The sequence below is a fragment of the Curtobacterium sp. MCPF17_018 genome (assembly GCF_003234135.1).
Classification (GTDB): Bacteria; Actinomycetota; Actinomycetes; order Actinomycetales; family Microbacteriaceae; genus Curtobacterium; species Curtobacterium flaccumfaciens.
On sequence record NZ_QKSJ01000003.1, the window covers coordinates 287585 to 345255 of the forward strand.

General features: G+C 71.8%; 49 protein-coding genes and 2 tRNA genes (2 of these 51 running past the window's edge). 16 read left to right on the forward strand and 35 right to left on the reverse strand.

The annotated features are described in order from the left end of the window. The 3 genes from DEJ27_RS05740 to aroA form a co-directional block, all read right to left on the reverse strand. Positions 1–249, reverse strand: partial view of an SDR family oxidoreductase gene (locus tag DEJ27_RS05740; protein WP_110859098.1) — the start only. Its footprint begins 597 nt before the window's first position; only the first 249 of its 846 coding nucleotides appear in the window; the start codon lies at positions 247–249; the stop codon falls past the left edge of the window. An 88-nt stretch (positions 250–337) separates the two neighbouring features. Beyond that, positions 338–1516: an acyl-CoA dehydrogenase family protein gene (locus DEJ27_RS05745; RefSeq protein WP_110859099.1), complete on the reverse strand. Its 1179-nt coding sequence runs from the start codon at positions 1514–1516 to the stop codon at positions 338–340. Beyond that, positions 1513–4803, reverse strand: a complete 3291-nt coding sequence (aroA, locus tag DEJ27_RS05750; RefSeq protein WP_111090483.1) for a 3-phosphoshikimate 1-carboxyvinyltransferase — start codon at positions 4801–4803, stop codon at positions 1513–1515. Before aroA ends, DEJ27_RS05745 begins: the two co-directional genes overlap by 4 nt. Before the next feature lie 119 nt (positions 4804–4922). Between aroA and DEJ27_RS05755 the strand changes: the two genes are divergently transcribed. From DEJ27_RS05755 to DEJ27_RS05765, 3 genes are all read left to right on the forward strand, one after another. Beyond that, on the forward strand, positions 4923–6062 hold the full coding sequence (locus DEJ27_RS05755) for a glutamate--cysteine ligase (protein WP_181430100.1): 1140 nt from the start codon (positions 4923–4925) through the stop codon (positions 6060–6062). Between the two features lie 253 nt (positions 6063–6315). Continuing rightward, a complete protein-coding gene (locus DEJ27_RS05760; protein ID WP_146244652.1) occupies positions 6316–7419 on the forward strand; it encodes a tetratricopeptide repeat protein in 1104 nt (367 codons plus the stop codon). 128 nt (positions 7420–7547) lie between these two features. Next, entirely contained in the window at positions 7548–8795 is a 1248-nt protein-coding gene (locus tag DEJ27_RS05765) for a 26S protease regulatory subunit (RefSeq protein ID WP_111090485.1), read from the forward strand. Between the two features lie 74 nt (positions 8796–8869). Here DEJ27_RS05765 and ffh read toward each other — a convergent pair whose 3' ends face one another. Then, positions 8870–10420, reverse strand: a complete 1551-nt coding sequence (gene ffh, locus DEJ27_RS05770) for a signal recognition particle protein (protein ID WP_110859103.1) — start codon at positions 10418–10420, stop codon at positions 8870–8872. A gap of 166 nt (positions 10421–10586) precedes the next feature. On the opposite strand from ffh, the gene lipB reads away from it, so the two are divergent. Then, positions 10587–11318, forward strand: coding sequence for a lipoyl(octanoyl) transferase LipB (gene lipB / locus DEJ27_RS05775; RefSeq protein ID WP_111090486.1), 732 nt, complete (start codon positions 10587–10589; stop codon positions 11316–11318). Next, positions 11315–12298, forward strand: a complete 984-nt coding sequence (gene lipA, locus DEJ27_RS05780) for a lipoyl synthase (RefSeq protein WP_111090487.1) — start codon at positions 11315–11317, stop codon at positions 12296–12298. Before lipB ends, lipA begins: the two co-directional genes overlap by 4 nt. A gap of 182 nt (positions 12299–12480) precedes the next feature. Here lipA and DEJ27_RS05785 read toward each other — a convergent pair whose 3' ends face one another. Further along, entirely contained in the window at positions 12481–13506 is a 1026-nt protein-coding gene (locus DEJ27_RS05785) for a TerC family protein (protein ID WP_110859106.1), read from the reverse strand. Positions 13507–13723: 217 nt separating this feature from the next. On the opposite strand from DEJ27_RS05785, the gene ftsY reads away from it, so the two are divergent. Further along, the gene (ftsY, locus tag DEJ27_RS05790) at positions 13724–14593 is read left to right on the forward strand and encodes a signal recognition particle-docking protein FtsY (protein WP_027465892.1); all 870 of its coding nucleotides are present in this window, start codon (positions 13724–13726) and stop codon (positions 14591–14593) included. An 83-nt stretch (positions 14594–14676) separates the two neighbouring features. Continuing rightward, positions 14677–14835, forward strand: a complete 159-nt coding sequence (locus DEJ27_RS17695) for a hypothetical protein (protein ID WP_171907827.1) — start codon at positions 14677–14679, stop codon at positions 14833–14835. Between the two features lie 98 nt (positions 14836–14933). Here the strand turns inward: DEJ27_RS17695 and DEJ27_RS05795 are convergent, their stop codons facing one another. From DEJ27_RS05795 to DEJ27_RS05825, 7 genes are all read right to left on the reverse strand, one after another. Beyond that, positions 14934–18659 carry an AAA family ATPase gene (locus DEJ27_RS05795; protein ID WP_110859108.1) on the reverse strand — a complete coding sequence of 1242 codons (3726 nt, stop codon included), beginning with the start codon at positions 18657–18659 and terminating at the stop codon, positions 14934–14936. Between the two features lie 31 nt (positions 18660–18690). Then, a complete protein-coding gene (gene mutM, locus DEJ27_RS05800; protein WP_110859109.1) occupies positions 18691–19662 on the reverse strand; it encodes a bifunctional DNA-formamidopyrimidine glycosylase/DNA-(apurinic or apyrimidinic site) lyase in 972 nt (323 codons plus the stop codon). Positions 19663–19666: 4 nt separating this feature from the next. Next, positions 19667–20392, reverse strand: coding sequence for a ribonuclease III (rnc, locus tag DEJ27_RS05805; protein WP_220032926.1), 726 nt, complete (start codon positions 20390–20392; stop codon positions 19667–19669). Between the two features lie 13 nt (positions 20393–20405). Further along, on the reverse strand, positions 20406–20609 hold the full coding sequence (gene rpmF / locus DEJ27_RS05810) for a 50S ribosomal protein L32 (RefSeq protein ID WP_017888273.1): 204 nt from the start codon (positions 20607–20609) through the stop codon (positions 20406–20408). Positions 20610–20664: 55 nt separating this feature from the next. After that, positions 20665–21237, reverse strand: coding sequence for a DUF177 domain-containing protein (locus DEJ27_RS05815; RefSeq protein WP_110859110.1), 573 nt, complete (start codon positions 21235–21237; stop codon positions 20665–20667). Positions 21238–21353: 116 nt separating this feature from the next. Continuing rightward, positions 21354–21839, reverse strand: a complete 486-nt coding sequence (coaD, locus tag DEJ27_RS05820) for a pantetheine-phosphate adenylyltransferase (protein WP_110859111.1) — start codon at positions 21837–21839, stop codon at positions 21354–21356. A 38-nt stretch (positions 21840–21877) separates the two neighbouring features. Beyond that, the gene (locus DEJ27_RS05825) at positions 21878–24106 is read right to left on the reverse strand and encodes an ATP-dependent DNA helicase RecG (protein ID WP_258369804.1); all 2229 of its coding nucleotides are present in this window, start codon (positions 24104–24106) and stop codon (positions 21878–21880) included. Between the two features lie 97 nt (positions 24107–24203). Here DEJ27_RS05825 and DEJ27_RS05830 point away from each other — a divergent pair, with 97 nt between their 5' ends. After that, a complete protein-coding gene (locus DEJ27_RS05830; RefSeq protein WP_110859112.1) occupies positions 24204–24764 on the forward strand; it encodes an RsmD family RNA methyltransferase in 561 nt (186 codons plus the stop codon). A 93-nt stretch (positions 24765–24857) separates the two neighbouring features. Here DEJ27_RS05830 and thiL read toward each other — a convergent pair whose 3' ends face one another. After that, positions 24858–25853 carry a thiamine-phosphate kinase gene (gene thiL, locus DEJ27_RS05835; protein ID WP_110859113.1) on the reverse strand — a complete coding sequence of 332 codons (996 nt, stop codon included), beginning with the start codon at positions 25851–25853 and terminating at the stop codon, positions 24858–24860. A gap of 24 nt (positions 25854–25877) precedes the next feature. Between thiL and DEJ27_RS05840 the strand changes: the two genes are divergently transcribed. Then, on the forward strand, positions 25878–26363 hold the full coding sequence (locus DEJ27_RS05840; protein WP_110859114.1) for a DUF3515 family protein: 486 nt from the start codon (positions 25878–25880) through the stop codon (positions 26361–26363). 106 nt (positions 26364–26469) lie between these two features. Here DEJ27_RS05840 and DEJ27_RS05845 read toward each other — a convergent pair whose 3' ends face one another. From DEJ27_RS05845 to leuC, 6 genes are all read right to left on the reverse strand, one after another. Then, entirely contained in the window at positions 26470–27552 is a 1083-nt protein-coding gene (locus DEJ27_RS05845; protein ID WP_071244873.1) for a D-alanine--D-alanine ligase family protein, read from the reverse strand. 59 nt (positions 27553–27611) lie between these two features. Beyond that, entirely contained in the window at positions 27612–28625 is a 1014-nt protein-coding gene (locus DEJ27_RS05850; RefSeq protein ID WP_110859161.1) for an NAD(P)H-dependent glycerol-3-phosphate dehydrogenase, read from the reverse strand. Between the two features lie 79 nt (positions 28626–28704). After that, positions 28705–29529: a 1-acyl-sn-glycerol-3-phosphate acyltransferase gene (locus tag DEJ27_RS05855; protein ID WP_110859115.1), complete on the reverse strand. Its 825-nt coding sequence runs from the start codon at positions 29527–29529 to the stop codon at positions 28705–28707. A 5-nt stretch (positions 29530–29534) separates the two neighbouring features. Further along, positions 29535–30902: a UDP-N-acetylglucosamine 1-carboxyvinyltransferase gene (gene murA / locus DEJ27_RS05860; RefSeq protein WP_110859116.1), complete on the reverse strand. Its 1368-nt coding sequence runs from the start codon at positions 30900–30902 to the stop codon at positions 29535–29537. Further along, positions 30902–31498: a 3-isopropylmalate dehydratase small subunit gene (gene leuD, locus DEJ27_RS05865; RefSeq protein WP_110859117.1), complete on the reverse strand. Its 597-nt coding sequence runs from the start codon at positions 31496–31498 to the stop codon at positions 30902–30904. Before leuD ends, murA begins: the two co-directional genes overlap by 1 nt. Further along, complete coding sequence (leuC, locus tag DEJ27_RS05870; protein WP_111090488.1) at positions 31498–32955, reverse strand: 3-isopropylmalate dehydratase large subunit; 1458 nt, start codon at positions 32953–32955, stop codon at positions 31498–31500. The genes leuD and leuC overlap by 1 nt, the downstream gene beginning before the upstream one ends. A 180-nt stretch (positions 32956–33135) precedes the next feature. Here leuC and DEJ27_RS05875 point away from each other — a divergent pair, with 180 nt between their 5' ends. Beyond that, a complete protein-coding gene (locus tag DEJ27_RS05875) occupies positions 33136–34203 on the forward strand; it encodes an FUSC family protein (protein WP_110859119.1) in 1068 nt (355 codons plus the stop codon). A gap of 282 nt (positions 34204–34485) precedes the next feature. Here the strand turns inward: DEJ27_RS05875 and DEJ27_RS05880 are convergent, their stop codons facing one another. The 5 genes from DEJ27_RS05880 to DEJ27_RS05900 form a co-directional block, all read right to left on the reverse strand. Continuing rightward, positions 34486–35091, reverse strand: coding sequence for a histidine phosphatase family protein (locus DEJ27_RS05880; protein WP_027465908.1), 606 nt, complete (start codon positions 35089–35091; stop codon positions 34486–34488). Further along, entirely contained in the window at positions 35088–35477 is a 390-nt protein-coding gene (gene crcB, locus DEJ27_RS05885) for a fluoride efflux transporter CrcB (protein ID WP_111090489.1), read from the reverse strand. Before crcB ends, DEJ27_RS05880 begins: the two co-directional genes overlap by 4 nt. Next, on the reverse strand, positions 35474–35920 hold the full coding sequence (locus DEJ27_RS05890) for a CrcB family protein (protein WP_110859121.1): 447 nt from the start codon (positions 35918–35920) through the stop codon (positions 35474–35476). The genes crcB and DEJ27_RS05890 overlap by 4 nt, the downstream gene beginning before the upstream one ends. A gap of 106 nt (positions 35921–36026) precedes the next feature. After that, positions 36027–36102, reverse strand: a tRNA-Glu gene (locus tag DEJ27_RS05895). Between the two features lie 33 nt (positions 36103–36135). Beyond that, positions 36136–36211 (reverse strand) — tRNA-Glu (locus DEJ27_RS05900). A gap of 103 nt (positions 36212–36314) precedes the next feature. Between DEJ27_RS05900 and DEJ27_RS05905 the strand changes: the two genes are divergently transcribed. Beyond that, positions 36315–37220 carry a DUF72 domain-containing protein gene (locus tag DEJ27_RS05905; protein WP_111090490.1) on the forward strand — a complete coding sequence of 302 codons (906 nt, stop codon included), beginning with the start codon at positions 36315–36317 and terminating at the stop codon, positions 37218–37220. 110 nt (positions 37221–37330) lie between these two features. Here DEJ27_RS05905 and DEJ27_RS05910 read toward each other — a convergent pair whose 3' ends face one another. The 6 genes from DEJ27_RS05910 to DEJ27_RS05935 all read right to left on the reverse strand — a co-directional run bounded on the left by DEJ27_RS05910 (position 37331) and on the right by DEJ27_RS05935 (position 42837). Beyond that, complete coding sequence (locus DEJ27_RS05910) at positions 37331–37966, reverse strand: MBL fold metallo-hydrolase (RefSeq protein ID WP_110859123.1); 636 nt, start codon at positions 37964–37966, stop codon at positions 37331–37333. A gap of 10 nt (positions 37967–37976) precedes the next feature. Next, entirely contained in the window at positions 37977–38993 is a 1017-nt protein-coding gene (locus tag DEJ27_RS05915; RefSeq protein ID WP_111090491.1) for a LacI family DNA-binding transcriptional regulator, read from the reverse strand. A gap of 21 nt (positions 38994–39014) precedes the next feature. Beyond that, a complete protein-coding gene (locus DEJ27_RS17700) occupies positions 39015–39512 on the reverse strand; it encodes a hypothetical protein (RefSeq protein ID WP_181419990.1) in 498 nt (165 codons plus the stop codon). A 5-nt stretch (positions 39513–39517) separates the two neighbouring features. Next, positions 39518–40354 carry a carbohydrate ABC transporter permease gene (locus DEJ27_RS05925; protein WP_375231865.1) on the reverse strand — a complete coding sequence of 279 codons (837 nt, stop codon included), beginning with the start codon at positions 40352–40354 and terminating at the stop codon, positions 39518–39520. Positions 40355–40425: 71 nt separating this feature from the next. Then, on the reverse strand, positions 40426–41451 hold the full coding sequence (locus tag DEJ27_RS05930; RefSeq protein WP_111090492.1) for a carbohydrate ABC transporter permease: 1026 nt from the start codon (positions 41449–41451) through the stop codon (positions 40426–40428). 108 nt (positions 41452–41559) lie between these two features. Then, on the reverse strand, positions 41560–42837 hold the full coding sequence (locus DEJ27_RS05935) for an ABC transporter substrate-binding protein (RefSeq protein ID WP_110859127.1): 1278 nt from the start codon (positions 42835–42837) through the stop codon (positions 41560–41562). 296 nt (positions 42838–43133) lie between these two features. On the opposite strand from DEJ27_RS05935, the gene DEJ27_RS05940 reads away from it, so the two are divergent. Beyond that, positions 43134–44462 carry a glycosyltransferase gene (locus DEJ27_RS05940; protein ID WP_111090493.1) on the forward strand — a complete coding sequence of 443 codons (1329 nt, stop codon included), beginning with the start codon at positions 43134–43136 and terminating at the stop codon, positions 44460–44462. An 85-nt stretch (positions 44463–44547) separates the two neighbouring features. On the opposite strand, the gene DEJ27_RS05945 is transcribed toward DEJ27_RS05940, so the two are convergent. After that, complete coding sequence (locus tag DEJ27_RS05945; RefSeq protein WP_110859129.1) at positions 44548–45858, reverse strand: glycosyltransferase family 2 protein; 1311 nt, start codon at positions 45856–45858, stop codon at positions 44548–44550. A gap of 157 nt (positions 45859–46015) precedes the next feature. Here DEJ27_RS05945 and DEJ27_RS17705 point away from each other — a divergent pair, with 157 nt between their 5' ends. From DEJ27_RS17705 to DEJ27_RS05960, 4 genes are all read left to right on the forward strand, one after another. Then, entirely contained in the window at positions 46016–46189 is a 174-nt protein-coding gene (locus DEJ27_RS17705) for a hypothetical protein (RefSeq protein ID WP_181419991.1), read from the forward strand. A gap of 114 nt (positions 46190–46303) precedes the next feature. Then, positions 46304–47236 carry a beta-1,6-N-acetylglucosaminyltransferase gene (locus DEJ27_RS05950; RefSeq protein WP_110859130.1) on the forward strand — a complete coding sequence of 311 codons (933 nt, stop codon included), beginning with the start codon at positions 46304–46306 and terminating at the stop codon, positions 47234–47236. Next, complete coding sequence (locus tag DEJ27_RS05955; RefSeq protein WP_110859131.1) at positions 47233–48789, forward strand: lipopolysaccharide biosynthesis protein; 1557 nt, start codon at positions 47233–47235, stop codon at positions 48787–48789. The genes DEJ27_RS05950 and DEJ27_RS05955 overlap by 4 nt, the downstream gene beginning before the upstream one ends. Next, on the forward strand, positions 48786–49997 hold the full coding sequence (locus DEJ27_RS05960) for a glycosyltransferase family 4 protein (RefSeq protein WP_181419992.1): 1212 nt from the start codon (positions 48786–48788) through the stop codon (positions 49995–49997). The genes DEJ27_RS05955 and DEJ27_RS05960 overlap by 4 nt, the downstream gene beginning before the upstream one ends. A gap of 114 nt (positions 49998–50111) precedes the next feature. On the opposite strand, the gene DEJ27_RS05965 is transcribed toward DEJ27_RS05960, so the two are convergent. The 4 genes in view from DEJ27_RS05965 to DEJ27_RS05980 are tightly spaced (at most 58 nt apart) and all read right to left on the reverse strand, a layout consistent with a single transcriptional unit that may run on beyond the window. Further along, entirely contained in the window at positions 50112–51080 is a 969-nt protein-coding gene (locus DEJ27_RS05965; RefSeq protein WP_110859133.1) for a glycoside hydrolase family 16 protein, read from the reverse strand. After that, positions 51065–53353, reverse strand: a complete 2289-nt coding sequence (locus DEJ27_RS05970) for a PIG-L family deacetylase (protein WP_181430096.1) — start codon at positions 53351–53353, stop codon at positions 51065–51067. The genes DEJ27_RS05965 and DEJ27_RS05970 overlap by 16 nt, the downstream gene beginning before the upstream one ends. A gap of 58 nt (positions 53354–53411) precedes the next feature. Further along, the gene (locus DEJ27_RS05975) at positions 53412–56975 is read right to left on the reverse strand and encodes a glycosyltransferase (RefSeq protein ID WP_111090496.1); all 3564 of its coding nucleotides are present in this window, start codon (positions 56973–56975) and stop codon (positions 53412–53414) included. Beyond that, positions 56972–57671: the 3' portion of a glycosyltransferase family 2 protein gene (locus tag DEJ27_RS05980; protein ID WP_110862947.1), read on the reverse strand. Its footprint extends 266 nt past the window's final position; only the last 700 of its 966 coding nucleotides appear in the window; its start codon lies off the right edge, out of view; its stop codon occupies positions 56972–56974. Before DEJ27_RS05980 ends, DEJ27_RS05975 begins: the two co-directional genes overlap by 4 nt.

The window sequence follows — 57671 nt, forward strand, 5'->3', positions numbered from 1 at the left end:
GTAGGTGTCGCGCACCAGGTCGAACAGGGCGTCGATCGACTCCGGCTGCTCGATGTCGACCTGCGCCGTGATGCCGTCGCCGCCGGCCGCCTTGACGTCGGCCAGGGACTCCTCGGCCAGGTCGGCGTTGCCCTTGTACGTCACGACGACGGTGACGCCGCGCTGGCCCAGCTTCTGGGCGAGCAGGCGGCCGATGCCGCGCGAGGCACCCGTGATGAGTGCGATGGGAGCGTTGGTGGAGTCGGTCACTGCAGTCCTTTGCTGACGGTGGTGGGTGACGGACGGGAGGCGCGGGGCGGGCCCGCACCGCGCCTCCCGTCCGGTACTGGGTTGCGGTCTAGAACCCGGCCTGGCCGGTGACGACGGCGCGGCCGACGATCAGTTTCTGGATCTCGTTGGTGCCCTCTTCGAAGCGCTGCGCGCGTGCGTCGCGGTAGACGCGCTCGATGGCGTTGCGCTTCCAGTAGCCCTGACCGCCGTGCACCTGCAGGGCCTTGTCGGTGACGCGGGCGAGCATGTCGACGGCGATCATCTTCGACGCGCTGGAGAGGGTGCCGGCGTCGGGACGGTCCTCCTCGTACGCGCGCGCGGCCTCGAGCACCAGGGCGCGTGCCGCGGCGATGTCGGCGTAGTTCTCGGCCAGGTAGAACTGGATCGCCTGGCGGCTGGAGAGCCGCTTGCCGAACGTCTCGCGCTTGTTCGCGTACTCGACGGCGAGCTCGTTCGCCCGCTCGGCGAGCCCGACGGCGCTCATCGCGACGGACACCCGGCTCGGCAGCAGGAAGCCGCCGAGCGCGACCTCGAGGCCCTGGCCTTCGTCGCCCAGGCGGGCACTGGCGGGGATCGGGGTCTCGGTGAACCGCAGGATCGCGTGGTCGGTGCCACGGATGCCCATGGTGTCGGAGTCGTCGATCACCTCGGCACCCGGCAGCCCGCTGTTCGGCATCAGGAACGCGACCGTGCCGTCCTGGCCGGTGGTGCCCTCCAGCCGAGCGGCGATGAGCCAGTGGTCGGCCTTGACCCCGAAGGTGATGAGGTGCTTCTCGCCGTTCATCACGTAGGTGTCGCCCTCGCGTCGGACCGTCGTGCGGATGTCCGCTCCGGTGCCCGCGGTGGCCTCGGTCAGGGTGAACGCGACGAGCGTGTCACCGGCGACGGAAGGCTTGACGACCTGCTCGATCTGCTCCGGCGTCGCGTAGGGGGCCATCGCGCGCCAGGTGCCGTTGATGACGTGCACGAGCATGCGGATGGAAGCGTGCGAGCGGGAGATGACCTCCATGATCTCGAGGTACCGCGAGAAGGGGATCGCCCGTCCGCCGAGCTCCGTCGGGGCGGCGAGGCTGAGCCACCCGTTCTCCTTGAGCTCCTGGAACAGCTCCGGGGCGACCCGGCCGGTGCGCTCGATCTCGTCCGCCCACTCCTCGCCGGGGCCGCGGACCCACTCGGTGACCTCGGCCTTGAGCTGCTGGAAGGCGGCTTCGTCGAAGCCCGTGCTCGTCTGCTCGACCGTCGTCATCGTGTCTCGTTCTCCTTCGTCGCGACGAGCGCGGCCGCCTGCTCGCGCAGGGTGTTCTTCTGGACCTTGCCGACCGCGTTGCGCGGCAGCTCGGTGGTGTACTCGAGTCGTTCCGGCCAGTAGTACTTGCTCACGCCGGCCGTGTCGAGGTACTGCTGCATCCCGGCGAAGTCGAGCGGCTCGTCCGCGCGGGCGTTCACGACCCAGGCGCAGGCACGCTCACCGAGCCGCTCGTCCGGCATCGCCACGATCGCGACGTCCGTGACCAGCGGGTGCTGGTACAGCAGGTTCTCGATCTCGACGACGGGGATCTTCTCGCCGCCGCGGTTGATGACGTCCTTCACGCGTCCGGTGATCGACAGGAAGCCCTTCTCGTCGACCTTCGCCAGGTCGCCGGTGCGGTACCAGCCGTCCGCGGTGAACACGTCGTCGGTCAGGTCCGGGCGGTCGAGGTAGCCCGCGAACATCGTCGGCGAGTGCAGCTCGAAGTTGCCCTCGGTACCGGCGGGCAGCTCGATCCCCGCGTCGTCGACGATGCGGATCGCGATGCCCGGCAGCGCCCGGCCGTCGTGGCCGTACGCGTCGGCGGGATCGTCGCTCGGGCTGGACAGGGCCCCGAGACACGTCTCGCTCGTGCCGAAGGCGCCGAGGATCGCACTGCCGAGCACCGTGCTCGCTCGCTGGGCCAGTGCACGGGGCACCGCGGCGCCCGTCGGCACGAAGATCCGGAGCGACTCGGGCTGCGGAGCACCGGCCTCGACCAGGTCGACGAGGTCGGTCAGGAACGGCGTCGCGCACTGCACGAAGGACGCCCGGGCGACGCCGAACGCCTGCTCGAGTGCGACCCGGCCGTCCCACACCGGCTGGATGACCTGCGGCGCACCGAGCCGGAACGCCAGCAGCATGCCGTACAGGAACCCGGTCTGGTGGGCGAGCGGGGACGGGATGTAGATGCGGTCGGCGCTGGTCAGACCGGACTGCGCCACGTGCATGGCGGTCGCGAGCCCGAGCGTGCGGTGCGGGTGCTGCACGCCCTTCGGCTCCCCCGTGGTGCCGGAGGTGAAGAGCAGCTGGCAGACGTCGTCCGGCCCGGGAGCGTGCGACGCGATCTCGTCGACGTCGACGTGCACGGCGGCGAGGGCGTTCTCGAAGTAGCGCCAGTGCCAGTCGCTCGCCACGACCCGCTCCAGGGCGTCGGCGGGCAGCGGCGGCTGGTTCGTCGGGGTGTCCCCCTGCCCGCGGGCCTCGGCGCGGAGCACGATGACGTGCTCGAGCGCAAGGCGGCGGTCCTGCGCGGCGGCCTCGTCGATCACGTCGAGGAGTTCGAGCGCGGGACGGCGCTTCCGGAACACGTTCGGCAGGAACACCACGCGGGCCTTCGAACGAGCCAGCGTCATCGTGGTCTCGCGGGGACCGAACACCGGCATGATCGGGGTCGCGACGGCACCGATCTGGATCGCACCGAGGGTGATCGACACGAACTCGCGCCAGTTCGGCAGCTGCATCGCGACGGATTCACCGGTGCGCACGCCGAGTTCGAGCAACAGGGCGGAGACCCGGTCCGCCTCGTCCTGCAGCTCCTTCCACGTGGTGTTCGCGGGGGTCGCACCGCCGACCTCGATCACGGCCAGGCCGTCGGGGTCGGTCTGCGACAGCGCGCGGACCCGCTCGCTCAGGACGAGCGGGTCGGCGTCGACGCCGGCGAGCTCGGGCACGGCGACGGCGGGCCGCGGGGCGGTGGGCTGCGCGGCGGCAGGCTGCGCGGCGCCCTGGGCAACCGGCTGGCCGACCGGCTGGCCGCCCAGTCGGTCGGCGGGCTCCGGCACCGTCGACGTCTCGACGTCCGCGGTGGCCGTGCCGACCGGAGGCGTGCCCAGGTGCGTGCGGACCCCGTCGGCCTCTGCGGCGTCGATCCGGTCGTCCCGCGCCACCTGGGCTGCGAGCCGGTCGCCGACGGACATGTCGAGCCCGACGGAGTTCATCGCCTCGAGGAACGTCGGGTAGGAGATCCGGTAGGCACGCGGGTAGGTCAGGCCGGACACCCCGTCGGCACCCGACGCCGCGACCGCGAGGGACATCAGCACGCGGTGGTCGTTGAACGAGGACATCGGCGCACCGTGCAACCCGGCCGCGCCGACGCCGGTGACCCGCAGCTCGTCCGCGCCCTGCTCGGCGCGGCCGCCCATCCGGTTCAGCTGGAGCATCGCCGCGACCCGGTCGGATTCCTTCAGCCGGATGTGGGCCACGTTCCACAGTCGGCTGGTCCCCTCGGCGAAGGTGGCCATCGTCGACAGCACTGGCAGCAGGTCCGGGATCGGACGGCAGTCGACGTCGAGCGGCCGGAGCGGGGACCCGTCGTGCTCGATCCGGACGAAGCCGGTCTCCTCGTCGATCCGCATCGGGACACCCATCGCGGTCGCGAGGTCCAGGAACTCGCTCTCCGGGTGGTCCGTCTCGGCCGTCGTCGTGGCCGTCATGCCGCGCAGCAGCACGTTCGACTGGCGGGTGCCGGCCGCCGCGATGCCGAACGCTGCGGAGCCGATGTCGGGCGGGATCACGTAGTCGTGCGGGGTGGCCTGCTGGCCCGCCGGGATCCGGTACTCGAGCCAGTCGTCGGAGACCTCCACCGTCAGGCCGAACTGCCGCATCATCCGCACGGTGAGCTCGACGTAGGGCTGCTCGTTGAGCCGCCCGCCGGTGATGTGGATCCGGGTCTCGTGCTCGGCGAACGGTGCCACCAGCAGCAGCCCGGACACCCACTGCGACAGGGTGCCGGCGATCGTCACGTCGCCGCCACGCGGACGCCTCGGCTGCACGGTGACGGGCGGGCAGTCGTTCGTCGCCTCGAGTTCCACCCCCATCTGCGTCAGCGAGGTGAGCAGCGCCTTGATCGGGCGGCGCTGGAAGTACTTCATGCCGGACAGGGTCATCGGGCGGTCGGCCAGCGAGGCGAGCCCGGTCATGAAGTAGAGCGTGGTGCCCGAGGACCCCATGTTGAGCAGTCCGTCGGCACCCCGTGACCCGTGGTCCACGATGTCGGTCGCCTGGTACCGGCCGCCCAGTCCGGTCACGTGGTACGCGTTCCCACGACGCTTGACGTCGACGCCGAGCGCGCGGAGCGTGCCCACGGTCCACTCGACCTGTCGCGTCGCGCTGACCCCGGAGACGACACTCGTCCCCTTCGCGAGCGACGCGAGCACCAGCGCGCGGTGCGCGTGGTACTTCGAGACCGGGATGTCGAGTTCTCCGACGAGCGGGGCGTTCGTCCCGCGCACCACCAACTGCATGCGTACCTCTTCCCTGTAGGAACATTTCAACGGTACGCCCGGAGTGGAACTAGTTGCAGGACGATCCGCACGATCGGGACACCGCTTCGTTGTGCGTGTCCGACAAGGACCCGGGCAGGATGGACGGCATGGACATCCGCTTCACCGAGTCCCGCCCGTCGACCATCGGCGTCGAGTGGGAACTCCCCCTGGTCGACCGGGCGACCGGCGACCTCGCGCCCCGTGCCCCCGCCGTCATCGCCGCCGTGCACGAGCGGCTCGGTGACCACGACCGCGTCACCGAGGAGCTGCTGACCAACACGGTCGAGGTCGTCTCGAGCGTCCACGACCGCGTGGGGGCTGCGACGAGCGAGCTGTCCGGCATCATCGGCGAGGTCATCGACGCCGCCGAACCGCTCGACGCCCAGGTGATGTGCTCGGGAACGCACCCGTTCGCGGTGTGGGACCAGCAGGAGATCACCCCGGACAGCGAGCACTACACGACCCTGATCGACCGCACCCGCTGGTGGGGACGCCAGATGCTCATCTGGGGCGTGCACGTGCACGTCGGCATCGACGACCGCGACAAGGCGGTCCCGATCATGAACGCGATGCTCGCCTACGTCCCGCACCTGCAGGCGTTCACCGCGTCGAGCCCGTTCTGGGGCGGCACCGACACCGGGTACGCCTCGAACCGCGCCCTCATGTTCCAGCAGCTCCCGACCGGCGGACTCCCGCCGCAGCTCGGCGCCTGGGCGAACTTCGAAGAGGTCGTCGGCGACCTCACGCACACCGGCGTCATCGACGGCGTGAAGGACCTGCGCTGGGACATCCGACCGTCACCGGGCTGGGGCACCCTCGAGAACCGGGTGTCCGACGGCATCTCGACCCTGCACGAGGTCGGCGCCGTCACCGCGCTCGTGCAGTGCCTGGTCACCGCCTGCTCGGACCGGCTCGACGCCGGTGAGACCCTGCCCACCATGCAGCCGTGGTTCATCCGCGAGAACAAGTGGCGCGCGGCCCGCTACGGCATGGAGGCCGAGATCATCACGAACGTCGCCGGCGACGAGCGGCTCGTGACCGACGAGGTGCACGACCTGGTGCAGCGGCTCGACCCGATCGCCGAACGGCTCGGCTGCCTCGACGAACTGCACCACCTCGACACGATGATCGAGCGCGGCGCCTCGTACCAGCGGCAGCTGCGGGTCGCGCAGGAGAACGGCGGCGACCTGCGCGCCGTGGTCCGCCACCTGGTCACCGAGTTCCGCCACGCGCTCTAGCCGCGACCGGCCCGGGTCGGGCGTACCCGGCCGAATCGGGCGTACCCGGCCGAATCGGGCGTACCGGGTCGAATCGGGCGTACCTCGTCGTTTCTTTCGACCAGGTACGCCCGATTTCACTTTCCATCGCGCGTGCGATGGGAAGGAACGTCGCGACGCGACCGGACGACGGACGGGAGGCCCGGTGCCAGCTGGCACCGGGCCTCCCGTCCTGGGGGCACCGGCAGTCCACGGCGAACGCTACAGTTCCCCTGTGGCGGGGGAGGCAGCACAGCGCGGACCGGCGACGGTGATCCGTGCCGGCGCGCTCGTCGACGCCGGCCGGCCGGAACAGGCACTCGCCGAGGTCACTGCGGCGGAACACGACGAAGGCGAATCGATCGCCGGACAGCGCGTGCGTGCCCTGGCGCTGCTCGCGCTCGACCAGCCGGACGCGGCGTGCGACGCTGCTCGACGAGCGGTCGCTCTCGCGCCGGGTGACAGCACCTCCCTCCGTGTGCTGTCGACCGCCCTGCTCCGCTCTGGGGACCGGATCGGAGCCGTCGAGGCCGCCCGCCGTTCGGTCGCCGCCGACCCGGGCTCGTGGCAGGCGCACGCTGCGCGAGTCGATGCCCTCTGGCTCGGCGAGCAGAACCGCCTGGAGGCGATGCGGGCGAGCTTCGAGGCCGTCCGTTTGGCTCCCACCGAACCGTTCGTGCACCGCCAGCACGGCGACCTCCTGCTCGCCGTCGGACGGCAACGGGAAGCGCAGGACGCGTACCGCCGGGGGCTCGCGCTCGCTCCGGAGGACCGAGGGGCACGGCACAACCTGGCGGTGTCACGGCTCCGGCGTGGCCACGAGAGCGAGTCCGCGCTGGTCTTCGCGGGCATCCTGTCGACGAACCCGACGGACGCCACAGCACTGCGGAACCTCATGGTCGGCGTCGTCAACCCACTCGGCCGGATCGGGGTGGCCCTCGGCGGCGCCGCAGTGTTCACCGGCTTCGAGTTCCTGGCGACGATCGACAGCGGGGATCCGGCGATGGAGCGCTGGGCGACCACCTTCCCGCCGGTGATCGCCCTCGCCGTGATCGCCTTCATCGCCCTCCGGTTCACCTCCGAGGCACGGCCTCGCCTCGCCTTCCTCCTCTCGGTCGCTCGACGAGCGGTACCGGGTTGGGGACTCGTGGCGCTGGTGCTCGGTGTCGCGACCGCGATCTCCGTGACCGGGCTGTTCCTCCCACCGGTCGTCGCCCTCGTCGCACAGGGTCTCGTGCTCGTCGGGGTCGTCATCGCCTCCGTGCTGATCAAGCGCATCCTGCGCGCCTTCCCGAGGACCCGCCCACCGGTGCACGAGGACGACGATGACGACGGGTGACGGGCTCGCCGTGGCGACCGAACTGTGCCCGGCCGGACGTCCGCGCGACGCGCTCACCTCCACGACCGAACCGCACCACCGCCGCGTCGCGCGACACCACCGAACCGACCGCTCCGAGAGGACTCCCGATGAACGATGACCCGGTTCACGACGACCCGGTGATCGACGCGCTCCGACGCGCGGTCGACAGCGCGCCCCACGACGTCGCACTGCGTGTCCACCTCGGTCGTCTGCTCCTCGAAGCCGGACGTCCGGCCGAGGCGACCGCCGAAGCGGCGGCCGCACTCGCCATCGCACCGACCGACGATGCGGCGGGCGCCCTCATGCTCGCGGTGCTGCGCCCGCGCGCCGGCACGGCACTCCCCGCGGACGCACCGACCGACGCTCCCACCGCTGGTGCGCCGTCCGACTTCGACTGGCACGCGGCGGAACAGCAGGTCGAGCACATCGTCGAACCGTCCTTCGTCGAGGACTCGACTCCCGACCCGGACCTGCCGTCGGCGTTCTCGGTCGAGCCGTCGGAGGTCCGGTTCGGGGACGTGGGCGGGATGGAGGCCGTGAAGCAGCGGCTCACCGTCGCGTTCCTCGCCCCACTCGCGAACCCCGAGCTCCGAGCGTTGTACGGCAAGAGCCTCCGTGGCGGTCTGCTGCTGTACGGCCCTCCGGGGTGCGGGAAGACGTTCATCGCCCGTGCCGTCGCCGGCGAGCTCGGCGCACGCTTCATGAGCGTCTCCATCACCGACGTCCTCGACCCCTACCTCGGCGCGAGCGAGCAGAACATCAGGGCGGTCTTCGAGGCCGCACGCGCTGCGGCACCGTGCGTGGTGTTCTTCGACGAGGTCGACGCGCTCGGCCAGCGACGGAGCCAGACCCGCAGCTCGCACGTGCGCGGGATGGTGAACCAGCTGCTCACCGAACTCGACGGCGTCGACGGCGGGAACGAGGGCGTGTTCGTGCTGGCTGCGACGAACCAGCCGTGGGACGTCGACCCCGCGCTCCGTCGTCCGGGTCGGCTGGACCGGACGGTGCTCGTCCTGCCGCCGGACACCCCGGCACGTGAAGCGATCTTCCGCGGGCACCTCCGCGACCGACCGGTCGAGGGCATCGACCCCGCAGCGCTCGCGAAGCGGACCGAGGGATTCTCCGGTGCGGACATCGCCTACGTGTGCGAGGTCGCCGCCGAGCACGCGCTCATGGACAGCATCACGACGGGCACTGCACGGCTCATCGGGATGCCGGATCTGCTCGCCGCCCTGAGTGAGGTCCGGCCCTCCACGAGCGCCTGGCTCGAGACGGCTCGGAGCGTCGTCCTGTTCGGCGAGGACGACGGGACGTACGCCGACCTGCGGGCGTACCTCAAGAAGTCCAAGCGCTGAGTGACGGACGGGAGGCCCGGTGCCAGCTGGCACCGGGCCTCCCGTCCGTCAGGTGGTCGCGATCGCGAGCCGCGTCAGCGACCCAGGAACTTCTGCAGCGACGCGAGCTCTTCCTCGGTCGGTGCCTTGCCGCCCTTGGCGCCCCCGAGGCCGAGGCCGGACCCCTGCGGGGCCTGCTGCGGCGCAGCCGCCGCGCCGGCAGCCAAGGCCGCGCGCTTCGCCGGGTTGCCCACCTTCGACTTCTTCTTGCCGCCCTGCTGCTGCTTCTTGCCGCCGTGCATGCCCGGGATCGGACCCATGCCCGGCATCTGCGGCACGCCACCGCGGGCGACGGTCTTCATCATCTTGGCGGCCTGCTCGAAGCGGTTGACCAGGGCGTTGACCTCGGTGACCGTCGATCCGGCACCGCGCGCGATGCGCAGACGACGCGAACCGTTCAGGAGCTTCGGGAGCTCGCGCTCCTGGGGCGTCATCGACTGGATGATCGCCTCGGTGCGAACGATCTCGCGCTCGTCGAAGTTGTCGAGCGCCTCGCGCATGCCCTTGGCTCCCGGGAGCATGCCGAGCATGCCCTTGATGGAGCCGGCCTTGCGGAGCTGCTGCATCTGCTGCAGGAAGTCGTTCAGCGTGAAGTTGTCGGTCGCGATCTTGTCCGCGACCTTGCGTGCCTCTTCCTCGTCGAAGGCGCCCTGCGCCTGCTCGATGAGCGACAGGATGTCGCCGAGGTCGAGGATGCGGCTCGCCATGCGGTCCGGGTGGAACGGCTCGAAGTCGTCGAGCGACTCACCCGTCGACGCGAACATGATCGGGCGGCCGGTCACGCTGGCCACCGACAGGGCAGCACCACCACGGGCGTCACCGTCGAGCTTCGAGAGCACGACACCGGTGAAGTCGACGCCTTCCTGGAACGCACGGGCCGTGTTGACGGCGTCCTGACCGATCATCGCGTCGATGACGAACAGGACCTCGTCCGGGTCGACGGCCTTGCGGATGTTCGCGGCCTGCTTCATCAGCTCGGCGTCGACACCGAGTCGACCGGCGGTGTCGACGATGACGGTGTCGTACTGCTGGTCGATCGCGGCCTTGATGGCGTTCTTGGCCACCTTGACCGGGTCGCCGACACCGTTGCCGGGCTCGGGCGCGAAGACGTGCACGCCGGCCTGCTCGCCGACGACCTGCAGCTGCTGCACGGCGTTCGGACGCTGGAGGTCCGCCGCGACGAGCATCGGGGTGTGGCCGTCCTTCTTGAGCCACTTGCCGAGCTTGCCGGCCAGGGTCGTCTTACCGGCACCCTGCAGACCCGCCAGCATGATGACCGTCGGCGGCTTCTTCGCGAACTCGAGCCGCCGCTGCTGCCCGCCCAGGATGCCGACGAGTTCCTCGTTGACGATCTGGACGACCTGCTGCGCCGGGTTGAGCGCCTTGTTGACCTCGTCGGAGAGGGCACGCTCGCGCACCGATGCGGTGAACGCCTTGACGACCTCGAGCGCGACGTCGGCGTCGAGGAGCGCCCGCCGGATCTCGCGGACGGTGCCGTCGACGTCGGACGGAGTCAGCCGACCCTTGCTCCGCAGATTGCGGAAGGTCTCGGTCAGCCGATCGGAGAGTGAACCGAATTGCGCCATGATCCGTCGATTCTACAAGGATCGCGCCGCCACCACCGGTCCGTTCACCGCAGGAGGACGCCCTCGGTCAGTCAGACCGGTGCGCCGAGCCCCACCGTCGCAACCGTTGTGGAGGTCGAGCACAACGTTGTTGGACCCAGTCCAGAAACTGTCGTACGCTCGCCGCATGCCGGAACTCGCGATCGTCCGCCACCACGGCCTGCTCGACTACGCGGACGGCCTCGCCCTGCAGCGGGACCTGCAAGCCGACGTCGTCGCCGGCCGTTCCCCCGGGGCCCTCGTGCTGTGCGAGCACCCGTCCGTGTACACCGCCGGCCGCCGCACCGAACGCTCCGACCTGCCGACGAACGGCGCCCCGGTCGTCGACACCGACCGCGGCGGACGCATCACCTGGCACGGCCCGGGGCAGCTGGTCGCCTACCCGATCGTCCGGCTCGCCGAACCACTCGACGTCGTCGCGTGGGTGCGCGACCTGGAGCAGGTGGTCATCGACGCCGCGGCCGCCGTCGGGGTGCACGCCGAACGGGTCGAGGGTCGCAGCGGCGCCTGGGTGCCGGGCACGAACGGCTCGCCCGCCGCCAAGGTCGGGGCCATCGGGCTGCACGTCGCCGAGGGCGTGACGAGCCACGGCATCGCGATCAACTGCGACAACGCCCTCGACGCCTACGCCGCGATCGTCCCGTGCGGCATCGCGGACGCCGGGGTCACGACGCTGAGCGCCGCGGCGGCGCACGCGGGGCTCGCTCCCGTGACCGTCGACGTCCTCGCACCCGTGGTCGCGCACGGCGTCCAGCAGGCCGTCGACGGCATGCACAGCGGCCGCCGGATCAGCACGACGGCCCCCAGCACCAGCACGAGCACCAGCACCGCGACCGCCCGACAGGAGACCCTCGTATGACCCTCGCCCCCGAAGGCCGCCGCATGCTCCGGGTCGAGGCCCGGAACGCCGAGACCCCGATCGAGACGAAGCCCGCGTGGATCAAGACCCGTGCCACGCAGGGCCCGGAGTTCCGCGAGCTGTCCGGACTGGTGCGTGACAAGCAGCTGCACACCGTCTGCCAGGAGGCCGGCTGCCCGAACATCTTCGAGTGCTGGGAAGACCGCGAAGCCACCTTCCTGATCGGCGGCTCGCAGTGCACCCGACGCTGCGACTTCTGCCAGATCGACACCGGCAAGCCGGAGCCGCTCGACCGCGACGAGCCCCGCCGGGTCGCGGACTCCGTCGCGGAGATGGGCCTGAAGTACGCGACCGTGACCGGCGTCGCGCGCGACGACCTGCCCGACGGCGGATCGTGGCTCTACGCCGAGACCATCCGAGCGATCCACGAGCACTCCCCCGGCACCGGCGTCGAGATCCTGGTGCCGGACTTCAACGGTCGGCCCGACCAGCTCGGCCAGGTGTTCGACGCCCGCCCCGAGGTCTTCGCGCACAACGTCGAGACCGTTCCGCGGATCTTCAAGCGCATCCGCCCGGCCTTCACGTTCGAACGGTCCCTCGACGTCATCACCCAGGGCCGCGACGCCGGGCTCGTGACGAAGTCGAACCTGATCCTCGGCATGGGCGAGGAACGCATCGAGATCGAGGACGCCCTGCAGCGCCTGTTCGACGCGGGCACGGACATCATCACGCTGACGCAGTACCTCCGCCCGTCGCCGCGGCACCTGCCGGTCGCGCGCTGGGTCAGCCCTGCGGAGTTCGTCGAGCTCCGCCGGGTCGCCCAGCAGATGGGCTTCGCCGGGGTGCTCGCCGGACCGCTGGTCCGGTCGTCCTACCGGGCGGGCCGACTGTGGGCGCGGGCGACGGTGGCTCGCGGCGGCTCGGTGCCCGAGCACCTGGCCCACCTGCTCGACGCGACCCCTGGTCGCCAGGCCGTCTGACGCGCGCCGCGCGCGCGGCGCGCGCGGCGCGGCCGGCGTTTCGCGCTGGGCGACAGTTCACGGGCTGCGGAGCACGTGAACTGTCGCTCAGGCCGAAACTCCGTGCGTCCGGCCGACACGGAGACAGACGGGAGGCGCGGTGCCAGCTGGCACCGCGCCTCCGGTCCGTCAGGTGGTGACGGCTACTTCGCGTCGGCCTCGACCGACTCCTTCGGCTGACCGGTCGGGGTGAGCCCGCGCTCCTGGCGGCGCTTCGAGACCACCAGCGACGCGGTCGTGGCGACCGCGATCGTCAGCGCGATGAAGCCCAGCGAGAACCAGATCGGGATCTCCGGCGCCCACTCGATGTGCTCGCCACCGTTGATGAAGGGCAGCTCGTTGACGTGCATGGCGTGGAAGACGAGCTTCACACCGATGAACGCCAGGATGACGGCCAGGCCCTGACCCAGGTAGATGAGGCGCTCGAGCAGACCGGCGATCAGGAAGTACAGCTGCCGGAGGCCGAGCAGCGAGAACGCGTTCGCCGTGAACACGATGAAGGCGTCCTGCGTCAGCCCGAAGATCGCGGGGATCGAGTCGAGCGCGAAGAGCACGTCGGTCAGGCCGATGGCGACCATGACGAGCAGCATCGGGGTGAACAGGCGCTTGCCGTCGACACGGGTGGTCAGGCGGTCGCCGTCGTAGTGGTCCGAGGTCGGGATGATGCGCTTGAGGATCCGGATGAGCCGGGATTCGCCCTCGCTGCCGTGGTCGTTGCCGCTGCGGGCCTGCGACCAGGCGAGCCAGAACAGCAGCGCACCGAACAGGTAGAAGACCCACGAGAAGTTCTCGATGATGGTGACGCCGAGGGCGATGAAGACACCGCGGGCGACGAGCGCGATCGCGACGCCGACCAGCAGGACCTTCTGCTGGAACTCCTTCGGCACGGCGAAGCTCGACATGATGATGAGGAAGACGAAGAGGTTGTCGACCGACAACGCCTTCTCGGTCAGCCAGCCGGCGAAGTACTCACCACCGGCCTGTCCGCCGCCGAAGACCAGGATCCCGATGCCGAACAGGATCGCCAGCCCGATGTAGAAGGCCGACCAGAACGCGGATTCGCGGATGTGGGGCACGTGCGGGGTGCGCACGTGCGAGTAGAAGTCGAACACCAGCAGCGCGAGGATGCCGGCGATGGTGATGAGCCAGACGAAGAGTGGGACGTCCACGGTTTCCTTCAGGTAGGGCGCGCCGCTGATGTGCGGGTACGCCGAGGCCTGAAGGTCTCTTCCGTCGCACCGCACCGGAACCGGTGTCGCACGACCGGCGCCCCGGGGCCGGATCGTTCCGGACCGTACTGACGGGGTCACCGAGAGGGAATACTCCCCTTCGTGTTCCCGAGCATACCGGGCACAGCGGACATGCGCCGCGCTCTAAGCTGGGAGCATGGCGAGTTCCTGGTCACTGTCCTCACGGCTGCGCGGCCTCTTCCAGCGCAAGACGATCGACGAGACCACGTGGGAGGACCTCGAGACCGCCCTCATCGGGGCCGACTTCGGGCCCGACATCTCCGAGGAGATCATCGAGGACCTGCACGCCCGCGTCGACCGGTACGGCACGACCGACCCCGCCGACCTGCAGCGCATGCTCCGCGAGGTCCTCGAGGAACGGCTCTCGAAGCTCGACACCACCCTGAAGCTCAGCGCGCGGCCCGCCGTCGTGCTCGTCGTCGGGGTGAACGGCGTCGGCAAGACCACGACGATCGGCAAGTTCGCCAAGTTCCTGAAGACCTACGACCGCACGGTGCTCGTCGGCGCGGCGGACACGTTCCGCGCCGCGGCGGTCGAGCAGGTCGCCACCTGGGCCCAGCGTGCCGGGGTCGACGTCGTCCGTCCGTCGCAGCCCGGGCAGGACCCGGCGTCGGTGGCGTACCAGACCGTCGAGAAGGCGATCCGCGACCAGACCGAGATCGTCGTCATCGACACCGCCGGGCGCCTGCACACCAAGGCCGGGCTGATGGACGAGCTCACCAAGATCAAGCGCGTGGTCGAGAAGCAGACCGAGATCAGCGAGGTCCTGCTCGTCCTCGACGCGACGACGGGCCAGAACGGCCTCGCACAGGCCCAAGCCTTCATCGAGGGCGCCGGCGTGACCGGCCTCGTCATCACGAAGCTCGACGGCTCGGCCAAGGCCGGCTTCGTGCTGAGCGTGCAGGAGAAGACCGGCATCCCGATCAAGCTCATCGGGCAGGGCGAGGGCATCAACGACCTCACCGGCTTCACGCCGCACGTGTTCGTGCAGAACCTCGTCGGCTGAGCGAACGCGTCGGCACGCCGAGGAGTAGCGTCCCTGACGGTCCGGGCATCTGCTCGGTCTCGTTCCAGGGATAGGAGACCCTCATGCCCGCACTGCTGATCATCGCGATCATCGTCGGCCTCGTCCTGCTCTTCAGCGGCATCTTCGTCGGTGCGCTGAAGTTCCTGCTCTGGGTGGGCATCGTGCTCATCCTGCTGGCGGTCATCGGCTGGCTGCTCCGGACGATCCGCGGTCGCGCGTAGCGACCCGGCGTCCTGTCCGGACGCACCTGACACAACGGGAGGCGCGGTGCCAGCTGGCACCGCGCCTCCCGTCTGTACTCAGGTCGCGACCAGGACGCCTACGCGACCGCGTCCGCCGGCTCGCGCTTCTGCACCCGCTGCCCGACGACGGCGGAGACGCCGTCCTGCCGCATCGACACCCCGTACAGGGCGTCGGCAATCTCCATCGTCCGCTTCTGGTGCGTGATGACGATGAGCTGGGACGACTCGCGCAGACGCTCGAACACGGTCAGCAGGCGGCCCAGGTTGGCGTCGTCGAGCGCCGCCTCGACCTCGTCCATGATGTAGAACGGCGACGGCCGCGCGGTGAAGATCGCGACGAGGAGCGCCACCGCCGCCAGGGACCGCTCGCCGCCGGACAGCAGGGTCAGGCGGTCGATCTTCTTGCCGGCGGGTTTCACCTGCACGTCGATCCCGGTGCCGAGCAGGTCGGTCGGGTCGGTCAGGTTGATGGACCCCGAGCCGCCCGGGAACAGGATCGGGAAGATGACGTCGAACGCTTCCTTCGTGTCGTTGAACGCGGACTCGAAGATCGTCTGCATCTTCGTGTCGAGCTCGTCGATGATCGTCAGCAGGTCCGTCCGCGTCTTCTGCAGGTCCTCGAGCTGCTCGGCGAGGAACGCGTGACGCTGCTCGAGCGCCTGGAACTCCTCGAGCGCGAGCGGGTTGACCTTGCCGAGCTGTCCGAGGTCGCGCTCGGCGGCCTTGAGCCGGCGCTCCTGCTCGGCACGGACGTAGGGCACGGTCTCGACATCGGCGGGGTCGACTTCGTCGGTCGTGTCGAACTCGGGCAGCGCGGGGCCGCCGGGCAGGGTGGACTCGGCGTCGACGAGGGCCTCGTCGTCGGTGTCGGTACCCGCTTCTGCCGCTGCTTCCTCCGGCTCGGTCACGCCCGCAGCTTCGGCGGCGGCTGCCGCCGCGCGCTCCGCCTCGCGGTGCTTCCGCGCGCGCACCCGAGGGTCCACGAGCACGTCGACCGGCACCGGCACGTGCGGCCCGTACTCGGCCACCAGGACGGCCTCGGTCAGCCCGAGCTCGCTCTGCGCCCGGTCGAGGACGCCGGACACGTGCAGCTTCTTCTCGTAGATCTCCATCTCGAGCGAGTGCACGCCGTCGGTGATGGTCTGCAGGCGGTCCCGGAGCTCGCGCTCCTCGTTGCGGATCGTCTGCAGCTCGGTGTTGCGCTTCGACCGCTCGGCTTCTTCCGTCGCCAGCTGCACGCGGGCTTCGGCCAGCGAACGATCGACCGCACCGAGCACCCCGGGCAGGTCGGCGAGGACGGCTTCGGCGGTCCGGATCTGGCCGCGTCGGACGACGGCGAGCCGCGCGGCTTCCTCGGCAGCGGCGCGCTCGGCCTCGAGCTGGCGGTCGAGCTGGTCGGCGCGGTCCCGTTCGGCGCGCACCCGCTCGCGCACGGTCTCGACCTGGATCCGCTGCTCGACCTCGGCGGCACGTGCGGACTCGAGCGCGTCCTGCAGCGCGGGACGCTCGGAGGCGTCGACCACGGGACGCTCCTGCTCGGTGAAGGCACGGTGCGCCGACTCGGCCTCGGCCAGCACCGCCTCGGCGGTCTCGACGGCGCCGTCGGTCTCGGCCAGCGCGGCACGCAGCCGTTCGACCTCGGCCGCGGCGTTCTCCGCCTTCGCCCGTGTCGATGCGCTCGTGCGGTCGTACTCGGCCTTCGCCCGCGTGTAGGCGCGGGATGCTGCGTCGGCCTCGTCCGCACGGCGGCGTGCGTCCTCGACGGCGCTGCGCGCGGCCTGGAGGCCCGTGGCCGCGTCCTCGGCGTCGGTCGCGATCGCGTCGCGTCGCGTCACGGCGTCGTCGCGCTCCGCGACGAGCTCGATGCGCGAGGTCACGCGCTCTCCGCCGCCGGTCACGCGGACCGCACGGACGAGGTCGCCGGACCGCGTGACCACGGTGGCGTGCGGGGCGGCCGTGAGCACCGCCGCCAGGTCGAGGTCGTCGGCCTCCGCGACCAGCGTGTCGCGCAGGATCGACGCGAGCGCCGGCGGTCCCTGCACCAGGTCGGTGGCACGGCGGACGCCGGCCGGCAGGGTCTCGGGCAGGGCCGCGGGGACGGGCGCGGCGTCCGCGACGACGACGTCGATCCGGCCGAGGTCAGCAGCGCGGGCGTGGTCGACGGCGTCGAGCGCGGCACCGCGGTCATCGGCGAGGACGGCGTCGGCGAGTCCCTCGAGGGCGGTGGCGATCGCGGCCTCGAACCCGGGCGACACCGTCAGGCTGTCGGCCAGGCGACCGACGACGCCCGCGCGACCGGCGTCGATCAGGGCCTGCGAACCGTCGCGGACCTCGATCGACATGCCGAGCGCGGCGACCCGGGCGTCGAGGGCGTCCCGCTCGCGTTCGAGGGCGTGGAGGCGGTCGCGCTGCTCGTCGCGCGTGGTCTGGGCCCGTTCCAGCTCGGCGCGCGCCTGCTCAAGTGTCTGCGCGAGCGCGGTCTCGTCGACCCCCTCGGACGGGTCGACACCGAGTTCGGCGAGGGCCGCCGCGGCACGCTCGGCACGCTCCCCGGCCTCGGCCAGTGCCCGCTCCCGCCGCTCGCGGTCGGCGACGGCGGAACCGCGCTTCGACCGGGCGACGTCGACGGCGCTGGCGAGCCGCTGCGCCTCGAGGTCGTGCTGCGAGACCCGGGCCGCCTGGGCGGCGATGCGTTCGTCCAGGGCGTCCAGCGCGGCGCGGGCGTCCTGCACCGCGCGGGCGGTCGTCGCCGAGCCGCCCTGCATCTCGTCGGCTCGAGCGGCGAGGCGGTCGGCCTCGGCTCGGACCCCGGCGACCTGCTCCTGGGTGACGGTCGGGCCCTGCTGTGGAGCGTCGGCCTGCTGCGCGAGGAACATCAGGCGCTGGTTCGCCAGGCTCGACAGGCCGCGGAGGCGCTCCTGCACGCTCTCGAGCCGGTGCACGACGGTGCGGGCGCGGTCGACGTCGTCGCCGACCATGCTCTGCTCGACGTGCTGCTGGCGCACCCGGGTCTGGTCGAGCCGCTCGGTCAGGACGATGCGCTCGGACTTGCGGCCGGCCTCGACCTCCTGGTGCTCGTGCAGCTCGCGGCGCAGGCGCACCACGTCGTCGGCGAGGACGCGGGCCTTGGCGTCGCGGAAGACCGCGGCGACCGACTGGGCCTTGCGTGCGACCTCGGCCTGACGTCCGAGGGGTTTCAGCTGCCGTCGGATCTCACCGGCCAGGTCGGACAGGCGGGTCAGGTTCGTCTGCATCGCGTCGAGCTTGCGGAGGGTCTTCTCCTTGCGGCGACGGTGCTTCAGGATCCCCGCGGCCTCCTCGATGAAGCCGCGGCGGTCCTCCGGGGTGGCGTGCAGCACCTTGTCGAGCTGCCCCTGCCCGACGATCACGTGCATCTCACGGCCGAGGCCGGTGTCGCTCAGCAGTTCCTGCACGTCGAGCAGCCGGCAGTTCTCGCCGTTGATGGCGTACTCGCTGCCACCGTTGCGGAACAGCGTGCGAGCGATCGTCACCTCGGAGTACTCGATCGGCAGCAGGCCGTCGGTGTTGTCGATGGTCAACAGCACCTGGGCGCGACCGAGCGGACCGCGGGTCGAGGTGCCAGCGAAGATGACGTCCTCCATCTTGCCGCCGCGCAGGGTCTTCGCCCCCTGCTCCCCCATCACCCAGGCCAGGGCGTCCACCACGTTCGACTTGCCGGAGCCGTTCGGGCCGACGATGCACGTCACGCCCGGCTCGAACGCGAACGTCGTCGGCTGCGCGAAGGACTTGAACCCCTTGATGGTCAGGCTCTTCAAGTACATGCGGTCTCCGGATGCTCTGGTTGGCGTCAGGCTAACGCGTGCGGGCGCGGGGACGGAGTTGGCACACGGGGCAGATGTGGCTCGACCGGTTCATGAAGGCCTCGCGCACGATCGTCGTGCCGCAGCGCGGACACGGCTTCCCCTGCTGCCCGTAGACGTTCAGGCGCTGCGAGAAGTACCCGGACTGCCCGTTCACGTTGACGTACTGGGCGTCGAAGCTCGTGCCGCCGTCCTCGAGCGCCCGGCGCAGGATGGCGCGCACCTCGTCGAGCAGCCGTCGCAGGTCGGCACGGGTGAGGCGGTCGGCGGCGCGGTCGTAGTGCAGCTTCGCGGCCCAGAGCGACTCGTCGGCGTAGATGTTGCCGATGCCGCTCACGACGCCCTGGTCGAGCAGCACCCGCTTGATGCCGCTCGAACGCTTCCGCGCCATCGCGGCGAACCGGTCGTCGTCGAACGCGGGGTCGAGCGGGTCACGGGCGATGTGCGACACCTGCCCGGGCACCCACCGGCGCCACGCGGCGTCGGGGTCGATCGCGTCGACCTGCCCGCCGAACCCGGCGGGAGCACCGTCGATCGTCGGCACCATCGCGTCGATCGCCATCGAGCCGAACGTGCGCTGGTCGACGAACTCGAGTTCCACGGCGGGCTCCGCGGCACCAGTGCGGTCGGTGCCCGCGGGCTGCACGTCGATGAGGATCCGCCGGTGCTTGGCCGCCGGTCGACCACGGCCGAGCAGGATCTGCCCGCTCATGCCGAGGTGAGCGACGAGTGCCTCGGGGCGGTCCCCGTCGTGCTCGGGCTGCAGCGGCATCCAGAGGAACTTGCCCCGGCGGACGGCAGCGGCGATCGTGCGACCGGTCAGTCGGTCGGCGAAGTCCTCCGAGGGGCCGTCGTGCCGCGTGAGCGCACGGTCGTCGACCACGTCGACGTGCAGGACCCGCGCACCGCTGACGGCGGGTTCGAGGCCGGCGCGGACGACCTCGACCTCGGGGAGTTCGGGCACGCGGTCAGGCCGCTCGACCGGACAGCCGGGTCCAGGCGTCGAGCGCGGCGGCCATCTCGGCGGCCTTCTTGCTCGACCCGGTGCCGGTGGCGATGTCCTCGCCCTGCAGGACGACCGTCGCCGTGAAGGTCTTGTCGTGGTCCGGGCCGGTCTCGGTGACGCGGTAGGCCGGGTTGCCGAGCGAACGACTCGAGGCGAGCTCCTGCAGGCTCGTCTTCGGGTCCATCGCGGCGCCGAAGCGGTCCGGGTCGATCATGAGCGGCTCGACCAGGCGGAGCACGAGCTCGGTGGCCGGGTCGGGGCCGGCGGACAGGTACGTTGCGCCGATGACGGCTTCGACGGTGTCGGCCAGGATCGACGACTTGTCGCGCCCGCCGGTCTGTTCCTCGCCCTTGCCGAGGCGCAGGTAGCGGCCGAGCCCGATCATCCGGGCGATCTCGGCCAGCGCCACGGTCGACACCAGGCTCGCCCGACGCTTGGCGAGGTCACCCTCGTCGAGGTCGGGGAACGACCGGTAGAGCTTTACGGTCACGGCCTGGCCGAGGATCGAGTCCCCGAGGAACTCGAGGCGCTCGTTGTGCTTGATGCCCCCGTGCTCGTAGGCGTAGGAGCGGTGCGTCAGGGCGAGCTGGAGCAGCTCGAGGTCGATGTCGGCCCCGAGGATGCCCTGCAGACGAACGACGTCCGGCCCCGCGGGGCGAGACCCCGCAGCGCCGGACGTTGTCGTCATGCGTTCGGTCCGATCAGACGTCGGCGACCTTGCGGCCCTTGTACTCCATGTACAGGGGCGTGCCGGCCGAGTCCTCGACGACCTTCGCGCGGTGCGGGAGGCTGTAGGTGACCTGACCGTTCTCGATCGTCTTCACGAGCTGGATCGGCGTGGCCTTCCACTGCGAACGACGGGCGTGCGTGTTCGCACGGGACTGCTTGCGCTTGGGAACGGCCATGGTGAATCTCTTTCGGTTGGTCGGTGGTCGGTACGGGGGCTGGCGGTGTCGGGACCTACTCGGTCTCGGACCGCTCCTCGCCCTCGGTGGTCTTCGGTGCGGTGGTGTCACCGTCGGTGCTGGCGTCGAGCTCGATCGCGCTGAGCGCTGCCCAACGAGGATCCAGCACTTGACGAGCGGGCTGCTCGCCGAGGTCGGCCAGACGCTCGCCCGTCACCGGGTCGAGTCCTGGGCAGTCCGGTCGGCAGACCGGCTGGAACGGCAGCGACAGCACCACCGCATCTCGAACGACCTGTTCGGTGTCCACGTGGTCATCGCGAACGAAGAAGTCGAAATCCTCCGAGGCATCATACGCGAACAGCTCGGCGAAATCGACCTCGATCGGTTCGCTGATGTCGATGAGGCAGCGCGAGCACTCCCCCGTGGCGTCGGCCGAAGCGTGTCCGGACACGAGGACACCCTCGTGCAGGCCTTCGAGTTTGACGTCGATGTGCAGTTCGGCACCCTGTCGGACGCCGATCAGACCGGCCCCCATCGCGTCGGGCACCTCGATGTCGAGCGAGTGCTCGCGCATCTCACCCGGCCGGTGCGCGAGGTCGCGCACGCGCAGGGCGTAGGGGCTGTTCACGGGGGAAGACACGATCGACAAGCCTAGCGCGATCGGGGCCGAGAGTCGAGGTGGCGACAGGCGTGTCCGGACGCGGTGGGTTCAGTGAGCGTGCTGGGTGTGCTGGGCGGGCGTGCTCAGCGGGCCGCGAGCGCGTCGGCAACCGCCTTCGGCACGTACGGCGTGACGTCACCGCCGAGGGACGACACCTGGCGGATCAGCGAGCTCGACACGTGCGCCCGTGACGCCTCCGGCAGCAGGAACACCGTCTCGACGTCGGCCAGGTGGCGGTTCATGATGGCCATCGGGGTCTCGTACGCGACGTCCTCGCCGGACCGCACGCCCTTCACCAGGACCTTCGCCCCGACCTGCCGGCAGTAGTCCACCAGCAGACCGGACGTCCACTCGCCCACCGTGACCGTGTCCGGCGCGCCGACCTCGACCAGCGACTCGCGGATGAGCCGCACCCGGTCGACCGCCTCGAACATCGCCGGCTTCTTGTCGGGGTTGTGCACCACGAGGACGTGCACCTCGTCGAAGAGCCCGGCCGCGCGGCCGATGACGTCGAGGTGCCCGAGGGTGACGGGGTCGAAGGAACCGGGGACCACCGCGATCTGCGCCATGGCAGCGACGATACCGCGCGGGCCGTCGTGCTCCGGGGTCAGTTCTTGCCGAGGAACGCCGCGTCGGACTCGTCCAGGCGCCGGGCGAGGGCGTCACGGAGGGCCGGGGACCCCTCGAGTTCGGGATCGGGTTCGAGCACGCGCTCCGCTTCTTCGCGCGCGTCGACGATGAGGTCGGCGTGCTCGACCACCCGGAGCAGGTTGAGCGAGGACCGCCCACCGGACTGCCGTTCGCCCAGGACGTCGCCCTCGCGCCGGAGCTCGAGGTCGACCCGCGCGAGCTCGAACCCGTCGTCCGAGGCGGCCACCGCGTCGACGCGCTCGCGCGAGGTGGTCTCGAGCTCGGCCGAGGTGACCAGCAGACAGACCCCGGCCCACTGCCCACGACCGATGCGGCCGCGGAGCTGATGGAGCTGCGAGACCCCGAACCGGTCGGCGTCGAGGACGGCCATCATCGCCGCGTTCGGGACGTCGACGCCGACCTCGATCACGGTCGTCGCGACGACCACGTCGAGGTCGCCGGCGGCGAAGGACGTCATCACGCGGTCCTTCTCGTCGGCGGTCATCCGACCGTGCAGGACCGCGATCGAGCGCCCTTCGAGCACGGGCATGGTGCGCATCCGCTCGGCCGTGGCGAGCACGGTCGCCGGGGCGCGCTTCGGGGTGTCGTCCTGCCCCTCGGCCGGCTCCGGCTCGCCGTCGTCCTCGGTGTGGGCGTCGTCGATGGCCGGGCAGACGACGAACGCCTGGCGGCCCTTGTCCAGTTCTTCGGCCATGCGGGACCAGATCCGGGGTTCCCACCCGGGGTGCTCCGCCAACGGGACCGTGAAGGTCTCGACGCCGGCGCGCCCCGACGGCATGCCCGTGATGGTCGAGACGTCGAGGTCGCCGAACACCGTCATCGCGACGGTGCGCGGGATCGGCGTCGCCGTGAGCACGAGCACGTGCGGCGGGGTCGTGCCCTTGGTACGGAGGGCCTCGCGCTGCTCGACACCGAAGCGGTGCTGCTCGTCGACCACCACGAGCCCCAGCTCGGCGAAGTCCACCCGGTCCCCCAGGAGCGCGTGGGTGCCGATGACCAACCGTGAGCTGCCCGATGCCGCGGCGAGCAGGGCACGGCGACGTTCGTCGGTGGACTGCGACCCGGTCAGGATCACGGGTCGGAGCTCGGCGGCCAGGTCCGGCCCGAGGAACTTCACGATGGAGCGCAGGTGCTGGGCCGCCAGCACCTCGGTCGGGGCGATGAGCGCGGACTGGCCACCGGACTCGGCCACCGTGAGCATCGCCCGGATCGCCACGAGGGTCTTGCCGGACCCGACCTCGCCCTGGATCAGCCGGTGCATGGGCCAGGTGCGGGCGAGGTCCTGGTCGATGTCGGCACCGACGGCCCGCTGGTCGTCCGTCAACGTGAAGGGCAGGGTGGCGTCGAAGCGCTCGAGGATGCCACCGGGGGCGGCCACGCGCGGGGTGGCCGCGGTGCGACGGGCCGCGATCCGGCGCTGCACCAGGGCGGTCTGCAGCACGAACGCCTCGCGGTAGCGCAGGGCGTCCTGCGCGCGCTTGAAGTCCGCGACCTTCTCCGGGCGGTGCAGCAGCTCGAGGGCACGGCGGAACGGCACGAGGTCGAGCCGGGACCGCGCGGACGCCGGCACCGGGTCGGGCAGGTCCGGCAGGGTGTCGAGGACGATCCCGATGGACTTCGCGATCTGCCACGACGTGAGTGAGGCCGTCGCCGGGTAGATCGGGATCGGCTGGCGCGACCACCGGATCGCTTCGTCGGAACCGGGCTCCGCCGTGGCGCGGGGGTCGTCGGGGTCGAACAGCTCGTAGTCGGGGTGGGCGAGCTGCCGGGCACCCCGGTAGTCGCTGACCTTGCCGGAGAAGATGCCCCGGGCGCCGGGTACGAGGTCCTTCGTGCGCCACCCCTGGTTGAAGAACGTGAGGGTGAGCAGGCCCTTGCCGTCGCCGATCTTCGCTTCGAGGATCGAGCCGCGGCGCGCGCGCATGGTGCGTTCACGGACGTCGACCACCTCGGCCACGATGGTGACGGGTTCGCCGATCGCGAGCGAGTCGAGGGCCGTCAGTGCACCACGCTCGGCGTAGCGGCGGGGCGCGTGCTCGAGGAACTCCCCCACCGTGCGGTAGCCGAAGGCCTTCTCGATCGCGGTCGCCGTCCGACCGCCGAGCACGTTCGCGAGCCGCGCGTCGAGCGGCGCCGGACCGAGGTCGGGCGCGGCCGGCGCAGCGGGGGTTCCGGAGGTGACCACGCTCCAACGGTACCGGGCACGACCGACCCCACCCGCGCCTCCCGAGCGGCCTGTGGAGAACACCGGACCGGACCCGCCGGGCCGATACGGTGGCTGCATGACCCGCATCATCGCCGGCGCCGCCGGCTCCCTGACGCTCCGGGTGCCGAAGTCCGGCACCCGCCCGACGAGCGACCGCGTGCGCGAGGCGCTGTTCTCGTCGCTCGAGGCACGGGGGCTCGTCGAGGCCACGTCGGTGGCCGACCTGTACGCGGGCACGGGCGCGCTCGGGCTCGAGGCGGCGTCCCGCGGTGCGGCCGAGGTGGTCCTGGTCGACCGGGCATCCGCCGCCGCGCAGGCCTGCCGGGCGAACGCGAAGGCCGTGCAGCAGCGGGTGCCGGGCGTCCGGATCGACGTGCAGCCCCAGCCGGTGCTCGGGTACCTGCGCGGGACCGTCCGCACCTTCGACCTGGTGTTCATCGACCCGCCCTACGACGTCACCGAGCACGAGCTCGCCGAGGTGCTCGAGGCCCTGGCGCCGAAGCTCACGCCGGATGCCGTCGTGGTGGTCGAGCGGAGCAAGCGCTCCCCCGAGCCCACCTGGCCGGCGGGGCTGGAGCCGTTCAGCAAGCGCAGCTACGGCGAGACCGTCGCGTGGGAGGCCGTCGCCGCCGGCTGAGGCGTTCTGCGCGTGTGCACGCGCTCTGCGACAGTGCACCTGTCGAACGACGCGTGTTCTGTCGCAACACGGTCGTGCACCGACCGGGCCGGGTCAGCCGGCGGCGCCGTCCCAGTCGGCGTAGGGGTCCCAGCCGGTCGTCGGCACCGCGGCACCGGCGCGCAGCAGGTCCGCGTCGCCACGCTCCCGCACGACACCGATGCGCCGGAAGCCCCCGGGCAGGATCGCGTCGGCCGGGAACGTGGCGAGCAGTCCGTGGTCTTCGCCACCGTGCAGCGCGACCTCGTCGAGGTCGGTGGCGGCATCGAGTTCGAGCGTCACCCGGCTGGCACGGGCGAGCCGACCGGCGTCGATCGCCAGGCCGTCGGACAGGTCGAGCATCGCGGTGGCCCCGGCTCCGGCCGCGAGCGGCCCGTCGGCGATCGGGGGCACCGGGCGGCGCTGGCGTCCGACGTCGGGGTCGACGTCCGCGCCGCTCGCGACCGTCGCGGCACGGTCCGGCTCGCCCCGGCCGTCGACGCCGTCGCGGAACAGCCGGGACAGCCCGCGGGCGGCACGCCCGAGCTCGCCGGACACCGCGAGCACGTCACCGACGCTCGCGCCCGACCGCAGCACGGGCGCCCGGCCCAGCAGGTCACCGAAGGCGGTGACGGCCACCGTGAACGTCGCCGAGGTGGAGAGGTCTCCCCCGACGACCCCGCACCCCGGCGCGAGTGCGTCGACGGCGAGCCGGAAGCCGTCGGCGATGCCCTCGAGGACGGACACGGGGGTGTCCTGCGGTGCGGCGAGGGCGATCACGAGGCCGCTCGGCACGGCACCCATCGCGGCGACGTCGGACAGGTTCGTGGCGGCCGCCTTCCAGCCGATGTCCGACGGCGACGACCACGCCCACCGGAAGTCCGGACCGTGGACCATCATGTCCGTCGTCACGACGAACCGGCCGTCGGGGGCGGCCACGACCGCGCAGTCGTCTCCGGGGCCGAGGATCGGCGACCCTGCGGGCAGGCGGCTCGTGATCCGCTCGAGGACGACGAGTTCGCCGAGCTCCCCCACCGTCGGTCCGGCCCAGGCGTCGTCCGTCGCATCCACACGAGAACGGTAGCCTGGACGGCGATGGACACCGCGCGCCGCACCCCTCGCACCCTCGCGATCCTGGGGGCCGTGATCACCCTCGCCGCCGGGCTGACCGGGTGCACGAACGCCGTGTCGATGTCCGCCGCGCCGTCGGCGAACGCAGCGGCGTGCGCCGCCGTGCAGGTCCGGTTGCCCGCGACCGTGGACTCGAAGTTCGACCTGCGGAACACGAACGCGCAGGCGACCGCTGCTTGGGGCGACCCCGAGGTGGCGATCTACCACTGCGGTGTCGCCGTCCCCACCGTGTCCGACCTGCCGTGCTTCTCGCAGGGCGGCGTGGACTGGATCCGCGACGACCGGGGCGACCAGGTCGTCTTCACGACGTTCGGTCGGTCACCGGCAGCGCAGGTCGTGGTCGACTCGACGAAGACCACGTCGACGGTCGTGCAGGAGCTGTCCGACGCCGTGTCGTCGCTGCCGAAGGACGGTCACGAGTGCCTCGACCCCGACGACGTGCAGGGTTGACCCAGCGGACGGAGCAGCGCCAGCTCAACCAGCGCCTCGACCCCGACGACGTGCAGGGCTGAACCCCGCCTGACGCTCGCGCGCCGATCGGGCCAGCACGGCCTGGTCAGCGGACGGCCGCGCGACCCAGCTCGATGAGCTCGGTGATCAGCTCGCCGTAGGACACGCCCGACGCCGCCCAGCAGCGCGGGTACATCGACAGCGGCGTGAAGCCCGGCATCGTGTTGACCTCGTTCACGACGAAGCCGTCGTCGGTCAGGAAGCAGTCGACACGGGCCAACCCGGAACCACCGATGGCCTCGAATGCGCGGGCACCGATGGAGCGGATCTCGTCGGTTTGGTCGTCGGTCAGCGGTGCCGGGCAGAGCAGCGACTCGTCGCCGCCCAGGTACTTCGACGCGAAGTCGTAGAAGCCGTCCTCGGCCACCACGATCTCGCCCGGCAGGCTCGTGCGCGGCACACCGTCACGCCCCTCGAGCACGGCGACCTCGACCTCGCGGCCGACCACACGGGGCTCGACGATCACCTTGGAGTCGTGCTCGAACGCCAGGTCCATGGCGGCACCCAGCTGCGAGGGCTCGTCGACGCGTGAGACACCCATGCTCGACCCGGCGCGAGCCGGCTTGACGAACAGCGGCCAGCCGTGCGCGGCGATCGTCTCGGCGACGTCCACCGGGTCGGCCGCCCACTGCCGGCGGAGCACGGTGGTCCACGGTGCGACCCGCAGCCCGGCGTGCTCGAGCACGGCCTTGGCGACGTGCTTGTCCATCGCCAGGGCGCTCGCGAGCACGCCGTCGCCGACGTACGGCAGCCCGGCGATCTCGAGCAGGCCCTGGATCGTGCCGTCCTCGCCGAAGGGGCCGTGCAGGATCGGGAACACCACGTCGACCGGGATCGCCGTGACCGTGCCGTCGGGGTGGGACACGACGAGTTCGTTGGTGGCCGGCGAGGTCGGGAACGCGATCCGCGTGCCGTTGTCGGGCACGGTGGGCAGCGCGCCGTCGCGGATGGTCCACTGCGCCGGGTCGTCGGACTGCAGCGTGAAGGCACCGTCCTGGGTGATCCCGATCGGCACGAGGTCGTACTCGGCCCGGTCGACGACGTCCATGATGCCGCCGGCGGTCACGCAGCTGATCTCGTGCTCGCTCGAGCGACCGCCGAAGAGCACGGCGACGGTGGTCCTGGGCATGGGGGTTCCCTCGGGGATCGTGGGCACGGGAGTCCCTTCGTGACTCGGTGCGGGACCGGTCACTCGCCCTGCGGCTCGTCGGTCTCGGTGAGGTGCGGCGCGATGTTGCGCGGATCGAGCCTACCGGCGAGGACCTCGCCGACCTGGCTGACGATGGGCATGTCGACGCCGTTCGCCGCGGCCAGCTCGAGGATCGGTGCGACCGAGGCCAGCCCCTCCGCCGTCTGGTTCATCTGGCGGACGACCTCGTCGAACCGGTAGCCCTGGCCGAGCAACCGCCCGGCGGTGTTGTTCCGCGACAGCGGTGACTGGCACGTGGCGATGAGGTCGCCGAGGCCCGCGAGCCCGGACAGCGTGGACGACTGCGCGCCGAGCGACACCGCGAAGTCGGTCATCTCGGCGAGGCCGCGCGTGATGATCGAGGCCTTGGTGTTCTCGCCGTAGCCGACCCCGTCGACGATGCCGATCGCGACGGCGATGAGGTTCTTCAGCACGCCGCCGAACTCGGTGCCGATGACGTCGGTGTTGATGAACGACCGGAAGTACGGGTTCGTCGCGACTGCGGCGACCTCGGTGGCGGTCTCCAGCGAGGACGACGACACCACGGCAGCGGTCGGCTGCCGTCGGGCGATCTCGAGCGCCAGGTTCGGGCCACTGGCCACCGCGATGCGGTCCTGGTCGATGCCGAGGCCCTGCAGCAGGACCTCGCTCATCCGCAGTCCCGTGCTCTTCTCGACGCCCTTCATCAGGCTGACGACCGGCACGTCCGCGGGCAGCAGCTCGCGGATCGCGGCGAGGTTCGAGCGCAGGGTCTGCGAGGGCACCGAGACGTACACCTGCGAGGCGCCGTCGAGCACGCGCTCGAGGGACGTCGACGCGGTCAGGGTGCGGGGCAGGTTGATGCCGGGCAGGTAGTCCGAGTTGCGCTTGGTCTCGGTGATCTCGCGGGCGACCTCGGGGCGGCGGGCCCACACCACGGTGGACGCACCGCCCTCGGCCAGCACCTTCGCGAACGTGGTGCCCCAGCTGCCGGCACCGATCACGGCCACCCGGGGCTTGTCGGTCGACTGCATGACCACCCGGATCGCGGCGGTGTCGAAGGCCCCCGGAGCCGCGGCGGCGGGGTCGGGTCGGTCGTCGTGGGGTCGGAGGTCACTCAAACCGGCCGGTCTCCTTCTGGTTGTTCGCCGCCGGGTCCCAGCGGGTCGCGGGTGCCCGCTCGCCACGGAGCACCTCGAGCAGCGCGGTGATCTCGCGCATGACGAGTTCGGTGGCCGCGCCGAGCATCTGCTGGTCGATCTGCCGGCCGCGGTACGCCGACAGGTCGACCGGGTCACCGATGATCACGTCGACGCGGGACGGCGGGAACAGCCGGAGCTTCTTGCCGTACCGCGCCATGATGTTCTGCGTGCCCCAGTGGGCCATCGGGATGAGCGGCACGTCGTTCTCGAGCGCGATCCGCACCGCACCCGTCTTGCCGCGCATCGGCCACAGGTCGGGGTCGCGGGTGAGCGTGCCCTCGGGGTAGACGATGATCGCCCCGCCCTGCTCGACCAACGAGCGTCCGCCCCCGAGCGGGTCGCTCAGGCGCGTCCGGCCGGAGCGTTCGACCGGGATCTGTCCCATGCCGGACATGAGCTTGCCGACCACGGGGACCTTGAACAGCGACGCCTTCGCGAGGAACCGCGGCGCCCGCTTCGAGATGTACACGGCGGTGCCCACGACCAGGGGGTCGATGTTCGTGAAGTGGTTCGGCGCGAGCACGAACGCACCCTCGGCCGGCAGGCGGTTCGGGCCGTGCCAGTGGTAGCGCGCCGAGAACCGGAACGTCGGGATGACGATCGAGGCGACGATCCGGAACGCGGTGTTCAGCTCACCGCGGCGCCACCGGCGCCCTCGCACGGGGAGGCCGGTCGTGACCTGCGCGTCGGAGCCGCCACGGGCCTCCAGACCGTCGCCCTTTCCTGCAGCCCGCACTGCGCCTATCCAGCGAAGTCGAAGTCGGCGCCGAGCTTGCGCAGCTTCGGGATGAAGTGCTCGTAGCCGCGGCTGATGATGCCGACGTTGGTGATGTGCGACTCGCCGTCGGCGGTCAGCGCCGCGATGAGGTGGCTGAACCCGCCGCGCAGGTCGGGGACGCGGACGTTGGCGGCGTGCAGCTTCGTCGGACCGGTGATGACGGCGGCCTGCTCGAACGGGCGGCGGGCGACACGACGGTCGTGGCCGGGCAGCCCCTCCTTGTGCACGACGATGTCGGCACCCATCTCGTTCAGGGCGTCCGTGAAGCCGAAGCGGTTCTCGTAGACGGTCTCGTGCACGATGCTCCGGCCGTCGGCCTGCGTCAGCGCGACGACGAGCGGCTGCTGCCAGTCCGTCATGAAGCCGGGGTGCACGTCGGTCTCGATGACCACGGGCTTCAGGGTGTCCAGCTCGCGGTAGAACCGGATGCCGTCCTCCTGGATGTCGAACCCGCCGCCGACCTTGCGAAAGACGTTGAGGAACGTCATGAGCTCCTGCTGGTTCGCACCCTCGACGAAGATGTCGCCGTTCGTGGCGAGCGCGGCGGAGGCCCAGCTCGCGGCCTCGTTGCGGTCGTTGATCGCGCGGTGCGTGTAGCCGCGGAGCGACTCGACGCCCTCGATGAAGATGACGCGGTTCGGCTCGACCGAGACGATGGCGCCCATCTTCTGCAGGATCGCGATGAGGTCCATGATCTCGGGCTCGATCGCGGCGTTCCGCAGCTCGGTGACGCCCTTGGCGAGGGTCGCCGAGAGCAGGACCTGCTCGGTCGCGCCGACGCTCGGGTACGGCAGCTCGATCGACGCGCCCTTCAGGCCGTCCGGGGCCGTCAGGTGGATGCCGTTGACCTGCTTGTCGACGACCGCACCCATGGCGCGGAGGGCGTCGAGGTGGAAGTCGATCGGGCGGTCGCCGATGCGGCAGCCGCCGAGGTCGGGGATGAACGCCTCGCCGAGCTTGTGCAGCAGCGGACCGCAGAACAGGATCGGGATGCGGCTCGAACCGGCGTGCGCGTCGATCTCGGCGAAGTGCGCCGACTCGACCCGCGACGGGTCGAGGATGAGTTCGCCTCGTGCAGGATCGGTGATGCGCACGCCGTGCACCTCGAGCAGCCCGCGGACCACCTTGACGTCGGAGATGTCCGGCACGTCACGGAGGATCGACGGGGTGTCACCGAGCAGCGACGCCACCATGGCCTTGGTCGCGAGGTTCTTCGCCCCACGGACCTCGATGCGTCCCACGAGCGGCTTGCCCCCGCGGATGACGATCTCGTCCGACTTGAGGCCCACGCGCGCCCCTGCGGCCGCTGCGTCCTGTACGAGAGAGTTCACTACTTCACCGGCAATGTCTTCGGCCGCCAACTGGAGCGGCGGGATTCGAACTCCGTGATCGAGGTCTCGTCACGGAGGGTGAGCCCGATGTCGTCGAGCCCTTCCATCAACCGCCAACGAGTGTAAGCGTCGATCTCGAAGGGGACGTCCACATCCCCCAGCGACACGCGCTGCGTCACGAGGTCGACCGTCGCCTCGATGCCCGGGTTCGCCTCGATGGCGGCCCACAGACGCTCGACCTCCGGTTCGGTCACGATCGCCGTGACCAGGCCCTGCTTGCCGGCGTTGCCCTTGAAGATGTCCGCGAAACGGGGTGAGACGACCACCGTGAAGCCGAAGTCGCGGAGCGCCCAGACGGCGTGCTCGCGGGACGATCCGGTGCCGAAGTCCGGCCCGGCGACGAGCACACGGGCACCCTGGTAGCGCTCCTGGTTCAACACGAAGTCGGGGTCCTGCCGCCAACCGGCGAACAGGGCGTCCTCGAAGCCGGTCTTGGTGACGCGCTTCAGGTAGACCGCGGGGATGATCTGGTCGGTGTCGACGTTGGACCGCTTGAGCGGCGCGGCGATGCCGGAGACGGTGGTGATCTTGTCCATCAGAAGGTCCCCTCGGTGGCGGTGGCGGACGTCGCCGCCGCGATCTCGTCGTCGGTCTCCAGGTCCCACGGGCTGGACAGCGTGCCGCGCACCGCGGTGGCCGCGGCGACGAGCGGCGACACCAGGTGCGTGCGGCCGCCCTTGCCCTGGCGACCCTCGAAGTTGCGGTTCGAGGTGCTCGCGCAGCGCTCCCCCGGTGCCAGCTGGTCCGGGTTCATCCCCAGGCACATCGAGCAGCCGGCGAACCGCCACTCGGCACCGAACTCGGTGAACACCTGGTCGAGCCCCTCGGCCTCGGCCTCGAGCCGGACCCGCGCGGAGCCGGGCACGACCATCACCCGGACGCCGTCGGCCTTGGTGCGGCCCTTGATGATCGACGCGAAGGCCCGCAGGTCCTCGATGCGCGAGTTCGTGCAGGACCCCATGAACACCGCGTCGACGGCGATGTCCTTCATCGGGGTGCCGGCGGTGATGTCCATGTACTCCAGCGCGCGGCGAGCAGCGGCCTGGTCGTTGGGGTCGCTGTAGGCGGCCGGGTCCGGCACGCTCTCGGACAGCGAGACGCCCTGGCCGGGGTTCGTGCCCCAGGTGACGAAGGGCTCGAGCTCGTCCGCGTCGATGAACACCTCGGCGTCGAACACGGCGTCGTCGTCGGTGGCGAGGGTCTCCCAGTACGCGACGGCGTCGTCCCAGTCCTGACCGGTGGGCGCGTGGTCGCGGCCCTGCACGTAGTCGTAGGTGGTCTCGTCGGGGGCGACCATGCCGGCGCGGGCACCGGCCTCGATCGACATGTTGCAGATCGTCATGCGGCCCTCCATCGAGAGCGCGCGGATCGCGGAGCCGCGGTACTCCAGCACGTAACCCTGTCCACCGCCGGTGCCGATCTTCGCGATCACGGCCAGGATGATGTCCTTCGCCGTCACCCCCGGGCGCAGCGTGCCCTCGACCGTGATCGCCATCGTCTTGAAGGGCTTGAGCGGCAGGGTCTGCGTCGCGAGGACGTGCTCGACCTCGGACGTGCCGATGCCGAACGCCATCGCGCCGAAGGCCCCGTGGGTGCTGGTGTGCGAGTCGCCGCAGACCACGGTGATGCCGGGCATGGTCAGGCCGAGCTGCGGACCGACCACGTGGACGATGCCCTGCTCCTTGTCGCCCAGGGAGTGCAGCCGGACGCCGAACTCCTCGCAGTTGCGACGGAGGGTCTCGATCTGGATCCGGCTCGTCGGGTCCGCGATGGGGCGGTCGATGGCGAGCGTCGGGGTGTTGTGGTCCTCGGTCGCGATCGTCAGGTCGAGGCGACGCACCGGACGCCCGGCCTGCCGCAGGCCGTCGAACGCCTGCGGACTCGTCACCTCGTGCACGAGGTGGAGGTCGATGTAGAGGAGGTCCGGGTTGCCGTCCTCGCCCTTGACCACGACGTGGTCGTCCCACACCTTCTCGGCGAGCGTCTTTCCCATGAGCTCAGCCCTCCTCGTCCTCGTCGTTGCGCCGCGACCGCGGCCCGATCAGGCGACTCTACCATTGGTATACCAACGCGGGACACCCGGCCCGCCGCAGGCCCGGCACCCCGCCACGGCGTGGCCTGGAGGCCCGTGGCGACTCCCCGAGACCCGTCGCGGTGGGAGGATGGTGACGCCATGACGACACCTGCGCACTCGACCCGGACCATCAACCTCGAGGGCGCGGCACGCGCCGCGATCGCCGGTGGCGCACCGCTCGCGCTGCTCATCGCCCTCGGCATGCCGGGGTACGCCGCCTTCGCCATGTTCGCCGGGTTCACCGCCATCTTCGGTGCGACCGAGCCCTACCGGCAGCGTGCCGTCACCACCGGTGTCGCGGGTGCACTGCAGGCGCTCTGCATGTTCGCCGGCATCGGGGTCGGGCTCGTCGGGTCGCCGCTCTGGCTGCAGGCCGTGGGTCTCGTCGTCGTCCTGGTGGTCGCGGTCTGCACCCTCTCCACGCTCCGGGCGATCCCCGCGCAGCCGATCTTCCCGGTGTTCGCGTTCGTCGTGTCCGCACTCGTGCCGATGCGCCCGGCGGACGTCCCGCTCGTCACGACGATCATCGTCTGCTCGGTGGTCTGGGCCTGGCTCGTCGCGATGTCCGGTGCGGTGCTCCGCCGGTTGTTCCACCCGCACGCCCCGCACCGGTTCCGCCCGCTGGCCGACCGCAAGCACCGGTCGCTCGCGGTCCTGCGGACACCGGCGCTGTGGGAGACCGTCGCGCTCAACGTCGTCGGGTCACTCGTCGCCGGTGCCGTCGCGGAGTCGATCCCCGGGCTCGGGCACCCCTACTGGGCGGTCATCGCGGTGGTCTCGACCCTGCCGGCGATCCGCCAGCGGCACACCGTGGTCCGCGCCGGGCAGCGTGTGGTCGGCACGATCGGCGGCACGGTCATCGCGGTCGGCATCCTGCTGCTCGAGCCGTCGGCGTGGTGGATCGTCGTGCTGGCCGTCGTCGGGCAGTTCTTCGCCGAGATCTTCGTCGCCCGGAACTACGCCGTGTGCCTGCTGTTCCTCACCCCGCTCGCCCTGGCGGTGTCGTGGTTGAGCCTGCCCGAGGCACCCCAGCTGCTGGCGCTCGACCGCATCGCGCAGACCGTCCTCGGTGCCGTGGTCAGCGTGGGGCTGCTGCTCGTCGGGCGTGCGATCGAGCGCCGGCGTGGCCGTGCCCTGGGTGCGACGAGCGCGATCCGGACCGTCTGAAGCGCCCGGTCGTCCCGGGCGTACCGGGTCGAACCGGGCGTACCTGGTCGAACCGGGCATACCGGGTCGAATCGGGCGTACCGGGTCGAAACCGGGCGTACCTGGTCGTTCGTTTCGACCAGGGACGCCCGATTCCGCCTGCCATCGCGCGTGACAGGGGAAGGAACGGGCGCAGACGGCGGACGGGAGGCCCGTGGCGGCGCCGCCACGGGCCTCCCGTTCGTCCGTGGTCGCGATCACCGCGTCCGTCGCGGTCGCGAGCCCGTCCGGCCCACCACGGCGTCAGTCGCGCGGCTGGATGTTCCAGGCGTCGATGACGGGGCGGCCGTGCTCGTAGCCGAGGATGCTGACCGAGGCGGTGCCGAGCTTCAGCACGGCGCCGTCCTGCGGCGCGAGCCGGATCCACGCGGCACCGAGCGCCCGCAGCACGTGGCCGTGGGCGATGAACACGGCGTCGTGGCCCTCGGCGAGCACCGGACGGGCACGGTTCAGGATGCGCTCGACGCGGACCCGCACCTCGGCGGCGTTCTCACCGGGGGTGTCACCGGCGGGGACCCCGTCGGTCCAGAGGTCCCACGGCCCGTGGCGCAGCACCTTGATCTGCGGGGTGGTGAGGCCCTCGTACGCGCCGTAGTCCCACTCGTACAGGTCCTCGTCGAGCTCCGGCTCGACGCCGATCAGGTGCGCGGTGTCGCGGGCGCGCTGCAGCGGGCTCGACAGCGCCAGCGCGAACGACCGGTCCCCGAGGTACCGGCCCGCGCGCTTCGCCTGCTCGACACCGTTGTCGGTGAGCGGGATGTCGGTGCGGCCGGTGTGCTGCCCGCTCTTCGACCACTCCGTCTCTCCGTGACGGACGAGGACGAGTTCGCCGGGGCGTTCCGAGGTCATGGGTTCCTTCCGATCCAAAGGCCGAGCGCGGCTGCGCCGACCGAGACGACGAGCATCCCGAGGCCGTTCAGGACGGCGAGCCGGGTCTTGCCGGATCGGAGGAGCTGTACGGTCTCGACGCTCGCCGTCGAGAACGTCGTGTACCCGCCCATCATGCCCGTCCCGAGCACAGCGACCGTCGAGGCGGGGATGGTGCCGGCCTGCCCGAGGCCCGTCAGGACCCCGAGCACGAGCGATCCGGACACGTTGATGAGCAGGGTCCCGACCGGGAACCCGGCGAACCGCGAACCGGCGACGCGGCCCTTCACGACGCCGTCGAGCACGAAGCGCAGGGCGGCGCCGGCTCCCCCGCCGACGGCGACCAGGACCAGTTCGGCCGGGCTCATCGGGCGTCCTGCAGCGGTTCGGGGCGGGTGCGGGGCCGGGTGGCCGCGGCGACCCACAGACCGAGGACGACAGCGACGAGTCCGAGCACGACCGACAGCAGGGCGAACCCGCTGCCGGCCGTCCAGTGGCCGAGGTCGAGCAGCTGCGCGGTGTCGTCCGCGAGCGTGCTGTAGGTCGTGAAACCGCCGAGGACGCCGGTGCCGACGAACAGCCGGACCGCGCGACGACGACTGACGTCCGGGCCGCGGCGCGCGAGCGCGTCGAGCAGGAACCCGAGGCAGAACGCCCCGACGACGTTGATCACGAGGATGGTCCAGCTGATCCCGTCGTGCGCGGGGAACGCCGTGGCGAGGAGTGCGCGGACGGCCGTCCCGATCGCGCCGCCGAGGGCGACGAGGGCGACGAGCCTCCAGCGCAGGTGCGGTGGGCGTTCGGCGTGCATCGTGCTCCCGTCGCGAGGCGATCGTCCCCCGGACGACGGGGTCGATCCAGGCTAGTCGAGACGACGAAACCCCCGCCGAGCCGGAGCTGGACGGGGGTTTGCGTACTGGTGACCCCAGCGGGATTCGAACCCGCGTTACCGCCGTGAGAGGGCAGCGTACTAGGCCGCTATACGATGGGGCCGCGGCTGTTGTCGGACTCGGAGCATGTCACCTGTGGTGACCCCAGCGGGATTCGAACCCGCGTTACCGCCGTGAGAGGGCAGCGTACTAGGCCGCTATACGATGGGGCCGTTCCGACAACTCGACAAGTATTGCACAAGGCTCGCATCCGCACCAAAACGGGGCGTGTCGCCCGGGTGTGCCGCCGTGTCGGAGCTGGCATACGGTGGATCGATGACGGCCGACCACGACGCGATCGCAGCGCCACGACACGTCGGCGGCAGCCCCTCGGCGACGGTCCGGATCGGCCTGTCCGGGTGGCAGTACGACGGCTGGCGTGGGGACTTCTACCCCGAGGGCCTCGCGAAGCGGCGGTGGCTCGAGCACGTGGCGTCGCGGTTCCCGACGGTGGAGCTGAACGGATCCTTCTACTCGCTGCAGCGTCCGGCACGCTACCGGGCGTGGCGTGCGGCCTCGGGCGGGCAGCCGTTCCGGTTCGCGGTCAAGGGCGGCCGGTACGTCACGCACATGCTGCGGCTGCGGAACGTCGAGACCGCGCTGGCGAACTTCTTCGCCTCGGGTCCGCTGGAGCTCGGGGACACCCTCGGACCGGTGCTCTGGCAGCTGCCCGAGCGCCTGCTGCCGACGCCGGAGGTGCTCGACGCGTTCCTCGGGGTGCTCCCCCGGACGCACGGTGCGGCCGCTGAACTCGCACGCCACCACGACGACAAGGTCACCGAGGAGCCGGACGGTCTCGTGGAGCCCGAGGAACCGGCGTGTCCGATCCACCACGCGCTCGAGGTCCGGGCAGCCGGCTTCGGCGACGAGCACCTCGACGTGCTGCGCCGACACCGCGTCGCCCTCGTCGACTCGCACGCCGGCGACTTCCCCCGCTTCCGGGCGGACACCGGGGCACCGCTCGCGTACCTCCGGCTGCACGGTGCACCCCGGACCTACCACGACGGGTACTCGCCCCGGGCACTCGGCGGGTGGGCGACGACGGTCCTCGAGCACGCAGAGGCCGGCCGTGACGTCTACGTGTACTTCGACAACGACGCCGAGCGGCACGCTCCGTGGGACGCCCTGACGCTCGACCGCCTGGTCGCGGCGCGACTGCGCCGGCGGGCGCCCGACCAGTGAGCAGAAGAAGCCGGGTGCGTGGACGCGACCCGTCGCGTTCTGCTCACTCGGTGACGGACGGGAGGCCCGCGGCGGCGCCGCCACGGGCCTCCAGGCCGCGCAGCGCAGCCCTAGAGCGTGAGCGACTCCCCCGGGCGCAGCACGACGAGCGACCCGGCGGGCTCGACGGCCTCGCGGAGCCGCCCCGTGTGCATGCCGAAGCCGACCTCGGACAGGGTGGCCTCGTGGATCGGGTACGCGCGGGACGGCGCGATCGCGGCGACGTAGTCCATCATCTCGGCGACCTTGAGCCACGGCGCCCCGACGGGTGCCGCGAGGACCTCGACCGGAACGCCCGGGTCCGTGTAGGAGTCGCCCGGGTGGAACAGCCGGCCGTTCACGAGCACGCCGGTGTTGTCGACGATCGGCACCGAGGCGTGGATCAGCTGGTGCCGCGTGCCGTGGAAGGTGAGCGCGAAGGGGCCGACCGTCCGGTGGTCGCCGTCCGTGACGACGTCGACGGTGATGTCCACCTCGGCGAGCGCCGCGCGGACCCCCTCCGGTCCGATGACGACGGCACCGGGGTTCGCGTCGAGGATCCGGCGGACCTGTTCGGGGGTGACGTGGTCCGGGTGCTCGTGCGTGACGACGACGGCGACGACCCCGGTGGCGTCGACCGGTCGGGTGAAGTTCCCCGGGTCGAGGACCAGGCGGGCGTCACTCTCGGCGATGACCTGGCAGGCGTGTTCGAGTTTGGTGACCTCCATGCGGGCGACCCTACGCGGCACCGTGCGGGCAGGGCCCCGTGGTCGCGCGGACGACCAGGTGCGCGGGTGCCGCCGCGATCGGGCCGGCGACACCGCCGTCGACCTCGGCGAGCACCGCCCGTGCAGCGGTCCGTCCCTGCGCCACCGGGTCCTGCGCGACGGTGGTGAGTCCGACCGTGGCGCCGTACTCGTGGCCGTCGATCCCCATCACGGACACGTCCTCCGGTACCGCGAGACCGGCTCGGCGCGCGGCCAGCAGGACACCGAGGGCCATCTCGTCCGAGGCGCAGAGCACTGCCGTCGGTCGTTCCGACGCCGGCTCGGCGAACAGCCCGGCCCCGGCGGCGGCACCGCCGGGGAACGAGAAGCGGCCGTCGAGGGACCACCGTTCCGGCACGGCCTGTCCGCCCGACCGCACGGCGTCGAGGAACCCGTCCCGCCGCAGGTGCGGCACTGCGACGTTCATGCCGGCCTCGTCCTGCCCGCCGACGTAGGCGATGCGCCGGTGGCCGAGTCCGTGCAGGTGCTCGACCGCGATCCGGGTGACCTCGCGGTCGTCGACGCCCACGTTGCGCAGACCCGGTGCGGGGCCGCCGATGACGACCATGGGGTGCCGACTGAGTTCGAGCTCGGCCCGTTCGGTGGCGTCGAGCACCAGGGAGAGCAGCACGAGGCCGTCGACCCGGTGCCGCAGCATCGAGCGTCGGAACGCCCGGTCGCGGTCGCCGCCCGGGCCGCCGAGGTTGTAGAGGACCAGGTCGTACCCGGCCCGGCGGAGCTCCGCGTCGACGCCGCCGAGCGCCTTGACGTAGAACCAGCGATCGATGACGGGCACGACCACCCCGACGGCGCGCTGACGACCGGTGGCCAGGCCGGCCGCTGCCGAGCTCGGGACGTACCCGAGTTCGTCGGCGACCCGCCGCACCTGCTCGATCGTGGTGTCGGCCACGTTCGACATGCCGCGGAGCGCCCGCGACACGGTGGACTTCGACAGCCCCGTGACGGTCGCGATCTCCTGGATCCCCATCGGTGCGACCCGGGAGGCCCGTCAGCCGTCCGTGCCGTGCGTCACGTCCGCCGGTGCGTCGGGTCCACCCCGTCGGTCCGCCACCGCGGGCACGCCGCGGTCCGCCCTGCGTTCCGGCACCCGTGCGGTGCGCGCCGGCCGTCGTGCAGCCGGTGCGACCTCGTCCCAGCCGGCGTGCTGGTGCACCCGTCCGTCCGCGCCGGGTCGGGGCCGGCGACCGGTGGGGTCGGTGACCGACGTGTGCACCGGGGCCACCGCGGGCGCAGCACCGACGCCCCGGGGCACGGATCCACCCGTGCCGTCCTGCGCCGTGGTCCGGCGGAGGACGGCGACCCGCCACCGGTCCAGGGCGACGACGCCGAGCACGCACACGAGCAGGGTGAGCGCCCAGCCGAGCGCCGGTCGCCCGGTGAGCTCGCAGAACACCGTCACGCCGAGGAACAGGACGCCGAACATCCCGACGAAGCCGATGGACTCCTCGATGTGGGCGGTGGGACGGGTGGGTCCGCGCTGGGCCATGGTCGTCAGCCCTTCACGCCGCCGGCGGTGAGCCCCGCCACGATGCGCCGCTGGAAGATCAGGACGAGGACCACGAGCGGGATCGTGACGATGGTGCCGGCGGCCATCACCGCCGTGTAGGGCTCCTGGTGCGGCTGCGACCCGGCGAACGAGGCGATCGCCACGGTCACCGGCTGTGTCGCGTCGCTCGACAGCTGCGACGAGATGAGGTACTCGTTCCAGCTCGAGATGAACGCCAGGATCGCCGTGGTGAACACCGCGGGCGCCGCGAGCGGCAGGATGATCCGCCGGAACGCCTGCACCCGGGTGCACCCGTCGATGCGGGCTGCTTCTTCCAGGTCCCACGGCATCTCGCGGAAGAACGACGCGAGCGTGTACACGGTCAGCGGCAGCACGAACGAGATGCTCGGCAGGATGAGCGCCTGGTACGACCCCATCCACCCGATGTCGGTGAACAGCTGGAACAGCGGCGAGATGAGGGCGACGCCGGGGAACATCGACGCGGCCAGGATCGCGCCGGCGATGAGGGACTTGCCGCGGAACTCGAGCCGGGCGAGCGCGTACGCCGCCGTGGTGCCGACGAGCAGGGCGATGATCGTCACGACCCCACCGATGAGCAGGCTGTTGAGCAGTGCCCGTCCGAGGTGGTTGCCGAGCGAGGTGGAGAACGCCGTCGCGTAGTTGTCGAGCGTCACGTGGGTCGGCCACGGGGTGGCGTCGAACGTGAAGCCGACGTCACGGAAGCTCGTGACCACCATCCAGTAGAACGGCAGGAGGCACCACACGGCGATGACGACGGCCTGCAGGGCGGTGCGGATCCGCGGCCCGGTGTCCCGGCGCACGCGCACCTCGGTGCGGTCGACGGCGCGGTCGCGGCGCACGGCCCCGGACCGCGGACGGTCTGCTGCGAGCGTCACTTGAGTTCACCCTTCTGCTGGGCGGCCTGCGTCTGGACGACGTTGGCGCCGAGGAACCGCACGAACAGGAACGCGACGACGAAGATCACCAGGAAGGTGAGTGTCGACAGCGCCGACGCGGAGTTGAAGCCCTGCCGGATCTGTTCGACGACCAGGATCGACAGGGTCGTGGTGGCGTTGCCGGAACCACCGCCGCCGCCGGTCAGGATCGCTGGCAGGTCGTACATGCGCAGCGCGTCGAGCACGCGGAACAGGATCGCGACCATGAGCGCGGGCTTGATGAGCGGCAGGGTGATGAGCACGAACCGTTGGAAGGTCGAGGCGCCGTCCATCTTCCCGGCTTCGTAGACCTCCTCCGGGATCAGCTGGAGCCCGGCCAGGATGAGCAGCGCCATGAACGGCGTGGTCTTCCAGGTGTCGGCGATGATGACCGCCCACCGGGATGCCCACTCGCCGCTGGTCCAGAGGATCTGGTGGCCGATCACCTGGTTCAGCACGCCGTTCGCGTCGAAGATGAAGTACCAGAGCTTCGCGGTGACGGCCGTCGGGATCGCCCACGGCACCAGGATCGCGGCACGGACGAGGGCGCGGCCCTTGAAGTTGCGGTTCATGATGATGGCCATCCACACGCCGATCACCGTCTCGGCGAGCACGGTGACGACGGTGAAGAAGAACGTGTTGCCCATCGACACCCAGAACTGCGAGCCGAGGCTGCCGGGCGGGCAGGTGACCTCACCGCACCGCTGGCCGAGCCAGTGCACGTAGTTCGTCACGCCGGCGAAGCCGCCCTCGACGAACAGGCCGGTCGCCTTGTCGAGTCCCTGGTCGAGCTGGAACGACTGGATGATCGCGCTGACCACCGGGTACCCGATGACGACCGCCAGGAGCGCGATCGTCGGGCCGATGAGGTAGACGGCCCAGCGGCCGTGCTCGGCGTTGAGCCCGCCCTTGCGCCGCTGGCGCTTCGGTTCGAGCCCGGTCGGGTTCGGGATGGCTGCGGGGATCTCGGTTGCTGCTGACACGTGTCGGCCTCCTTGCCGGGGGTGTCGGAACACAGGTGGGAACGGAGGGGAGGCCCGTGGCGGACCCGCCACGGGCCTCCCCTCCGACGCGGCGTGAGCCGCTGTGTGTCAACTGCTGGTCGCGGCCGTGAGGGCGTCCTGCATGTCCTTCATGGCTTCGTCGACCGACTTCGATCCCTTGAGCGCCGCGTAGGTGTTGTCCTGGATCGCCTTCGTCACCGCCGGGTAGAACGGCGTGACCGGGCGCGGCTCGGCCGACTCGATCGACTTGAGCAGCGTCGGCAGGTAGGGCAGCTCCTTCGTCAGCTCGGGGTCGGTGTACAGGTCACCGACGACCGGGGCGAGCGAGCCCTGGGTCGCGAAGAACTTCTGCGTCTCGTCCGAGGTCAGGAACTCGAGGAAGTCGTGCGCCGTGGCCTTGTGCTTCGAGTACACGCTGATCGCCGCGTTGTGCCCACCGAGCGTGGAGGCACCGACGCCGTCGGCACCGGGGATCGGCGCGATGCCGAAGGTGTCCTTGACCTTCGACGAGCCGTCGGTCTTGGCGAGGCTGTAGACGTACGGCCAGTTGCGCAGGAACAGGAGCTTGCCGTCCTCGAACGCGGTGCGGCCCTGCTCCTCCTGGTAGGTGATCGCCTCGGCCGGGATGTTCCCGTCCTCGAACGCGTCCACCAGGTTCTGCAGGCCGGCCTTCGCCTTGTCGGTGTCGACGTCGGGCGCACCGTCGTTGCTGAGCACCGAACCGCCGGAGCCGTTGATCGCCTCGGAGGCGTTGACGGTGAGTCCCTCGTACTTCGCGAACTGCCCCGCGTAGCAACCGATGCCGGCGTCCTTCGCGATCTTGCAGTCGTCCATCATCTCCTTCCACGTGGTGGGAGGCGTCTTGACGAGGTCCTTGCGGTAGTAGAGCAGGGCGCCGTCCGAGGTCTGCGGTGCGGCGTAGAGGGTGTCGTTGTAGGTGGCGGTCTTCACCGTCGACGGCAGGAGCTTCGAGGTGTCGAGCTCCATGTCGCCGGTGAGCGGGGTGAGCCACTTCTTCGCGGCGAACTCGGCGGTCCAGACGACGTCCACGTCGACGACGTCGTAGTTCTCGTCCTTCGCCTGGAAGTGCTGCACGAGGTCGTCGTGCTGCTGGTCGGCCTGGTCGGACTGTTCCTTGAAGGTGACCTTCTCGTCCGGGTGGGCCTTGTTCCACTTCGCGATGAGCGGACGGACGACGTTCGAGTTGTCCTTGCCCTGCACGTAGGTGATGGGTCCGCGGCTGTCCTGGCCGCTCTTGGCGTCGTCGTCCGCCGAACTGCCGCTCGAGCAGCCGGTCAGCACGAGCCCGATGACCGCGACCCCCGCAACGGACGCGAACCGCACCCTGGCGCGTGTTGTCTTCACAGCGTTGTCTCCTCGTTGAGATCACCAGGACGGCTCGGTCGGATCACGACACCGCTGGCCTGGAGCAGGCGACACTGCCTGCTGGAGGAGGAAGCTACGCCCGGTCCAGCGGGAGCGCAACCGGTTGCATCGGTTCCGTGACCTGAGCGTGACCCATGAGGTTCCCGTGGCTTCCTGGGTGAGCGCTCACCCCCCGTCGGGGGCACACGCACCGCACTGCGGAACCCCGCACGAACCCCGCCACTGCTGGTCCGGTCCGTTGTCCGGACACCGCGGGCGGTCGTAGCGTCCCGACCATGACCCTGCAATCCTCCGTCACCGTGCCCGGCCCCCGTCGGGTCGTCAGCGTCGACCTCGACGCACCGCTGCCGCGCCTGGTCGCCGACGAGTCGGGTTCCTCCGCGCTCGTCGTCGGCTACCGCGACGGCTTCCCCGTCACCACCCTCGACGTGCTGCTCACCGCTGACCCGGCCGACGCCGCCCGCGCGATGGAACCCCTGGTGGACGGCCTCGCACGGATCTCCGGTGCGACGGAGACCCCGATCCCCGACCTCGACCTCCCGCTCATCTCGATCGTCGTGTCGACCATCGTCACCCGGGTCGAGGACATCCGGAAGCTGCTCGACTTCCTCGAGCACCTCGACTACCCGCGGTACGAGGTCATCCTCGTCGACAACCGCGTGAAGCTGCCCGAGGTCGACGCCCTGCCGGGGCTGCTCGAGGGCCGCGACGTCCGGCTGGTCACCGAACGCCGTCCGGGCTGCTCCGCCGGTCGCAACGCCGGGGTCGCCGCGGCGCACGGCGAGATCATCGCGTTCACCGACGACGACGTCCGGGTCGACGCACAGTGGCTCCGGTCCATCGGCACGCGCTTCGTCCGCGAGCCCGAGGTCGCCGCGGTCACCGGGATGATCCTGCCCGTCGAGCTCGAGACCCCCGCGCAGATCTGGTACGAGGCGTACTACGGCGGCTTCAGCGGCGAGCGCACCTTCCAGCCGGTGACGATCGTGCCGGACGACGTCCCCGGGGTCATGCGTCACGCGCAGGCCCGGGCCGTCCGCCCCGACGGCTCGGTGCAGAAGCACTTCGCCGTGTACGGCATCGGCGGCTACGGTGCCGGCGCGAACTGGGCGGTCCGACGTTCGGCGTTCGACGCCGTCGGCGGGTTCGACCCCGTGCTCGGTGCCGGTGTGCCCGCCCGCGGTGGCGAGGACCTGGCGATCTTCATCGACATCCTGTGGAGCGGTGGCCGGATCGGCTTCGAACCCCGCGCGGTCGTGCACCACCGGCACCGGCAGGACCTCGCCGGGCTGCACGGGCAGCTCCACTCGAACGGCGTCGGGTTCACGGCGCTGATGTGCGAGCTCATCGCGAAGGACCGCCGGCACGCGCTCGTGCTCGCGCGGCTGATGCCCCGGGCAGGCAAGATCAAGCTGAAGCAGCTGGTGTCACGACTGGCCGGCCGGCGCGACGCCGCGGCCGAGAGCATCACCGAGGCCTCCACGACCCGGATCCCGCGCTCGCTGGCGTACCACGAGTTCCGCGGCTTCCCGGCGGGTCCGGCGGCGTACTTCCGCAGCCGTCGGTTCTGGCGCGAGGTCGAGGAGGGCCGTTTCCGCCCCTAGGCGGCGCGCAGGAGACGTCCGTCCCGGTGCGTGCGGTACGCGCGGTGCGATCGGTGCACGCGGAGTGCGGTCGCCCGCACCGCGGTCACCCGCGCCGCGACCGCCCGACGACGTACCGCCACGGTCCGCCCAGCGCCGCCACGAGCTCGACGCGCTTGAGGCCGGCCGTCGCCTCGCGGAACGCGTCGTCGACCGGCCACCCGCCGACGGCGTCCACCGCGGCGGACACCTCATCGGCGCCGCCGCCGCCCTGTCCGAGCGCCCCGAGCTGCCGCAGCGCCCCGACCGCCCGACGGAGCACGGCCAGTGCGGTGCGCGGTCGCAGCATGAGCTTCGTGACCCACGCACCGAGGCCGGTGCCGTAGCCGAGCGCCTGCGAGCGCAGCGCCGCACGGTCCGGCCGGTGCTTGTGCCAGACGACGGCCGACGGCTCCACCGCGAGCGCGCCGCCGGAGAACAGCACCCGGGTGAACAGGTCGGGGTCCTCGCCGGCGCGGGCCAGGGTGCCCGGGCCGAGCGCGACGTCGAACCCGCCCAGGGCGAGCGCGGCCGAACGACGGAGCGACATGTTGGCACCGGTGCCGAACGCGCCGACGGAGAACGGGAACAGCGGCAGGTCCGCCGGCGGCGCCGACGTGCGGAACACCCGGCGGTCGGTGTTGCGCGCCCAGGTCACGCGCTCGTCGAAGTACCGCTGCGTGGGGGTCCGGAGTTCGCCGCTGGGCACGAGGCCGGTCACGCAGACGACGTCCGCGTCGCGGGCGTAGGCGTCGGCGAGCGCTGCGAGCCAGTGCCGGTCGACGACCACGTCGTCGTCGACGAAGGCGACCACGGCCCCGGACGCGAGGGCGAGTCCGGCGTTCCGTGCGCGCGAGACGCCGGGTCGGGCCTCCAGGACGTACCGCAGGCGCGGGTCCGCGAGCGACGTGACCACGTCGCGGGTGGCGGTGGTGGTGGGCGCGTTGTCGACGACCAGCACCTCGAAGTCGTCGTGCTCGGACGCGAGCACCGAGCGCACGCAGCGACGCAGGTCCTCGGGCCGGTCGCGGGTGCCGATGACGACGGAGATGCGTCCGACCGGCGTCCCCGCGGGGGCGGCCGGGAGGCCCGTGGTGCGCAGGGCGCGCAGGGCCGGTCCCAGCTCGGCCGGGTCCACGCCGCCGTCCGCGTCGACGCTGACGTCGACGAACCCGGCGATCTCGCGTCCGTCGCGGACGAGCAGGCGGGCGCGGCGGAAGCCGGTGGGGCCGGCGAGTTCGACGGCGGACGCGGCGAGCGCCTCCTGCCGGTCGACGGCGCCGACCCAGGCCGCGCCGGCCCAGGCGGGCACGTCCGGGGACGGCATCGCGGGCGTGAGCGTGAGCACGCGGGTGGTGGTGGCCTGCTGGTCGGTCATGGTCCGATGCTCCGGTGGGGCCGCTGCAGGGTCAACGGCGGCCGCCCGCGGTTGCGGCGACGGTCGTCCGACTTGCGGTTTGCCGCCAGCACACGCCCCTGGACGGTAGGATCGTGAGGACGACTCGGCGGCAGCACGCCGGGCACGAGGAGGACGCATGTCGATGGGCCCCGCCGACGAGCTCGGCGCCGTGCTCCCCTCGGAACAGAGCGTCTTCGTGGTCGACTCCGTGACCTGCGTCTGCGGCCACGTGCAGGACGCCCACGAGCACTACCGTCCGGGCACGGACTGCGCCCTCTGCGACTGCCAGAAGTTCCGCAAGAAGCGCTGATCAGGCGCTTCGAGCACTGATCGATCAGGGGGCGGTGCGGGAAACCGCCGCTTCCCCGCAGACGGGCACGGGTCGCCTTGTCGGCCCCGGAACGCCGCGGTTAGCGTCGCGTCCATGGCCATCTCCCCCGCGGTCCCCGCGTGCATCGTCCTCGCCCACGAGGACCCGGCACACGTGCGCCGACTCGTCGAGGCGCTCGACCCGTTCCCGGTGTTCCTGCACTGCGACGCGCGCACCCCCGAGACGGTGTTCCGCGCCATGACCGACGGACTGCCGGACCGTGTCCGGCTGCTCCCCCGCATCCGGACCGGCTGGGCGCGCTGGGAGAACGTCGCCGCCGAGGTGTCCGGCTACCGGGCAGCCCTGGCCGAGACCGACGCCTCGCACGTGGCCGTGCTGACCGGCAGCGACTACCCGCTCGCGAACCCCGCCGAGATCACGACCCTGCTCGAGGCGCACCGCGAGGAGTCGTTCATCTCGGTCAACCCGCTGCCGTTCGCGCCGTGGGGCCGTGACGGCGGCATCTCCCGCATCCGGTTCCGGCACTGGGCGTGGCGGAAGCACATGCTCCGGCTGCCGGTCCCCCGCCGCGTGCCGGCGAACGTCTCCTTCGCCGGGGGCTCGCAGCTCAAGGTCCTCGCCCGCCGGCACGCCGCCGCCGTCGTGGACACCGTCGACCAGCGCCCCGACCTGGTCCGGTTCTGGCAGCGCACCTGGGTCGCCGACGAGACCTTCGTGCCGTCGGTGCTCAACTCGCCGTCGCTGACGCCGGGGTTCGCCGACGAGCACGTCTCCCAGCCGCTCTGGTGGATCGGGTGGGACGGCACCGCGCGGAAGAGCCCGCCGTGGTTGACCGTCGCCGACGCGGGGCAGCTGCTCGAGCGTCGGACGGACGCGGACGTCGAGGTGCAGCACCTGTTCGCGCGGAAGTTCTCGACCGACCGGAGCGGTGACCTGCTCGACGTCGTGGACGCCGCCTTCGGGCTGCGCCAGGGCGAGGCGACGGCGACGGCGCGGCAGGGCGCGGCAGGGGTGGTCGCGCCGTGAGCTTCCCCCCGCAGACCCGCCGCGAGGCCCGCGCCGCGCGCGAGGCCGAGTCACCCGCGCCCATCGCCCCGGAGCCCATCGCACCCGAGGCCATCGCCCCGGAGCCCATCGCACCCGTGCCCGAGTCGCTCGACACCGGGTCGGTCGCCGTGCGGAAGGGTGCCTCCGTCCTGTTCGGCCGCGGCCTGCTGTACGTCGTCGTCTGGTCGATGCAGCTCGTCGTCTCGTCGCTCATCTCCCCGGTGCTCGCACACCTCATGCCGCCGGCCGAGTTCGGCGTGCTCGCCTCGGCCATCGCCCTGTACCAGGCGCTCGTCGTCCTGGCCGTCCTCGGCATCGACCAGGCGTCGGTGCTGCAGCGGGCCGAGGACGGCGACGACCGCCGGGCGCGCGGCCTGCTCGCCGTCGGCATGGTCACCGCGATCGTCGTCACCGTCGCGGCGCTCACCACGATCCCGGTCTGGGCCGACGCCGCCGGCTTCGTCGGCAACCACCCGCTGCTCCTCGTCGCGGTGCTCTGGACCGGCCCCGCCGCCATCGTGCAGATCTCCCTGGCGCTGCTCGTCGCCCAGGACCGCATCCGGGTCTTCGCGGTCACGAGCCTGCTGTCCTCGATCGGCGGCTCGGTCATCGGCCTCGGGCTCCTCACCTGGGTGCAGGCCGACGCGACCACCTACGCGTGGGGCGGCGTCGTCGCCCAGGGCGTGGCGATGGTCATCGGCGTCGCGGCGACCCGCCCGCGTCTCGCCGGCCTGTTCGACCGCAAGACCACGGCACGGGCGTTCCGCCTCGGCGTGCCGATCGCCCTCGGCAACCTGTCGTACTTCGTGCTGAACGCCGGCGACCGGATCGTCGTCCAGCGGCTGCTCGGCCCGGACGAGGTGGCCCGCTACCAGATCGCCTACGTCGTCGGCTCGGCCGTCATCCTGCTCCTGACCTTCACCAACCAGGCGTGGGCGCCGCACTTCGCCGCCCTCCGCGACCCGGTCGCCCGTCGGCAGCTCGCGATGCACTCCCGCGACGAGCTGTACAAGATGCTCGGACCGGTCCTGCTCGCCGTGACCCTGGTGTCACCCGTCGCGCTGCCGATCCTCGCCCCGGCGTCGTACCGCGTGCAGGAGCTCTCGGTCGTCGTCTTCGTCGTCGCGATCACCGCGTTCCCCGTCGTCGCCAGCGGCGCGACCGGACGCCTGCTCCTGGTCGAACGCCGCGGTGTCGCCGTCGGGGTGATCGCCGCGGTCGCGGGCGCCGTGAACATCGGCGCGAACCTCGTGCTCGTGCCCGTGCTCGGCATCGCCGGCGCGGGCCTCGCCACCGTGGTCGCCTACGCGATCCTGGCCGCCATGCAGCTGCTGGCCCTGCCCGACCGCCGTGAGTGGCGCGGGCCCGGGCCCCGGATCGTCCTGACGACCCTCGCCGCGCTCGTCGTGGCCGCCGCGTCCCTGCTCCTGCCGCAGGACGTCCTCTGGAACTGGGTCCGCATCGCCGGGGTGGTCGCCTGCCTCCCCTGGTTCCTCCGCCGACTGAAGACCGCAAGGGGTGGTGTCTCGTGAGACCGCGACAGGCTGCACACGACGGCTCCCGCCGACTCCGCGTCGGCGTCCTGGTGACCGGACTCGCCATCACCGGCGGACTCGAACGCTGTGTGCTCGAGGACACCCGTGAGCTCGTCGCCGCCGGCCACGAGGTCGAGGTCTGGCACCGGAACGCCCAGTCCCCGCGCGCCGCCGAGGGCCCGCCGCCCTACGAGGCGATGGGCGTGAAGCTGGTGGAGGCCACCGACTACCGGTTCGGGATCACGACCGCGCTCCGCGACGCCTGGCGCTTCGCCCGCGAGGGGCTGCGGATCCGACGATCGCACCTCGACGTCCTCTGGTTGAACCGGCCCGAGTACCTGCCGTTCGGCCGGGTCGCATCGCTCGTCTCCGGAGTCCCGCTCGCGGTGCACCTGCACCACGCGCCGAACTACCGGCGGCTCGGACCGATCGCCGGTGGCCGCACCCGCTACTTCGCCGTCTCGCACGCGATGGCGCGCGCCTGGGCGGAGTCCGGCGTGCCGACGGACCGCATCACGATCGTGCCGAACGGCGTCGACACCGACGCGTTCCCGGCCGCGACCCCGGCGTCGGTGCGCGACGCCCGCGCGGCACTCGGCATCGCCGAGGACACCCCGACGGTGCTCTACTACGGTCGGCTCACCCGGTCGAAGGGCGTGCTTGCCCTCCTGGAGGCGTGGGGTCGCGTCCGCACGGCCGCTGCGGCACGCGTACCGGTCACCACTCCCCCCGTGGCCGGTCCCGCGGCGCCCGCGCCGCTCCTCGTGCTGGCCGGTGCGCTCTACGCGGAGGAGGCGGACGCCGTGCACGCCGCGATCGACGCGCTCCCCGCCGGTTCCGTGCTCGTGCTCCCCGAGCGGGACGACGTCGTCCCGCTCCTGCACGCCGCCGACGTCGTGGTGGCGCCGTCCATCGAGCCCGAGGGGTTCGGGCGGGTCGTGGTCGAGGCGATGTCCGCCGGCCGTCCCGTCGTCGCGGCCGCATCGGGCGGCACCGGGGAGATCCTGTCGGGTGACTGGGCGCGGTACACCGTCGACCCGGCGGACCCCGACGCACTGGCGGAGAAGCTGCTCGACACCCTCGACGAAGCCGAACTCGACCCGTCCCTCGCCGCACGGTGCCGCGCGTGGGTTCGTGACCGCTACGGGCGCGAGCCGCACGTGCGAGCGCTGCTGCTGGCACTGCTGGCACACGCCCGGCGCTGACCGGGTCGGCCCGGCGCCGTCCGTGCGCGCCGGGCTCGATGGCGCCGGCGCGCGCCGGTGTGCGCCGAGGCGCTGCGGGCTCGACGGGGTCGGTCCGCGCCGGGCTCGGCGCCGTCAGCCGGCGGTGGGTTCCGTGGACGGCAGCGTGGCCTGGGGGCTCTCGCCGTCCGCGGGCACGTCGATCGTCATCCAGTCGACCAGGAGCGACCCGGCGGCGTCCCGGGGCGGCAGGCCCTCGAGGGACCCCGTCTGCACGACCAGGTGCATGCGTTCCACGGGGATGTCCTGCGTGGTGCTCCCGACGACCTCGTCGTCGACCAGGAACGACATCCGCGAGGGCGTCCACTCGATCGTGTACGTGTGCCAGTCAGCCAGCGACGCGTCGGTCTCGTGGTGGATGCACTTCTCGGCCGGGTCGACCAGGCAGTGCACGTTGAGCCAGGCGGGCGCACCGAGCGCACCCTCGGGGAAGTCGATCTCGCCGTGCGCCCAGACGTTCTCGTCGCTCCAGAGCAGCACCGCCACCCCGTACCCGTCGACCTCGTCGCTCTTCATCCGGATGCTGTAGCGCCCGGAGGTCTGACCGCCCCATCGTCCGTCGACGAGCGGGACGACCCCGCCGGCGAGCGGGGTGCCCGCCTTCGTCGTGCGCAGGTGCATGTCGAGCATCCCGTCGTGGGCGCTCAGCGTGGACGCCTGGTACCGACCGGTCCCCGCGGTGTCCGCGAAGCCGTGGTAGACGGTGAACCGGTCATCGTAGGCCGCCTCGAACCCGCCCGACGGGGTGGTGTCGTCGAAGTCCTCGGAGAACACCCGCTTCCAGCCGTCACCGTCGCCGGTCGGCATCGCGACCCCGCTGGGTCCGGGACCGACGGACGTCGTGCCGGTGGTCGCCGCTGCGACGGCACCGACCGCGACCACCAGGGCCGCGGCCACGATCGCGACCCGTCGTCCTCGTGTCCGGAGCGGGGTGCGGTGGCGGGAGGCGCCGAGGCCGTGCGCGGGTGCGGCACCGTGCGCGGCGGCCGACTGCTCGGCGACCGGGCGGGGGCCGTCCTCGTCCGGGGTCACCCAGCTGCCCATGCGCGGACCTCCGAGAGACCGACGTTGATCGTGCTGTTCGACACCCCGGTCGTGGTGAACCGCACCCAGGTGACGTTCCGGGCGGTGAAGTCGACCGTCCGGGCACTGCCGTCGTTCGGGAGCTCGCCCACGGCGACCTGGCTGCCGTCCGAGAACGTCAGCGTGCCGCTCGTGATCTGGTCGTCGCTGTTCGGACGGTCGTGCAGGACGATGCGCTGGAGCGCGACCGGGGCGGCCCAGTCGAGCTGGATCCAGATGCCGGTCCGTCCCCAGGGCACGGCCCACTCGGCGGTGTGGTCGACCGGGTGGCCGGACACCACGCCGTCGACGGCCTTCGCGACGGTCTGGCCGTCGGCCGGGTTGTCGGCGATCGCCGTCGGGGTCGCCGAGCCGGTGACGTCCCGCAGGCCCGGAGCGGGCGTGGGGGTGGGCGTCGGCGTCGGGGTCGGCGTCGGCGTCGGGGTCGGCGTCGGCGTCGGGGTCGGCGTCGGCGTCGTGTCGGCCGGGGCCAACGCGCGGATCTCGGCGAGGCCCACGTTCTGCGTCCCGCCACTGACCGACGTCACCGTGAACCGCACCCACGTGACACTGCGCGCCGCGAACGTGACCCGCTGCACCGCACCACCGTTGCTCAACGCCGGCACCTGCACACTCGAGCCATCCGAGAACGTCAACGTCCCGCCCAGCACCTGGTCCACCGCGTTCGGCCGATCAGCGAGGTCCACCGCGTCCAACGCCGTCGCCTTCGCCCAACCGAGCTGGATCCACGTCCCCGCACGACCGGACGGCGCGACCCACTCCGCCGTCGGCGCATCCGGGTACCCGCTCACCACACCGTCGACCGCCTTCACGGCCGTCTGACCATCAGCCGGGTTCTCCGCACTCGCCGTCACCGACGCCGAACCCGTCACGTCCGTCCGCGTCGGGGTCGGCGTCGGCGTCGTGTCGGCCGGGGCCAACGCGCGGATCTCGGCGAGGCCCACGTTCTGCGTCCCGCCACTGACCGACGTCACCGTGAACCGCACCCACGTGACACTGCGCGCCGCGAACGTGACCCGCTGCACCGCACCACCGTTGCTCAACGCCGGCACCTGCACACTCGAGCCATCCGAGAACGTCAACGTCCCGCCCAGCACCTGGTCCACCGCGTTCGGCCGATCAGCGAGGTCCACCGCGTCCAACGCCGTCGCCTTCGCCCAACCGAGCTGGATCCACGTCCCCGCACGACCGGACGGCGCGACCCACTCCGCCGTCGGCGCATCCGGGTACCCGCTCACCACACCGTCGACCGCCTTCACGGCCGTCTGACCATCAGCCGGGTTCTCCGCACTCGCCGTCACCGACGCCGAACCCGTCACGTCCGTGTGGGTGGGGGTCGGGTCCGTGGGGTCGGTGGGGTTCGTCGGCACCGGCGAGCCGGCGGTGTACTGCCGGCTGAGCCACGAGGTCTCCGGCCGCGCCGAGCAGGCCTGCCACGACGCGCACGTCTCACCGTCGTGGGCGGCGTAGGTGAAGAACGCGTCGGCCTTCGCCTGCGTCTGGGCCGTCGTCAGGTTCGCCGGACGGTCGGCGATCGGGTATCCCATGTACCCGGTGAAGTCGTGCGCGCCGGTGTACTGCCGCTGCACCTGGTCGGTCAGGTACGCGACCGTGTGGTGGTCGCTGTGGTCCCCGTCGCCGTACTCGCCCTCGTGGTCGAGGGTGTGGATGTCCGTCGGTGCGAAGTCCTGCACGATCCCCTGCAGCGTCGCCCGGAGCTGCGCGAGCGTGTACGTGGCGCTGTGCGGGGCGTCGGCGACGGTCTGCAGGGTGTCCATGTCGCCCGTGTACAGGCGCTGGAGGCTCTCGTACCCGTTCGCCCAGAAGCCGTTGCCCTCGACGTTGCCGTCCGGCAGGTCCATGAAGACCAGGCTGATCCGCGGGTCGGCGGTCAGGGTCTCCGTGAGCAGGGTCCGTCCGGCGACCGTCGTGGAGCCGGTCGTCGACGCCGGGTCGACGCCGGCCATGCTCGCGTAGGCGGCCATCAGCCCGACCTGGCGTTCCTGCCAGTACCAGTCGGGCTTGCCGGCGTCACCGGCGGTGACGATCACGGAGCGCACGCAGCGCCCCGCGTCGATGTCCTTCCGCAGGTCCGTGCCCTGGAAGAGCAGATCGTCGTCGGGGTGGGCGACGACGTTGAGCACCCGCCCCGCGCTGCAGTCCGCGGCCGCAGCCACGGCGGGCTGGACCGCGAGGTTCGGCGCGACCAGCACGGCGAGCACCGTGGCGACCACACCCGCGACGGACGCGACGGTGGCCCGTCGCGTCCGTCGCGGTCTGTCGGAGGTCGGTTCAGTCGGTCGCATGGCGCAGGCCCTCCGTCGTCAGTTCGTACATCGCGGTGGTTCCCGATGACCAGACCCGCTCCCAGTAGGGCGAGGACGCCATGGCGGCGGCGAGCTCCTGGTAGTCGGCGTCGCTCTGGTAGCCGTACCGCTCGTCGTAGGCGCCGAAGGGCTCCGCGACCAGGGCGTAGTAGCCGGTGGCCGACCAGTTCACGACCAGTTCCCGCGTCACGTTCGACAGGTCGGCCTCGGCGTCGTAGCCGCCGGTCGGGTCCGGGTACGGGCCGAGAGCTTCGCGGGACAGGTAGCCCACGTCGAAGTACCGCGCGCCGGTGTTGCTCGGGACGGCGTTGGCCGAACCGGTGAGCAGCATCACGGAGCCCGCGGGGGCCGTGCGGTCGTAGTACTGCGTCGCCGCGGACTGGCTCCGGGTCATCACGCGGTTCCAGTCGAGCGAGGTCTGCCCGAACGCACCGATCGCGACGAGCGCCGCCACCGCTGCTCCGGCGATCGCGAACCGCACGGCGGACGGGCGCATCCCCCGCTGCAGGACCGCACCGACCGGGGCGAACCGACCGGCGGGCATCGGGAGCGCCGCCGCCAGGATCGCGATCCACGGCGTCGCGAAGAGCACGACGCGGAAGACGCCCTCCTGGCCGTAGTTCGTGGCGACGAGCAGCGAGATCGGGCTCGCGGCGGTGGCGAGGAGCGCCCAGTGCGTCCGGTCGCGTCGCATCAGCACGGTCACCAGGGCGATGAGCCCGAGCACCACGAGCGCGGCTGCCGGGATGTCGAACGCCAGGCGCGTGACGAGCGGCTTCGGCAGGACGGTCATGTCGTGCGCGGGCGGCTGCACGTTGTCGAGCACGCGTCCGACCGCCGCGAGCGACAGGAACCGTCCGAGGATGTCGCCGTTCAGCGCGGCGAAGACCACCGCCGGCACGAGCACGACGACGGGCAACCACCAGGGGCGGAGCATCCGGAACACGATGAGCGTGACGAGTGCGGCGACCGTCAGGTACGGGGAGATCTGGTGCGTCACGGCGAGCACGATGCCGATGAGGGTGATCGCGATGATCCGCGAGAGCCCCACCCGCCGTGCCCGCGGCTTGGCGGCGACGGAGCCGTCGGCGGTGGTGACGGCGGCGTCGCGCAGCGGTCCGGTGGCGAGCACGAGGATCACGATCGACATCAGGATGCCGGTCGACTGCGGCGAGAAGTACGTGGTGTTGAGCGAACCGGTCATCGCGGTCAGCAGCGCTGCGATCCACGGCCGACGGGCGCCGGGCAGCCAGTGCGCCGCCAGGACCCCGACCGCGATGGTCGTGCTGAACGCGAGCAGGACCGGCACCCAGGCGGCGATGAGGATCGTGTTGACGATGCCCCCGACGTCGGCGACCCAGGCAGCGCCGGCGAACAGGCCGGACCAGGTCTGGAAGATGTCGGCCGACGGGTTGGTCCCACCGAACTGGCGGATGTACTCGACGACACCGATGTGCCGCGCGGCGGCGGTCACGGTGGGCACGCCGTACGTGATCGCCTGGGCGAGCTGCACGACACCGCCGAGCACGACGACGGGCACGGCGAGCCCGCGACCGCGCACCAGGGCGATGACCGCGGCGGCGACGACGAGCGCGAGGCCGACGACCAGGCCGGGGCCGAGCGAGCCGAACAGGCCGGCCGGCACCGGGTCGCCCATGTGGGTGAGCGCGGCGACGACCACGACGACGAGCCCGCCGAGCGAGAGCGCCGTCACGGTGGCGGTCGTGCTCCACCGGCGCCGGGCGGTCTCGCGCTGCACGAGGCCGGCGCGACGGAGCTCCGCCAGGTCACGCGGTACCGAGACGGCGAGCGCCGCCGCGGTGAGCACGACGACCCCGACGAAGGGGACCGTCGGCGCCCAGACGTGGAAGGTCGCCATGGTGTACCCGATGCCGATCGTGCCGACGAGCGATCCGGTGACGGCGAGGACGGTGAACCGTGCGAGGGACATCGGACGGACGAGCAGCGTCGGCGCCACCCCGAGCAGGGCGAACAGGAAGACCGCGACGGCGCTCGCCCGCAGAGTGGGCAGCTCGACGACGCTGCCGACGGCGGCCAGCACGAGCGTCAGCACGACGATCGCGGCGGCACCGAGTCGGGCCGCCGGCCCCATCGCGCCACCCGGGGTCGGTCGTGCCGGACCCGCGGTGTCGAGGCCGCGCTGCAGCTCGTGACGACCGTGCGCCGTGCGGTCGATCGTTCCCGCGCCGCCCATGCGTTCACGGAGCGCCAGGACCGGAGCGGTGAGCACGGAGCGCCGCTCGACGCGACGCAATCGACGCTTCGTCGCCGCGAACTCCGCGTCGACCGCGTCGACGGCGTCCGCGTCGCGCGCGGCGTCCGTCCCGTGGCCGTTCGCCGGAGCAGCGGCGTCAGCGTCGTCGACCTGCTCGAGGCCGAGGCGAGCGAAGGCGCTGATGGCCTCCGGCGCCGCGTCCACCGAGGCGGTCAGCGTGTCGCGGTCGAGTGCGTTCTTGGTCATCCAGGCTCCGAGTCCGTGGCCGTGCGCGGCAGCGGCGGCGCGGAGTGACGCGACGTCGTCCGCCGATCGCTGCCACGCGATCGCGGCCGGTTCGACGGCGATCGCGGATCCGGCGAACAGCAGTCGTGTGAAGAGGTCGAGGTCGTCGCCGCCGCCGACGCGGGTGCCGGGCCCGAAGGCGGTGTCGAACCCGCCGATCCGGAGCGCGGTAGCGCGGTGCACGGCGAGGTTCGCGCCGGTGCCGTAGGCCGAGGCCGCGAAGGGGTGCAGGGGGAGGTCGTCCACCGGGTCGTCGAGCCGGAACACCCGGCGGCGGACGGTCCGCCCGCCGGGTGTTCGGTCGTCGTGCCAGCGCTGCGCCGGTGTCCGGAGCTCGGCACTCGGCACGAGCCCGGTGACGCAGGCCACGTCCGGGTCGTTCGCGAAGGCACGGGCGATCGCGGCGATCCAGCCGCCGTCCACGACGGCGCCCTCGTCCACGAACGCGACGACGTCGCCGGTCGCGACGAGCAGGCCCGCGTTCCGCGCGGCGGCGAGGCCGCCGTCGGGCGCGGGGATGGTGGTGACGCGGCGTCCGCCGATGTCGACGGTCGCCACACCGCCGTCGTCGGCGCCGTGCGAGACGACGACGACGTCGAAGTCGGGGTGCCCGTTCGCGAGCACCGACCGCATGGTCGTGCCGGCGGCACCGTCCGTGCAGAGCACCACGGTGACGGACGGCAGCACCAGACCTGCTGCCGGCCGACGCTCGGGTGCCGGCATGGGCCGGATCGCGCGCTGCAGCGCACGGACGTCGATGGTGCCGCCGATGCGGCGGCGTTCGGTGATCTCGGCCTCGACGAAGCCGAGCGGCTCGCCGTGGTCGCGGACGAGCAGTCGGGCACGCCCGTACCCGGTCGATCCCTGCAGGGCGATGACGTCCCGGTGGCTCGACGCGTGCACGTCGGCACGGTCGACCTCGCCGACCCAGAGCGCGCCGTCCCAGGTGGGGACGAGCGGCCCGGTCACGACCGGCGAGAGGACCATCGCCAGGGTCGCGCGGGTCACGGTGTGCCCACCGGCTGCGGGAGCGGTGCGGGTGCGGGCGGGGTCCGCACGACGACGGTACCGAGGACCCGGCCGACGGCGTAGCCCGCGACCGTCGAGACGACGGAGAGCGCGATGGCGTACGCCCGCAGGCCTCCGCCACGACCGACGTGGCGCAGTTCGCGCAGCACGGCGCCCGGGATCACCCGGGTCAGGTAGGTCGACTCGCTGGCGAGCGAGTCGCCGGTGCCGACCCGACGGCTCAGCACGGCCTTCGAGATGCCCTCGTAGTAGCTGCGGCGGCGCAGGTAGCGCATCGTCACACGGTCCGGGGAGACCCGGTGCGAGACGTTCGAGCGCGGTTCGTGCCGGATCCGCGCACCGGGGCGGGCCTGGGCGATGCGGATGCAGAGTTCGGTCTCCTCGCAGCCGAGCGGCTGGTTGCCGACGCGGCCGATGCCGGAGCGGAAGCCGCCGGCGAGCAGGATCGCGTCGCGGCGGAACGCCATGCTCGACCCGATGACGTTGCGGACGTCGCCCGGGGTCTCGGGCAGCCCGCGGTACGAGCACCCGACGATCCAGAGCAGTTCGTCGGCGTACGGGCCGGGGCCGGTCGCGGTCGGCCACGACGGCGTGGCACGACCGCCGACTCCGACGACGTCGGGGTCCTCGAGCGCGGTGAGCATGTGTCCGAGCCAGTCGGGGTCCGCCGTGGCG

Coding starts and splice junctions, on each gene's coding strand:
- DEJ27_RS05745 (WP_110859099.1), bottom strand. CDS start 1,516: ATGACGACGGTCGAGCAGACGAGCACGGGCTTCGACGAAGCCGCCTTC.
- aroA (WP_111090483.1), bottom strand. CDS start 4,803: ATGCAGTTGGTGGTGCGCGGGACGAACGCCCCGCTCGTCGGAGAACTC.
- DEJ27_RS05755 (WP_181430100.1), top strand. CDS start 4,923: ATGGACGGCATGGACATCCGCTTCACCGAGTCCCGCCCGTCGACCATC.
- DEJ27_RS05765 (WP_111090485.1), top strand. CDS start 7,548: ATGAACGATGACCCGGTTCACGACGACCCGGTGATCGACGCGCTCCGA.
- ffh (WP_110859103.1), bottom strand. CDS start 10,420: ATGGCGCAATTCGGTTCACTCTCCGATCGGCTGACCGAGACCTTCCGC.
- lipB (WP_111090486.1), top strand. CDS start 10,587: ATGCCGGAACTCGCGATCGTCCGCCACCACGGCCTGCTCGACTACGCG.
- lipA (WP_111090487.1), top strand. CDS start 11,315: ATGACCCTCGCCCCCGAAGGCCGCCGCATGCTCCGGGTCGAGGCCCGG.
- ftsY (WP_027465892.1), top strand. CDS start 13,724: ATGGCGAGTTCCTGGTCACTGTCCTCACGGCTGCGCGGCCTCTTCCAG.
- DEJ27_RS17695 (WP_171907827.1), top strand. CDS start 14,677: ATGCCCGCACTGCTGATCATCGCGATCATCGTCGGCCTCGTCCTGCTC.
- DEJ27_RS05795 (WP_110859108.1), bottom strand. CDS start 18,659: ATGTACTTGAAGAGCCTGACCATCAAGGGGTTCAAGTCCTTCGCGCAG.
- rnc (WP_220032926.1), bottom strand. CDS start 20,392: ATGACGACAACGTCCGGCGCTGCGGGGTCTCGCCCCGCGGGGCCGGAC.
- rpmF (WP_017888273.1), bottom strand. CDS start 20,609: ATGGCCGTTCCCAAGCGCAAGCAGTCCCGTGCGAACACGCACGCCCGT.
- coaD (WP_110859111.1), bottom strand. CDS start 21,839: ATGGCGCAGATCGCGGTGGTCCCCGGTTCCTTCGACCCCGTCACCCTC.
- DEJ27_RS05830 (WP_110859112.1), top strand. CDS start 24,204: ATGACCCGCATCATCGCCGGCGCCGCCGGCTCCCTGACGCTCCGGGTG.
- DEJ27_RS05840 (WP_110859114.1), top strand. CDS start 25,878: ATGGACACCGCGCGCCGCACCCCTCGCACCCTCGCGATCCTGGGGGCC.
- DEJ27_RS05845 (WP_071244873.1), bottom strand. CDS start 27,552: ATGCCCAGGACCACCGTCGCCGTGCTCTTCGGCGGTCGCTCGAGCGAG.
- DEJ27_RS05850 (WP_110859161.1), bottom strand. CDS start 28,625: ATGCAGTCGACCGACAAGCCCCGGGTGGCCGTGATCGGTGCCGGCAGC.
- leuD (WP_110859117.1), bottom strand. CDS start 31,498: ATGGACAAGATCACCACCGTCTCCGGCATCGCCGCGCCGCTCAAGCGG.
- leuC (WP_111090488.1), bottom strand. CDS start 32,955: ATGGGAAAGACGCTCGCCGAGAAGGTGTGGGACGACCACGTCGTGGTC.
- DEJ27_RS05875 (WP_110859119.1), top strand. CDS start 33,136: ATGACGACACCTGCGCACTCGACCCGGACCATCAACCTCGAGGGCGCG.
- DEJ27_RS05880 (WP_027465908.1), bottom strand. CDS start 35,091: ATGACCTCGGAACGCCCCGGCGAACTCGTCCTCGTCCGTCACGGAGAG.
- crcB (WP_111090489.1), bottom strand. CDS start 35,477: ATGAGCCCGGCCGAACTGGTCCTGGTCGCCGTCGGCGGGGGAGCCGGC.
- DEJ27_RS05890 (WP_110859121.1), bottom strand. CDS start 35,920: ATGCACGCCGAACGCCCACCGCACCTGCGCTGGAGGCTCGTCGCCCTC.
- DEJ27_RS05905 (WP_111090490.1), top strand. CDS start 36,315: ATGACGGCCGACCACGACGCGATCGCAGCGCCACGACACGTCGGCGGC.
- DEJ27_RS05910 (WP_110859123.1), bottom strand. CDS start 37,966: ATGGAGGTCACCAAACTCGAACACGCCTGCCAGGTCATCGCCGAGAGT.
- DEJ27_RS05915 (WP_111090491.1), bottom strand. CDS start 38,993: ATGGGGATCCAGGAGATCGCGACCGTCACGGGGCTGTCGAAGTCCACC.
- DEJ27_RS17700 (WP_181419990.1), bottom strand. CDS start 39,512: ATGGCCCAGCGCGGACCCACCCGTCCCACCGCCCACATCGAGGAGTCC.
- DEJ27_RS05940 (WP_111090493.1), top strand. CDS start 43,134: ATGACCCTGCAATCCTCCGTCACCGTGCCCGGCCCCCGTCGGGTCGTC.
- DEJ27_RS05945 (WP_110859129.1), bottom strand. CDS start 45,858: ATGACCGACCAGCAGGCCACCACCACCCGCGTGCTCACGCTCACGCCC.
- DEJ27_RS17705 (WP_181419991.1), top strand. CDS start 46,016: ATGTCGATGGGCCCCGCCGACGAGCTCGGCGCCGTGCTCCCCTCGGAA.
- DEJ27_RS05950 (WP_110859130.1), top strand. CDS start 46,304: ATGGCCATCTCCCCCGCGGTCCCCGCGTGCATCGTCCTCGCCCACGAG.
- DEJ27_RS05965 (WP_110859133.1), bottom strand. CDS start 51,080: ATGGGCAGCTGGGTGACCCCGGACGAGGACGGCCCCCGCCCGGTCGCC.